This is a genomic window from Amycolatopsis sp. CA-126428, from assembly GCF_002904335.1.
GTDB lineage: Bacteria > Actinomycetota > Actinomycetes > Mycobacteriales > Pseudonocardiaceae > Amycolatopsis.
Map to the genome: position 1 here is coordinate 112060 of NZ_PPHF01000070.1, position 43374 is coordinate 155433.

Annotated in this window: 55 protein-coding genes and 1 tRNA gene (1 of these 56 only partly in view); 11 read left to right on the forward strand and 45 right to left on the reverse strand. The window is 67.4% G+C overall.

Annotation, left to right across the window (positions count from 1 at the left end):
* The 4 genes in view from C2L58_RS17985 to C2L58_RS18000 are tightly spaced (each overlapping or abutting the next) and all read left to right on the forward strand, a layout consistent with a single transcriptional unit that may run on beyond the window.
* Nucleotides 1–765, forward strand: the 3' portion of a protein-coding gene (locus C2L58_RS17985) for a branched-chain amino acid ABC transporter permease (RefSeq protein ID WP_103338740.1). It extends 204 nt beyond the left edge of the window; only the last 765 of its 969 coding nucleotides appear in the window; its start codon lies beyond the left edge, outside the window; its stop codon occupies nt 763–765.
* Complete coding sequence (locus tag C2L58_RS17990; protein ID WP_103338741.1) at nt 762–1919, forward strand: branched-chain amino acid ABC transporter permease; 1158 nt, start codon at nt 762–764, stop codon at nt 1917–1919. Before C2L58_RS17985 ends, C2L58_RS17990 begins: the two co-directional genes overlap by 4 nt.
* Nucleotides 1916–2689 carry an ABC transporter ATP-binding protein gene (locus C2L58_RS17995; RefSeq protein ID WP_013227934.1) on the forward strand — a complete coding sequence of 258 codons (774 nt, stop codon included), beginning with the start codon at nt 1916–1918 and terminating at the stop codon, nt 2687–2689. The genes C2L58_RS17990 and C2L58_RS17995 overlap by 4 nt, the downstream gene beginning before the upstream one ends.
* Nucleotides 2679–3392 carry an ABC transporter ATP-binding protein gene (locus C2L58_RS18000; RefSeq protein WP_013227935.1) on the forward strand — a complete coding sequence of 238 codons (714 nt, stop codon included), beginning with the start codon at nt 2679–2681 and terminating at the stop codon, nt 3390–3392. Before C2L58_RS17995 ends, C2L58_RS18000 begins: the two co-directional genes overlap by 11 nt.
* A gap of 46 nt (nt 3393–3438) precedes the next feature.
* On the opposite strand, the gene C2L58_RS18005 is transcribed toward C2L58_RS18000, so the two are convergent.
* Complete coding sequence (locus C2L58_RS18005; protein ID WP_103338742.1) at nt 3439–3966, reverse strand: DUF4352 domain-containing protein; 528 nt, start codon at nt 3964–3966, stop codon at nt 3439–3441.
* A gap of 33 nt (nt 3967–3999) precedes the next feature.
* Nucleotides 4000–4614 carry an ANTAR domain-containing response regulator gene (locus C2L58_RS18010; RefSeq protein ID WP_013227937.1) on the reverse strand — a complete coding sequence of 205 codons (615 nt, stop codon included), beginning with the start codon at nt 4612–4614 and terminating at the stop codon, nt 4000–4002.
* Between the two features lie 213 nt (nt 4615–4827).
* On the opposite strand from C2L58_RS18010, the gene C2L58_RS18015 reads away from it, so the two are divergent.
* Nucleotides 4828–4901 (forward strand) — tRNA-Leu (locus C2L58_RS18015).
* A gap of 157 nt (nt 4902–5058) precedes the next feature.
* On the opposite strand, the gene C2L58_RS18020 is transcribed toward C2L58_RS18015, so the two are convergent.
* The 3 genes from C2L58_RS18020 to C2L58_RS18030 all read right to left on the reverse strand — a co-directional run bounded on the left by C2L58_RS18020 (nt 5059) and on the right by C2L58_RS18030 (nt 8625).
* A complete protein-coding gene (locus C2L58_RS18020; protein ID WP_103338743.1) occupies nt 5059–6459 on the reverse strand; it encodes a tyrosine-type recombinase/integrase in 1401 nt (466 codons plus the stop codon).
* A complete protein-coding gene (locus tag C2L58_RS18025) occupies nt 6456–6641 on the reverse strand; it encodes a helix-turn-helix transcriptional regulator (RefSeq protein WP_103338744.1) in 186 nt (61 codons plus the stop codon). Before C2L58_RS18025 ends, C2L58_RS18020 begins: the two co-directional genes overlap by 4 nt.
* 394 nt (nt 6642–7035) lie before the next feature.
* Entirely contained in the window at nt 7036–8625 is a 1590-nt protein-coding gene (locus C2L58_RS18030) for a hypothetical protein (protein ID WP_103338745.1), read from the reverse strand.
* A 349-nt stretch (nt 8626–8974) separates the two neighbouring features.
* Here C2L58_RS18030 and C2L58_RS48680 point away from each other — a divergent pair, with 349 nt between their 5' ends.
* The gene (locus C2L58_RS48680) at nt 8975–10387 is read left to right on the forward strand and encodes a PIN-like domain-containing protein (protein WP_146073620.1); all 1413 of its coding nucleotides are present in this window, start codon (nt 8975–8977) and stop codon (nt 10385–10387) included.
* A 78-nt stretch (nt 10388–10465) separates the two neighbouring features.
* On the opposite strand, the gene C2L58_RS18035 is transcribed toward C2L58_RS48680, so the two are convergent.
* From C2L58_RS18035 to C2L58_RS18160, 30 genes are all read right to left on the reverse strand, one after another.
* On the reverse strand, nt 10466–12058 hold the full coding sequence (locus tag C2L58_RS18035; RefSeq protein ID WP_233225781.1) for a DNA cytosine methyltransferase: 1593 nt from the start codon (nt 12056–12058) through the stop codon (nt 10466–10468).
* Between the two features lie 20 nt (nt 12059–12078).
* Complete coding sequence (locus C2L58_RS18040; protein ID WP_199191318.1) at nt 12079–12951, reverse strand: deazapurine DNA modification protein DpdA family protein; 873 nt, start codon at nt 12949–12951, stop codon at nt 12079–12081.
* 4 nt (nt 12952–12955) lie between these two features.
* On the reverse strand, nt 12956–13324 hold the full coding sequence (locus C2L58_RS18045; protein WP_103338746.1) for a hypothetical protein: 369 nt from the start codon (nt 13322–13324) through the stop codon (nt 12956–12958).
* A 106-nt stretch (nt 13325–13430) separates the two neighbouring features.
* A complete protein-coding gene (locus tag C2L58_RS48685; protein ID WP_146073621.1) occupies nt 13431–13763 on the reverse strand; it encodes a hypothetical protein in 333 nt (110 codons plus the stop codon).
* Between the two features lie 105 nt (nt 13764–13868).
* On the reverse strand, nt 13869–14651 hold the full coding sequence (locus C2L58_RS18050; RefSeq protein WP_103338747.1) for a hypothetical protein: 783 nt from the start codon (nt 14649–14651) through the stop codon (nt 13869–13871).
* Nucleotides 14651–14941: a hypothetical protein gene (locus C2L58_RS18055; RefSeq protein ID WP_103338748.1), complete on the reverse strand. Its 291-nt coding sequence runs from the start codon at nt 14939–14941 to the stop codon at nt 14651–14653. The genes C2L58_RS18050 and C2L58_RS18055 overlap by 1 nt, the downstream gene beginning before the upstream one ends.
* 18 nt (nt 14942–14959) lie before the next feature.
* Nucleotides 14960–15892 (reverse strand): bifunctional DNA primase/polymerase, encoded by a 933-nt coding sequence (locus C2L58_RS18060; protein ID WP_103338749.1) that lies wholly within the window; start codon nt 15890–15892, stop codon nt 14960–14962.
* Complete coding sequence (locus C2L58_RS18065) at nt 15889–16185, reverse strand: hypothetical protein (protein WP_103338750.1); 297 nt, start codon at nt 16183–16185, stop codon at nt 15889–15891. The genes C2L58_RS18060 and C2L58_RS18065 overlap by 4 nt, the downstream gene beginning before the upstream one ends.
* Nucleotides 16186–16200: 15 nt before the next feature.
* A complete protein-coding gene (ssb, locus tag C2L58_RS18070; protein WP_103338751.1) occupies nt 16201–16665 on the reverse strand; it encodes a single-stranded DNA-binding protein in 465 nt (154 codons plus the stop codon).
* 133 nt (nt 16666–16798) lie between these two features.
* Nucleotides 16799–17215, reverse strand: coding sequence for a hypothetical protein (locus C2L58_RS18075; protein WP_103338752.1), 417 nt, complete (start codon nt 17213–17215; stop codon nt 16799–16801).
* Nucleotides 17216–17373: 158 nt separating this feature from the next.
* A complete protein-coding gene (locus C2L58_RS18080; protein WP_103338753.1) occupies nt 17374–18009 on the reverse strand; it encodes a hypothetical protein in 636 nt (211 codons plus the stop codon).
* 300 nt (nt 18010–18309) lie between these two features.
* Nucleotides 18310–18684: a hypothetical protein gene (locus C2L58_RS18085; protein WP_103338754.1), complete on the reverse strand. Its 375-nt coding sequence runs from the start codon at nt 18682–18684 to the stop codon at nt 18310–18312.
* Nucleotides 18685–18773: 89 nt separating this feature from the next.
* A complete protein-coding gene (locus C2L58_RS49840) occupies nt 18774–18929 on the reverse strand; it encodes a hypothetical protein (protein ID WP_199191319.1) in 156 nt (51 codons plus the stop codon).
* Nucleotides 18930–19188: 259 nt separating this feature from the next.
* Nucleotides 19189–21432: an FtsK/SpoIIIE domain-containing protein gene (locus C2L58_RS18090; RefSeq protein ID WP_103338755.1), complete on the reverse strand. Its 2244-nt coding sequence runs from the start codon at nt 21430–21432 to the stop codon at nt 19189–19191.
* Between the two features lie 106 nt (nt 21433–21538).
* Entirely contained in the window at nt 21539–22831 is a 1293-nt protein-coding gene (locus tag C2L58_RS18095; RefSeq protein WP_103338756.1) for a hypothetical protein, read from the reverse strand.
* Complete coding sequence (locus C2L58_RS18100; RefSeq protein WP_103338757.1) at nt 22828–23142, reverse strand: conjugal transfer protein TraH; 315 nt, start codon at nt 23140–23142, stop codon at nt 22828–22830. Before C2L58_RS18100 ends, C2L58_RS18095 begins: the two co-directional genes overlap by 4 nt.
* Before the next feature lie 2 nt (nt 23143–23144).
* Complete coding sequence (locus C2L58_RS18105; protein ID WP_103338758.1) at nt 23145–23459, reverse strand: hypothetical protein; 315 nt, start codon at nt 23457–23459, stop codon at nt 23145–23147.
* Entirely contained in the window at nt 23452–23766 is a 315-nt protein-coding gene (locus C2L58_RS18110) for a hypothetical protein (RefSeq protein ID WP_103338759.1), read from the reverse strand. The genes C2L58_RS18105 and C2L58_RS18110 overlap by 8 nt, the downstream gene beginning before the upstream one ends.
* A complete protein-coding gene (locus C2L58_RS18115) occupies nt 23766–23969 on the reverse strand; it encodes a hypothetical protein (protein ID WP_103338760.1) in 204 nt (67 codons plus the stop codon). Before C2L58_RS18115 ends, C2L58_RS18110 begins: the two co-directional genes overlap by 1 nt.
* On the reverse strand, nt 23966–24121 hold the full coding sequence (locus tag C2L58_RS49250; RefSeq protein ID WP_158264136.1) for a hypothetical protein: 156 nt from the start codon (nt 24119–24121) through the stop codon (nt 23966–23968). The genes C2L58_RS18115 and C2L58_RS49250 overlap by 4 nt, the downstream gene beginning before the upstream one ends.
* Before the next feature lie 2 nt (nt 24122–24123).
* Nucleotides 24124–24522, reverse strand: a complete 399-nt coding sequence (locus tag C2L58_RS18120) for a hypothetical protein (protein WP_103338761.1) — start codon at nt 24520–24522, stop codon at nt 24124–24126.
* Nucleotides 24522–25382, reverse strand: coding sequence for a hypothetical protein (locus C2L58_RS18125; protein WP_146073622.1), 861 nt, complete (start codon nt 25380–25382; stop codon nt 24522–24524). The genes C2L58_RS18120 and C2L58_RS18125 overlap by 1 nt, the downstream gene beginning before the upstream one ends.
* A gap of 105 nt (nt 25383–25487) precedes the next feature.
* Complete coding sequence (locus tag C2L58_RS18130) at nt 25488–26093, reverse strand: hypothetical protein (RefSeq protein ID WP_103338763.1); 606 nt, start codon at nt 26091–26093, stop codon at nt 25488–25490.
* A 119-nt stretch (nt 26094–26212) separates the two neighbouring features.
* Nucleotides 26213–26347, reverse strand: a complete 135-nt coding sequence (locus tag C2L58_RS51295; protein WP_255410546.1) for a hypothetical protein — start codon at nt 26345–26347, stop codon at nt 26213–26215.
* 38 nt (nt 26348–26385) lie between these two features.
* Entirely contained in the window at nt 26386–26766 is a 381-nt protein-coding gene (locus C2L58_RS18135) for an SsgA family sporulation/cell division regulator (RefSeq protein WP_103338764.1), read from the reverse strand.
* Nucleotides 26757–27281, reverse strand: coding sequence for an NUDIX domain-containing protein (locus C2L58_RS18140; protein WP_103338765.1), 525 nt, complete (start codon nt 27279–27281; stop codon nt 26757–26759). Before C2L58_RS18140 ends, C2L58_RS18135 begins: the two co-directional genes overlap by 10 nt.
* A gap of 77 nt (nt 27282–27358) precedes the next feature.
* On the reverse strand, nt 27359–27853 hold the full coding sequence (locus tag C2L58_RS18145; RefSeq protein WP_233225782.1) for a Pycsar system effector family protein: 495 nt from the start codon (nt 27851–27853) through the stop codon (nt 27359–27361).
* 41 nt (nt 27854–27894) lie between these two features.
* Nucleotides 27895–28578 (reverse strand): hypothetical protein, encoded by a 684-nt coding sequence (locus C2L58_RS18150; protein WP_103338766.1) that lies wholly within the window; start codon nt 28576–28578, stop codon nt 27895–27897.
* A 108-nt stretch (nt 28579–28686) separates the two neighbouring features.
* Nucleotides 28687–28923: a hypothetical protein gene (locus tag C2L58_RS18155; protein WP_103338767.1), complete on the reverse strand. Its 237-nt coding sequence runs from the start codon at nt 28921–28923 to the stop codon at nt 28687–28689.
* Nucleotides 28924–29178 (reverse strand): hypothetical protein, encoded by a 255-nt coding sequence (locus C2L58_RS18160; protein WP_103338768.1) that lies wholly within the window; start codon nt 29176–29178, stop codon nt 28924–28926.
* A gap of 114 nt (nt 29179–29292) precedes the next feature.
* Here C2L58_RS18160 and C2L58_RS18165 point away from each other — a divergent pair, with 114 nt between their 5' ends.
* Nucleotides 29293–29643: a GntR family transcriptional regulator gene (locus C2L58_RS18165; RefSeq protein ID WP_103338790.1), complete on the forward strand. Its 351-nt coding sequence runs from the start codon at nt 29293–29295 to the stop codon at nt 29641–29643.
* On the opposite strand, the gene C2L58_RS18170 is transcribed toward C2L58_RS18165, so the two are convergent.
* Complete coding sequence (locus C2L58_RS18170) at nt 29640–29840, reverse strand: hypothetical protein (RefSeq protein ID WP_103338769.1); 201 nt, start codon at nt 29838–29840, stop codon at nt 29640–29642. The two genes, C2L58_RS18165 and C2L58_RS18170, sit on opposite strands and share 4 nt — an antisense overlap.
* A 140-nt stretch (nt 29841–29980) precedes the next feature.
* On the opposite strand from C2L58_RS18170, the gene C2L58_RS50465 reads away from it, so the two are divergent.
* A complete protein-coding gene (locus C2L58_RS50465; RefSeq protein WP_233225783.1) occupies nt 29981–31396 on the forward strand; it encodes an XRE family transcriptional regulator in 1416 nt (471 codons plus the stop codon).
* Here the strand turns inward: C2L58_RS50465 and C2L58_RS18180 are convergent.
* The 9 genes from C2L58_RS18180 to C2L58_RS18225 form a co-directional block, all read right to left on the reverse strand.
* Nucleotides 31356–32246: an aminoglycoside phosphotransferase family protein gene (locus C2L58_RS18180; protein WP_233225784.1), complete on the reverse strand. Its 891-nt coding sequence runs from the start codon at nt 32244–32246 to the stop codon at nt 31356–31358. The two genes, C2L58_RS50465 and C2L58_RS18180, sit on opposite strands and share 41 nt — an antisense overlap.
* Nucleotides 32247–32491: 245 nt before the next feature.
* Nucleotides 32492–33124 carry a GNAT family N-acetyltransferase gene (locus tag C2L58_RS18185; protein ID WP_146073623.1) on the reverse strand — a complete coding sequence of 211 codons (633 nt, stop codon included), beginning with the start codon at nt 33122–33124 and terminating at the stop codon, nt 32492–32494.
* A 204-nt stretch (nt 33125–33328) separates the two neighbouring features.
* Nucleotides 33329–35035, reverse strand: coding sequence for a recombinase family protein (locus C2L58_RS18190; protein WP_103338772.1), 1707 nt, complete (start codon nt 35033–35035; stop codon nt 33329–33331).
* The gene (locus tag C2L58_RS18195) at nt 35032–35301 is read right to left on the reverse strand and encodes a helix-turn-helix domain-containing protein (protein WP_103338773.1); all 270 of its coding nucleotides are present in this window, start codon (nt 35299–35301) and stop codon (nt 35032–35034) included. The genes C2L58_RS18190 and C2L58_RS18195 overlap by 4 nt, the downstream gene beginning before the upstream one ends.
* Before the next feature lie 52 nt (nt 35302–35353).
* A complete protein-coding gene (locus C2L58_RS18200; RefSeq protein ID WP_103338774.1) occupies nt 35354–36163 on the reverse strand; it encodes a replication-relaxation family protein in 810 nt (269 codons plus the stop codon).
* Nucleotides 36164–36407: 244 nt separating this feature from the next.
* A complete protein-coding gene (locus tag C2L58_RS48690) occupies nt 36408–38672 on the reverse strand; it encodes a type IV secretion system DNA-binding domain-containing protein (RefSeq protein WP_146073624.1) in 2265 nt (754 codons plus the stop codon).
* 276 nt (nt 38673–38948) lie between these two features.
* Nucleotides 38949–39170 carry a hypothetical protein gene (locus tag C2L58_RS18215; protein ID WP_146073625.1) on the reverse strand — a complete coding sequence of 74 codons (222 nt, stop codon included), beginning with the start codon at nt 39168–39170 and terminating at the stop codon, nt 38949–38951.
* A 243-nt stretch (nt 39171–39413) separates the two neighbouring features.
* Nucleotides 39414–39824, reverse strand: a complete 411-nt coding sequence (locus C2L58_RS18220) for a hypothetical protein (RefSeq protein ID WP_103338778.1) — start codon at nt 39822–39824, stop codon at nt 39414–39416.
* A gap of 329 nt (nt 39825–40153) precedes the next feature.
* Nucleotides 40154–40981: a hypothetical protein gene (locus tag C2L58_RS18225; RefSeq protein ID WP_146073626.1), complete on the reverse strand. Its 828-nt coding sequence runs from the start codon at nt 40979–40981 to the stop codon at nt 40154–40156.
* Between the two features lie 232 nt (nt 40982–41213).
* On the opposite strand from C2L58_RS18225, the gene C2L58_RS48695 reads away from it, so the two are divergent.
* The 3 genes from C2L58_RS48695 to C2L58_RS48705 all read left to right on the forward strand — a co-directional run bounded on the left by C2L58_RS48695 (nt 41214) and on the right by C2L58_RS48705 (nt 43111).
* Nucleotides 41214–41699, forward strand: a complete 486-nt coding sequence (locus tag C2L58_RS48695) for a hypothetical protein (protein WP_146073627.1) — start codon at nt 41214–41216, stop codon at nt 41697–41699.
* Between the two features lie 26 nt (nt 41700–41725).
* Nucleotides 41726–42622, forward strand: a complete 897-nt coding sequence (locus tag C2L58_RS48700) for a hypothetical protein (RefSeq protein WP_146073628.1) — start codon at nt 41726–41728, stop codon at nt 42620–42622.
* Between the two features lie 99 nt (nt 42623–42721).
* Nucleotides 42722–43111, forward strand: coding sequence for a hypothetical protein (locus C2L58_RS48705; RefSeq protein WP_146073629.1), 390 nt, complete (start codon nt 42722–42724; stop codon nt 43109–43111).
* Nucleotides 43112–43374 lie beyond the last annotated feature (263 nt).

Here is a 43374-nt window from a genome sequence, read left to right on the forward strand (position 1 = left end):
GTGGTGGGCCTGGGCGCGATGATCCTGCTTCTGCTCGCGCTCATGCTCGCCTCCGCGGTCGTGTCCGGCGGTTCCGCGGTCGTGCTGGAGCAGGTCGCCTACCGGCCGCTGCGCAAGCGCGGTTCGTCGAAGCTCGCGGCCCTGATCTCCGCGATCGGCGCGTCGATCTTCCTGCAGGAGCTCTTCGCGCTGGTCATCATCCCCAACGTCTTCGACAAGTCGGGACGCGTCCCGCAGAACGCGCCGCGGTTCGTCGACCGCGACACGCTGTTCCCGGTCGGCAACGCCGTCGTCCGCACCGACCAGGTCCTGGTCATCATCGGCGCGGTGATCGTCATGGTGGTGCTGGACCAGCTGGTGCGGCGCACCCGCATCGGCCGCGGCATCCGGGCGACCGCCCAGGACCCCGAGGCCGCCGTGCTGATGGGTGTCTCGATCGACCGCATCGTGCGCATCACCTTCCTGCTGGGCGGCGCGATGGCCGGTGTGGCCTCCGCGCTCTACCTGATGGAACTCGAAAACACCGGTTACCGCGTCGGTTTCGTGCTCGGTATCAAGGCGTTCACCGCGGCCGTGCTCGGCGGTATCGGCAACCTGCGCGGCGCGCTTCTCGGCGGCATCGTGCTCGGCCTGGTCGAAAACTGGAGCGCGATCTTCCTCGGTTCCGAGTGGAAGGACGTCACCGCGTTCGTGGTCCTCGTGCTCGTGCTCATGTTCCGCCCCACCGGCATTCTCGGTGAATCCCTCCAGCGAGCTCGCGCATGAAAGGCGACGGTGTGACTACCCAGGAAAACACTCGCCGCTCGTTCCAGCCGGTGAACGGCGCGCGGGACTGGTGGCAGCACGCGCCGATGTGGCAGCGCTACCTCCTCTACATCGCGCTGATCGTGTTCGCGCTGATCCTCCCGGCTCCCTGGATCGGCTCGTTCATGTCGCCCGCCTCGGACTGGACGAGCGTCCTGATCTTCCCGATCGGCACCTACATCCTGCTGGCGATCGGCCTGAACATCGTGGTCGGCCTGGCCGGCATGCTGGACCTCGGGTTCGTGGCGTTCTTCGCGATCGGTGCCTACACGGTGGCGATCTTCGGCACGAAGTTCGGCTGGAACGTCTGGCCCACGATCCTGGTCGGAATCGTGCTCGCGGCGGTGTCGGGCGTCATCCTCGGCGCCCCGACCCTGCGGCTGCGCGGTGACTACCTCGCCATCGTGACGCTCGGGTTCGGGGAGATCGTCCGGATCACCGCGAACAACACCAACTCCATCGGCGGTGCCCGCGGCATCACCAACATCCCGCACCCGTCGCCGGTGTTCGGCATGGAGTTCCTGCTCGACCCGGCGCCGTACTACTACCTGATCCTGGTCGCGATCGTGCTGGTCATCGTGTTCTCGGTGCGGCTGCAGAAGAGCCGGGTCGGGCGCGCGTGGGCCGCGATCCGCGAGGACGAGGACGCCGCCGAACTGATGGGCGTGCCGACGTTCAAGTTCAAGCTGCTCGCGTTCGCGATCGGCGCGATGATCGGTGGCTTCGCGGGCGGCATCTACGCCAGCAAGGCCGTGTTCATCGCCCCGGACAACTTCCCGTTCATCCTGTCCGCGACGATCCTCGCCGCGGTCGTGCTGGGCGGGGCGGGCAACCTGCCGGGTGTCATCCTCGGCGCCTTCCTGGTGGCCTGGATCCCCGAGCGCCTCCGGTCCGTCGAGTGGCTGAGGCACCTCCTCGGCGACAAGGACCCCGCGGAGTACCGCATCCTGCTGTTCGGCGCGGTCCTGGTGCTGATGATGGCGCTGCGACCCGAAGGCATCCTGCCCTCACGACAACGAAAAGCCGAGCTACGGGAAGGCACCGGCGGCATGGGCTCGCTCGGTGGCGAAGTGGCCGGACCGGGCACCGAAGCCCCGGCGGAGGTGGCCAAGTGACTCCCTTGCTCGAGTTCGACAACATCACGATGCGCTTCGGCGGTGTCACCGCCCTGCGCGAAGTGAACGTCTCCATCAACGAAGGCGAGATCTTCGCGCTGATCGGCCCGAACGGCGCCGGCAAGACCACGGTGTTCAACGTGGTCACCGGCGTCTACCAGCCGACCGAGGGCCAGGTGCGCTTCGACGGCGACCGCATCGACGGGATGAAGCGCTTCCAGGTCACCAAGCGCGGCATCGCCCGGACGTTCCAGAACATCCGGTTGTTCCACAACATGTCGGCGATCGAGAACGTCATGGTGGGCGCGGACGCGCACCACAAGACCGGCGCGATCGGCGCGGTGCTCGGTCTGCCGTGGCACCGCAAGGAGGAGAAGCGCGGCCGCGAGCGGGCGCGTGAGCTGCTCGACTTCGTCGGCATCGGCAAGGTGGAGCACGAGACCGCGAAGAACCTCTCCTACGGCGACCAGCGCCGGCTGGAGATCGCGCGGGCGCTGGCCACCGACCCGAAGCTCCTGCTGCTCGACGAGCCGGCCGCGGGCATGAACCCGGCGGAGAAGAACGCCCTGCAGGCGCTGATCCGCAAGATCCGGGACGACGGCCGGACCGTGCTGCTCATCGAACACGACATGGGCCTGGTCATGCACATCAGCGACCGGCTGGCCGTGCTCGACTTCGGCCAGAAGATCGCGGAAGGGCTCCCTCAGGAAGTGCAGACCAACCAGAAGGTCATCGAGGCGTACCTGGGGGTGTCCGAAGATGCTTCTTGAGGTCCAGGACATCAACGTCCACTACGGCAAGATCGCCGCCCTCAAGGGCATGAGCATCGAGGTCGGCGAGGGCGAGATCGTGTCCCTGATCGGCGCCAACGGCGCCGGCAAGACCACGACGCTCAAGACGATCTCCGGGCTCCGGCCGCTGACCAGCGGCAAGATCCTGTTCAACGGCCAGGACATCTCGAAGACCCCGGGGCACAAGCGCGTGCTGCTCGGGATCGGCCAGTCGCCGGAGGGCCGGGGCGTGTTCCCCGGCATGACGGTGCAGGAGAACCTCCTGATGGGTGCCTACACCCGCAAGGACGACCTCCAGGCCGACCTCGACGAGGTCTACGAGCTGTTCCCCCGGCTCAACGAGCGCCGGACGCAGTTCGGCGGCACGATGTCGGGCGGCGAGCAGCAGATGATCGCCATCGGCCGGGCGCTGATGACGAAACCGAAGGTGCTGCTGCTCGACGAGCCGTCGATGGGCCTGGCGCCGATGCTGATCGCGCAGATCTTCGACATCATCCGCGAGATCAACAAGCGCGGCACGACGGTGCTGCTGGTGGAGCAGAACGCCCAGCAGGCGCTGAAGCTGTCGGACCGCGCGTACGTGCTCGAGACGGGCCGCGTGGTCAAGAGCGCCCGCGGGGCCGACCTGCTGGACGACCCGCAGGTCCGAGCCGCCTACCTCGGTGGCGACCTGGGCGTCTGAGTTCGCTTTTCGGGGGCCCGGCACACTTCGTGCCGGGCCCCTTTTTTCACAGCTTGATGTCGGTGCCGGTGACGTTCTTCATGTCGGTGATGCTCGGGCCGCCGAACGCCCGGAGCGTGACCGGCTTCCGGTCCCTGGGGATGTCCCAGTAGAGGTCGAACTCGACGCGCACGCCGTGCCCGAGGTCGAACTGGGCGGGCTGGCGCTTGATGATCATGGCCTGCTCTTCGGGCGGGTGCGCGTCGCCCCGGTCGTCGACGAGCAGCTGGCGCTTGGCGTCGAACAGGACGCTGGAGGTGCCGGTGTTGGTGACGACGAGCCGCAACCGCACGAACTGGCCCTTCGCGGCGAACTCGGTGTGGCTCCCGGTGATGCTGGGCAGCCCGGCGGCCAGGCCGATGAGGGTGAACTCGGTGTCACCGTTCTTGGCGGGCGGCAGCTTGAGGGCGGTCTCGTCGGGCCGGACCTGGCGCGGCGGCAGCTCATAGGTCGCCTGCGCGGGAGCGCTGGGCTGTCCGGCTTGGCAGCCTGCCGCGCTCAGGAGGACGACGACGGCCAGCAGGCGGAGTTTCACCAGGGTGATTCTGCCTGCCGGCCGTCGGTCCGGCTAGCTTCCGATGCTCTCGACGACGGCCTCGGCCACGGCCTTCATGGTGGTCCGGCGGTCCATGGCGGTGCGCTGGATCCACCGGAAGGCATCGGGCTCGGTGAGCCCCTGCCGGCTCATGAGCAGGCCCTTGGCGCGGTCGATGACCTTCCGCGTCTCGAGCCGGTCGGTGAGCCCGGCAACCTCGGCCTCGAGGGCCTGCAGCTCCGAGAACCGGCTGACGGCGAGCTCGATGGCGGGCACGAGGTCCCGCTTGGCGAAGGGCTTGACGAGGTAGGCCATGGTCCCGGCATCCCGCGCGCGTTCGACGAGGTCCCGCTGGCTGAAGGCGGTGAGGATGACCACAGGAGCAATCCGGTCCCCGGTGATCTTCGCCGCGGCTTCGATGCCGTCCAGCTTGGGCATCTTGACGTCGAGGATCACGAGATCGGGCTTCAGATCGGTGGCCAGCGAGATGGCCTGTTCGCCATCCCCCGCCTCCCCGACGACCTCATAGCCCTCTTCCCGCAGCATTTCGACGAGATCGAGCCGGATGAGAGCCTCGTCCTCCGCGACGAGCACCCGACGCTGCGGCACGGTGGCGGCACCGTTGGCCTCGGTAGCCTGATCGGTCACCGGGGTCCTCCTGAAGACTCGGCTGGGCGTGGCATCTCGCGGCGTTCCGCGAACCTGAAGCCTACCGGGAACGATCCAGAAGCAGAGATGGCGTTCACCACGTAGTGGCGGGCGCGACACTGGTGTTGCCTCGGGTCGCGTTCGCGTTCGCTTCTTGGACGCCGGACCCGGGAGTGGGTGGAGTCCGGTGATCCCGTAGAGTCACTGCGTCGCGCCCCCGTAGCCCAACTGGCAGAGGCAACGGATTCAAAACCCGTCCAGTGTGAGTTCGAATCTCACCGGGGGCACCTCAAGTGACCAGCCGAAACGGGCCCGGCGACCAGGCAAAACAGGTGCGGGACCGGTCCCATGTTGTCCGGCCGTGTCCGGCCAGATCCGGTTATGAACGGGTGTTCACCCCCAATGCGCCCCCGCGTTTTGCTCCAGCCTGGGCATGCATGCGACCTACACGTCGGACTCGTCGTGCCAGTCAAGCGCCTGCTCGATCCGCTGGTGTGCCGCGGACTCCAGACCGGCGATGACCTTGGCGTAGATCTGGTGGAGCACCGCAACGGAGTGCCCCGCCCACTCCGCGCACTGCGTGGACGGCACGCCGGCCGCCAGCCAGGTGGACACACACGCGTGCCGGAGGTCGTATGGCCGCTTCGCGAGCGGTGAGGCGTATTCCTCGTCGGTCAGCGCCGCGCGGCGCGCGTTGTCCCACACCCGCGCAACGGTCGACTCAGCGATGTCCCCACCGATGAGGTTCCGGAACAGCCGGCCGTCCGCGGCGGTGCCGATGTTGTTCACGTGCTCATTGAGGATCAACGTCAGTGGGGGCGGGGAAGGCACCGCCCGCACCTCCCCTTTGCCGCGCTGCTTGAGTTGGCGACGGTCGCGCCGCTCCCCCGAGTCCGTCCATGCGGCGCCCGTGATCGGTGCCGTCTCCGAGAGCAGCAGTTCGCCCCATCCGCTCTCCGGCAGCTGCAAGTCGCGCTTGCACAGCATGGCGGCCTCTTCGGGTCGCAGCGCCGCGTAGTACATCACCGCGAAGAACGCCTTGAGCATCGGCCCGGACGACCGTCGCGGTGCCGTGCCCACCTTCTGCGCCGCGACAGCCGCCAGCAGCTTCCTGCCCTGAGCAGGGTTGATCACCACGCGCTTGTCGATCGCCCGCACGGACTTCGGCGCCGTCCACTTCACTTCGGACAGACGATTGACCCTGATCAACTTCAACTCATGTGCGTACTCCAGCGCGTTGTAGATCACCGCGCGCTTGCGGTTGACGGTTTTCGCTGCGGCCTGCTTCCCGTCAAGCTTGAGAGAGATCTGGTCCAGAATCTCCCGAAGCTTGGCTGTGTCGTCCATCCGCGACACGGGAAGCGTGTTCGCCTGCAGCCACTTCAACGCCCGCTCAATTTCCACCGGCTTGGCGTCGTCTCGCCTCTTCGTGTTGAAGGCCCATCCAGTCAGCGCGCGGCGGATGATCCTGTCTTCGGGCTTGCCGCGGGTGGTCGCCAACATCGCTGGCAACGCTGACGCCAGAGCGTCAGCGTTGCCAGCACGCGACTTCCCGGCGGCGCGCGGCCATTTCATGTCGACGTACTTGCAGGCGAAGGCAAAGAACGGCATGTCCGCCTCGCTGCGCAGATTGGATACCGGCAGCCCGCGGACGCGATCGAACGCTTCACCTCGTCGGGCTGCCGCGACCAGGTTCGAGCGGAGACTCTCGGCCAGTGCGTAGGTGTCGGCCTTCTCGTCGAAGCGCTCCCCTGCTACGAACCATGTCACGCGATACGACGTCTTCCTCTTACCGCGTCGCGTTTCGATGTTCCAGATCTTGACGTCGTAGGTGATGTCACTCATGCAGCCTCCTGGGATTCGAGCCAGCGGTTGAGGTCGGACCGCCGAACGCGCACTTTCCGGTTCGGGAGGCGGATGCATTTCGGGCCGAGGTTCTTCGCGCGCCAGTCATAGAAGGTCGAGCGTGCGATTTGGAGTTCGTCGCAAACCTGCGGAATGGTGAGCTTTTCGTCTGCCGTGGACATGTTGTGAACCTCCGGGTAGAGGCGTGCCCGACAGGCGGTGGCCGGCTGCGGGGCACGGGGCAAGCAGGCGCAGAGCAGTTACGTTGCGTAGTTGTCGGGTCGGGCAGGCTGGCAGAGAGGTGAGCGGCTCAGGTGTGGGAGGCCGGAACCAAACACCGCAACACCGCAAACACCGCAAAGTGACCCGCAACCTGCGGATCTTCTTGCGGTGTTTGAGGATGAGGTCCAGACGGCCAAATACCGCAAACACCGCAGCTTGCGGTGTTTGCGGTATTTGGAGTCTTCCGGTCCGAGGTCAAACACCGCAGATACCGCAGTGTCGTTTTTCCTGCTCAGAGCTACTTTCTAGAGCCGGTGGCGGTGTTTGCGGTGTTTGCGGTGTTTGTTTCGGGGGTCAGCCCGAATCGGTGCCGCGCTCGACCATGTAGAGCTTCATCTTAGTGTGCGGGTCGACTGCGCTGCGTAACACCAGGTCGCCGCGCCAGCGGTCTTTTTGCCCTGCCAGCTTCTTTCCGAGTGACTTCGGGGTGAGGGGCTTGCCGGCGGCGGTGGTCGGGAACGTCCCCTTCCACCGGTCCGGTGCGCCGTACTCGGGTTCGGCGCCCGAGCGCAGCTGCTGCGCGGTCACCGGCTCACCGCCGTAGATGTCGTGCCAGCTGGCCAGAAACGCGTACCACTCGGCATGGTCCTCATCGAGACCGCGGCCGGCGTCGGCGTTGCCGAGGAAGTCCCCGACGCCGTGGTGGGTCAGGAACCCTCCGAGGTACTGGGCCCAGCGGGTGAACTGCCGCATCTGCGGGACGTTGCCGGCGGTCGGCGCGCCGTTGGCCGTCCAATCGAGCACCAGCGTCAGGACGTGGCGCAGCACGGTGGCCCGGTTGACCGGATCGAGGATCCAGGAATCGAGATTCGGGATCGTGAACCCGGTCCGGGCCTCCGGGCGCGGGCAGTTCGGATCGAGCCGCACCCACACCGTGCGCGAGGCCATGTCCCCGCCGGTGCGCAGGTTGTTGCCGGTGGCAAGCCACAACCGGTCGTTGGCGAAGTTGCTCGACACGTTCGTGCCCAGCCGCCGATCCGACCACGTTCGTTCGGTGACCAGCCGTGCCAGCACGGCGGAATTGACCATCTCCCCCTCGGTCAGGTTGTCGAACACCACCACCCCGACCGAGTCCGACAGCACCGTGGTGATCGACTTGCGCAGTTCCTCGTCCGAGTCGGTCCAGGTGAGCACCCGCTGCCCGACCAGCAACCCGACGCACCCGGCGAGAATCGTCTTGCCGGAGCCGGGCATGGATGCCTCGATCATCCCGAACGGGGACAGCGCGTTGGTGAACGGCCGGATCAGCGGCGTCACCAGCAACGCCAGGTAGTTCGCCCGGTCGGCCGCCGACCGCCACGGGAAGTCCCGCAGGAACCGTTCCAGCAGGAATACCCGTGCGGCGTCGACCTGCGCCGCGCTCGGCCGGTCCGGAATCGGGTCGAGGTGGCCGTTCGCGGTCAGGTAGAAGCCGGTCGCCGGGTCATAGCCGGGCTTTTGCAGCAGCGTCCCGTCCGGGCGCAGCACCGGGGTGGAGATGATCCGGCGCAGCACCGGCAGGCCGGGCCAAGACCGGCCGGCCAGCACCGCGCTCAAGACGCTGGCGGGTGGGGAGACTTCCACGTCGAAGGTGTCTCCTTTCTCGTTGACCTTGGTTTGGATCACGTCGGTGTGGGTGGCCAGCAAGTTGGCCAGCAGCGCGGGTTTCAGCACCGACGCCGCCAATGGCAGTGCGACATCGTCGTCTCCGGCGGTGGGGTCGGCCGCGCCGGAGACCTGTTCAACGACCACGGGGGCGCCGTCGGCGACGTAGGTGTCGGGGATGATGCGGCCGTCCACCGCAGCGGTCAGTACCCGGATGGTTTCCGGCGCGGCCCCGGTCCGCAGCCGTGGCCGGCCACCAGGCCCGACCGACCACAGGCGTTGCGAATTCGTGCTGGCCATGGCGTTCCCTCCGTCGTGCGGGTCGTACTTGCCGCCCTTACGCGGCGGGTTCCAGCGGTTCGCCGGTGATCGCCTCGATCACGGCCGGCCCGAGGGCTTCGGCCATGCCGGGCGGGACGGCGTTGCACGAGCCGCGGACAAGTTTGCGCTTCGAGCGCGACCTTCGGCGGCACAGCAATGCCTGTGATCAGGCTTAAGGCGTTCGAAACCTCCTCGTCGTGCATCTTCGACAGACGGCACAGTTGAGCCCTTCGTGATCAGCGTTGCCGAGCGGCGGGACAATGACTAGTGTCCGCAGGGTCCACGCCCGCCGCGTTCAGAGTCCAAGAGAGGAACGGTGTGAGTAGCGATGGGGAGTGAAAGCCGGAGCAGCGGCGGACTGTTCGAGGGATTCGAGGCGTACCAGACGCCAACGAACGACGAGTATCAAAAGCTCTTCGATTCCGGACTGATTGTCATCGACGCCAATGTCTTGCTCGATCTGTATCGCTACAACCACGACACAAGGCAAGACCTACTCCGAGTTCTCGATCGTCTAAAGCATCAGATATGGCTACCCCATCAGGTTGCCTTGGAATTCTGGAGAGGACGAGAGGGCGCCTTAAGTGATCCAGATGCGCGCGCAGAAGGCGTGGTTTCACAATTGCAGAGCACGTGCGACTCCGTTCCTAAGATTATCTCGACCTGGGCCAATCGTGTCTCTTTGTCGACTGCAGAACGAGAACGAATTGTCGACAAGATATCGTCCGGGTTTCGTCTTGCAATAGCAGAAATTCATGAAATCAGCAACCGGGCGAAGCTGATCGAGCACGAAGACAGCACTAAAGATTCGATTCTTTCAGATTTGCGCGAACTTCTCGCGGGGCGCGTAGGTCCGCCATTGGCAGCCAATGATCACGCCGATGCCCTGAAAGAAGCCAGTCGAAGGATCGACAACGACATTCCTCCAGGATACCTCGATCGCAAGAAAGGCGACACTGAGGCAGTGGCAGGTGATTATCTACTATGGAGGCAAACTCTAGTCGAAGCCTCGAATCGCAATTCGGACGTCCTCCTGATTACCCGCGACACGAAAGATGACTGGTGGCGAAATCGATCAGGTCGCGCTCGGGGACCCCGTCCTGAACTCGTAGCAGAAATGAAGAGCGAGGCAGGCGTTCGACTCTTCATGATGAGAACAGACTCACTTCTCTACCACGCGAAGAACATCCTGAATGTCGAGGTGAGGTCTTCATCCGTCGAAAACGTGGAAGCCATAGCGCAAATCGAAAGCTTAAAGGCTGCTACGCAAAGAAATTCTGAACTCCTTTCAAGCGAATTAGACCACGAGATTGATCGCCTTGCGAGTAAGCTCAACAATCGAACGCCACTAGAGGATTTTAGGTACTACCTACAAGGTCGAGGGTTCCGAATTCACCCCAAGCGATCGAACAGCCGGTTCACCCAAGGCGACGGGATGTTTTTTGCATCCCGTCCAGCAAATATTGCCCTACTAGGAGTCATCTCATACTCGCTCGAATCCCTTTCTGCAAGTACACTGAAGCGACTGAGCGCCGAATTCAGCCTGGCAGTGGAGCTCGCATATGATAATGAGTTCACGGCGAAATATTTAGTTATAGCCCTAGAGCGGGAGCCAACTAGAGATTTTACTCTCCTGGCCGAGGAGAACTTTCCGGACGTGAGAATTGTCTGGCGACTGATTGACCAGTGGGGCGGATCACATAAATCTGTCGCTCTTGGCATTGTGCCGCGAACTGATTAGTTAACGCCATGCTTACCTCACTCTCTTTTTGGGCTATCGGCACCGCTCCCTTCGTCGTGCGGGTAGTGCATGCCGCGCTTACGCGGCGGGTTCCAGCGGTTCGCCGGTGATCGCCTCGATCACGGCCGAGCCGAGAACTTCGGCCATCCCGGGCGGGACGGCGTTGCCCCAGCCGCGGACACACTTGCGCTTGGACTTCGCGACCTTCGGCGGCACCTTGTAGCCGCGCGGGAAACCCATTCCGGCGGCAATCTCGTGTGGTTCGAGCATCCGAAACGTGCACGACTCGACCGGCGGGGTGCCCCCGATGAGGGCGTAGCGGTCGCGGGTGGTCAGCGTGCCGATCGGCTGGTCGACTTGCTGGGTGCCGCCGTTGCCGTAATAGGCCATCAGCAACGCCAGCTCGGCCTCGCCGGTCGGCGGGCCGACCAGGCCATGGTGGTTGCCGCCGGCCGAGACGGTGGGGATCGGCCCGTCGATCGGGTAGGCCATCGTGGCGGAGCCGCCGTTGCGCTGGATCGAGATGAACGGCGGTACCACCACCGCGGTCTCCCGGCGGCAGGTCTGCGTCCGCAGCGGTTCGAGGATCGTGCTGGCGGTGTCGACCCCGGCGCGGGCGGCGCAGGAGAGCAGCAGCGGCGGGCACACCAGCCCGTCGGTCTCCCGGGTCGTACGGGTCGGCAGCGGCTCGCCGACGCTGGTGGCGTGCTGGCGCCACGTTCCCCCAGCCGGGGTGAGCAGCGCCCCGACGTGACGGCGTAGCCCGGCCTCGATCCGGTCCATGGTGTTCTCGGTCAGCGGGTCCGGCCGGCCGCGGTCGTCGACCCGTTCCCCGATCCGCTGGCCGGGGTCGAGCGACCAGTCGATGATCGTGGACGCCGGCAGCACTCCGGGTTCGACGATCTGGTGGCGGCAGGCGCGGTGCGGGCAGCGGTAGACGTACTGGCCGTAGCGGATGCCGTAGACGCCCATGGTGTTGCGGGGGTTCTTGAACACCTGCACCGCGGTCACCAGCTGGTCGCAGGCCGGGCAGTACGCCGTGGGGCGCAGCCAGTTGTCCCAGTCCGGGTCCCGGCCCAGGCACTTGTGCCAGTAGGCGAGGAAGAACCGGTTGCGGGACTGCGCGATCTTCCCGAGGGTGGGACCGGTGACGTGCATGGCGTTGAGCGCGATCACCCGGGTGCGGTAGCCCTCGGCCTCGATCTCGCGGCGCCAGCGGCCGAACTGGTCCCACTTCACGACCTGGACCACGTTCTCCACCACGCCACCAAGTACCGGCTTGCCGCGCCGGTTCATCGCTTGCAGGTAGCGCGGGATCTCCTCCATCAGTGCCCGTGCCCGCGCGGTCTCCGGGTTCAGCGCCCGCGGCCCGCTCACCGGGTCGAACAGCACCCCTTGCGTGCTCTGGTCGAAGTCCCGTTTCTGGCCCCGGGCGTCGGTCCACGGCGGGCACGAAGGGGAGGCCCAGAAGAAGTCCACCCGCGGGAACTTGCCGATGTCGGCCTTGGCGATGTCGCCCTCGTAGTGATCCATCCGGGGAAAGTTGAGCGCGTGGGTGGCGATGGCGTCCGGGTTGTGGTTCGCACCCAGGATGCCCTCGGTGCCGGGCACGGCCAGCACACCGGTGGTGTCCCCGCCGAACCCGGCGAACTCGTGATAGGTGGTGATCATCAGGTGGTGCTCCCTTTCGATCAGGCGGCCACAGGGGTGCCGTCCTCGTCCCACAGCGCGGTTTGCTCCGGCAGGCGGCGGCGCAACTTCTCCGCCAGCGCGGCGCGCCAGGAGAGCAGGTAGTGCAGGTGGTTGGCGCAGGTCTTCACGTGTGGGCGTGGGCAGTCGTGGGTGGGTTGGCCGAGCCGGCGGGCGTCGTCGGACCAGGCCAGGGAGTCGGCGGAGTCGATGTAGGCGTGGTGCTTGATCAGGCCGAGGGTCTTGAACCCGAATCCGTGGATGCGGGGTACGCCGTAGCGGCGGACCGCGCGCAGGATCTGGCCGGCGAGGGTGGTGCTTTGCAGGCGGCAGACGCTGCCGACGCACACCAGCGGCTCCGCGGTGACGTCGATGCCGAAGCGGGCGTAGAGGTCGGCGTGACGGCAGTAGTCATCCGGTGTACGGCCTTGCAACACGAGCCGCCACGGCAACTCCGGGGCCAGGCTGCGCAACTCGATCGCGTTGACAACGGTGAGGAACTGGTGGCGGGGCACGGAGAGCTTGGTGCCGTGGAAGAACTTCCCGCCGTGCCAGCCGCCGCGGATGATCGCGTCCTCGCACATCCAGTCCTGCGGTGACACCCACAGCATCTGCCCGATCTCGTCGCGGTAGCGGCGCACCCGCGCCACGTACTCCCGAGCCGGGACACTGTCCCAGTCACCGTGTTTCTGCAGCTGGGTGAAGCCGCCGGAGTCGTAGGCGACCGGGGCGATCGCGCGCGGCAGTGTCTTGCGGTGGCGGAGCCGGGTGTCTGAGACGAACAGTGGAACCCCGGCCTGTTCCAGGTGGATGACCTCGTGCGTGCCGGTGAGGAAGTCCAGCCCGCCGAACTCATCGCCGGGCCGGACGTCCACCGACTCACCCCACGTCGGCCGTGGCGTTGCGGCGGTCGATGGCCTCGGCCCAGCACGCTGCGGTGGCGGCGACCTGGATCAGCTCTTCGGCCAGGTCGGCGGTGTCGGCTTCGGCGAAGCCTTCGTAGACCTCTTCGCGCAGGATGTGCAGCCAGGTGAGGCGGCCTTCGGCCCGGGCTATCTCGGTGGTGAACCGGGCAGCGTGGGCGGCGTCGGCGGCGCGGCGGGACAGCCCGGTCACATCGATGTCGGGGCCGGTGCCGTCGGGGTGGTTCTGCTCGCCCCACAGCGCGTCCTGGCGGGCGCGTTCGGCGGCGATCCTGGTCAGGATGGCGGCGGTGTGCTGCGAGACGATCGGCTGAGTGGTAGTCATGGCGTGGACTCGCTTTCGGGAGGCGGGCACGGGAAGGGCCGGGCACGCGTGGTGCCCGGCCCTTTCGGTGTCCGATGTGGTCAGTAGCGGTTGGTGGGTAGTGGCGTCACGGTCGCGTGTTCGTTCGGCCGCGGGTGTGCCGCTTGCTCCAGTGGATGCCCGCGCCGATGACGCTGGAGACCGCCCCGGCCGTGGCCAGGGATGGGGCGATGCTGTGCACGATCGCCAGCACGATGATGGTGACGGTGCCGAGCACGGCCACCAGGGCCAGCAGCAGCGGCCACGGCGGGATGGGGTGGGGTGGGGCAGCAACGCAAGCAGCCGGGCGGCCGCCGGCCCGGCGGTGGTCGACTGCTGCGGTTCGAGGTCGGGCGGCGTAGCCACCGTTTTGGTGTTCTCCACCGTTGCCAGCGTCGATGTCCCGCTTGCGCGACGCCAAACCACAGAAGGGTGGTTTACGTGCCGGGCAACGCCAGCACACCGGTGGTGCCGCCGCCGAACCCGGCGCACGCGTGGTGCCCGGCCCTTCCGGCGTTCGGTGTGGTCAGCGGTACTGGCCGGCGCAGCGGGAACAGATCCAGTGGTGGCGGTCGTGGTCGCGCCACCCGACGTCGCGGGCGTCGCGTTCGATCCCGCTCCGCTCGCCGATGACGGGTTCGCTGTCGCCGTCCCAGCCGTCGATGAACCAGGCGTACCCGTCGCAGCAGCCGGGTGCCGCGCATTGCAGTGCCCAGCCCGGCGAACTGGTGTCCCGCCGGATCTGCGCATCCCCGTCGCCGCGTCCGGCGGATTCGGCCGGCGCGGCGGCATCGGCGTAGGTGTAGAACCCGTCGGGATCGGGCGTGCCGCTGCGCCAGATACGCCACAGCGGCGGCCAGTGCACCCACGAGGTGCGGGCGTACACCAGCGGGCGGTGTTCGTATCGGGCGTCCTCCAGGTCGGTGATCAGTGCGAGGAACACCCGTTGCGCGGCCGGGTCGTCGGCGATGACCCGGCCGGGGCGGTTCCAGTCGATCCCGGCCCGCGCGTACCACTGCGCCACCTCGCGGGCGTAGGCGATCGGCACCGCCGGGCACACGCTCAGCCCGGACGCGGCGTGCACGAGACGCCAGTCGCCGGTGTAGCGCAGCGGGTCGCCGGCCACATGCGGGCTCAGCAGCAGCCCGGGCACCTCGGTGGCTTCCCCGGCGACCGTCTGCCTGCCCGCGGTCAGAGCGAGGGTGACCGAGGTGAGCGTGGTCTGTCCGGCCGGGACCGGGGTGCGCGGGTACCGGCGCCACCGCTCGGGCACTTGCTGGTCACCGGGCGGGGCGAGAGTGCCGGCCATCACGCGGCCTCGCTTCCGGTCTCGTAGAGGTTCCAGCAGTCCTCGCAGTCGCACAGCCGCCCCAGGCCCGGGCCGTCGAAGGTGCCCGGCTCGATCACGACCGGGTCGGGCTCGGCCTGCGCCGTCGGGCCGCCCGCCCGCCAGGTCGGGATGACCTCGGGGGCGGAGAGGTCTGCGTCCGCGCAGTCGCACCCGGCCGCCAGGCACGGGCGGGTGTCGTCGGTGAGGGGCTGTTCACGGTGGTGGCTGTCCAGGTGCGCGCAGGCGCAGCGGTGGACGATGGCGGCCATGATGGTGTCCTCCTTCGCTCAGGCGGCGCGGCGGGTGCCGTGCCGCGGGGTGATCCGGCGCGGGTTGTCGATCCCGGCCGCCAGCGACGTCTCAATCACCCCGTCGTCCTTGACGGCGGAGTCGGGGGTGTTCCAGGCCGCGACCGCGGCGCGCAGCTCGGTCCGCGCGGAGTGCTCGTCCAGCAGCCGCGCCCCGACCAGCTGGCCGAGGGCGTAGGCGGCGGTCGAGAGGGTCTTGTTCCGCTGCCCTGGTGGCGCGTTGCGGACGCGGTCGGGTTCCTCGCGCAGCGCCTTCGCCGCGTAAGCGCTCGGGGCGGCTACGGGCTTCTGGGTACGCCCTGAGTTGGCCGTGGGCGGGAGTTTGACGCTGACTTGGACCAGCCACCCCGCCAGCGGCGGGCCCTCGGTGTCGTCGAGCAGCTCATAGGCCCCGTCCTCGCGGACGGAGCCGGGCGCGAGGGCGTAGCCACCCCAGCCGCGGGTGTCCACATGCTCGGCGATCCACTTCACGGTCGACCCGAGGCGCACCCCGGGCGGCACCGGATACCACAGCTGACGCCCGCCGCTGGGAGTCGAGGTGGTCCAGGTGTCCGGCAACGGCCCACCCCTCGCCGCGGCGAGGGCTTGCAGCTCTTCCCAGCCGTCGAGGCCAGGCGCTTCGTCGGGCTTGCGGATGTCACAGTCGATGACGTGCCAGCCGGACTTCCCCGGAAAGACCGCGACGTTGTACGGGGCTGTGGCCCACACCCGCGTGATCGTCTCCGGGTCGGTGGTGGCCAGCGACTCCGGCGTCACGTGCCCCGCCGCGCACGGCCCCCGGCCGGGACAGGTGTCCTTGCGATGCCACGCAGGCGGCCACTTGCGGTTCGGCATGATCGGGAACACCGCCCACCCTCTGCCAGCCATCGCCAGGGCAACCCGTTCCAATGCGGCGCGCTGCGCTTCGCTCATGCGCCGATCTCCTTTCGCCAGTGGGGTTCGCGATCCCACGCCGCGACGTCGTGCAGGTGCACCCCGAACCGCCGCGCCAGCCCGTCGGCCACCCGGTCCAGCGCGGTGGCGGGCAGCCCGGAGGCGGTGAGTGCGGCGGCGAGCGGGAGGCCGGTGGCCGAGGCGTGGAACTCGCGGGCGTTCCACGCCCCGGCGATCACCCGCCCCGCCCGCCGCGCGGCGTCGTCGTCGATGCCCGCCGCGGTGAGCCAGGCGGTGATGTCGGTGGCCCGGTACTTCGCCTTCTCGCCCACGGCCGGGCACCCCGGTTAGAACGGCGGCTCGTCGGAGAACCCGCCCGCCGACCCGGTGGCCGGCGGCCCCGCCCACGGGTCCCGCGCCCCACCACCACCGCCGGTGTGCTCACCGCCGCCCGTGCGGTCGGGGCGGGCCGACTTGGCCGGGTGCCACAGCAGCGACAGCGCGGCCTCGCGGACCTGCACGTCGAAGCCGTAGCGCTTCTCCCCGGTGTTCTTGTCCTGCCACTCCGACTGCTTGAGCTCGCCCACGATCAGCAGCCGGTCGCCCTTGCGGGCGTCGGCGACGTTCTCGGCCTGGCGGCGCCACACGGTGCAGCGCAGGAACGTCGCGCCCGTGTCCCGCCACTCCCCGGATTCCTTGTCCAGGCGGCGATCGTTGGCGGCCAGGGTGAACGAGCACACCCCCGCCCCGGAGGGGGTGAAGCGCATCTCCGGGTCCGCGGTCAGCGTCCCGGCCATCGTGATCTCCGGCAATCCAGCCATAACGAGGTTCCTCCAATTTCTGTTGGCGGGCACGAACGCGCCCCGCCGGCCGATCCGGCGGGGGCGCGTTCGTGCCCGGTGGTGCGTCGATGTGGGGCGGTGCTGGCCAGGTGACGCGCGGTGTTCAGCCGCAGCGTTCGACCTGGCCGACGCGGTTCTCGTGGGCGACCAGGTCGGCGAGCAGGCCGGGAATGTCCTGCTCTTCGATCTGGTCGCGGATCAGCTCGGCCGCAGCGGGATCGGTGGTCTCGTTGAACTCACCGATGACCAGAAGCGGTGCCCCGCTCGGGGTCAGGCCGCGCAGGATGAGCCGCTGAACGGTGTCGGTGTCGTGGTACTTCCCGGCGATGGCGTCGAGGACGTCGAGGAAGTCCAGCCAGCGCACCAAGCGCCGGGCGACGTCGGGCCCGGCGGGCAGTTCGACGGTCACCACGCCGTCGGGGAATCCGGGCATCGGTGGTGCGGTGACCGTGACCGGGCCGAGCCCGGCCTGTTTCAGCATGGCGGCGATGGCGGCGAGATTTTCCTGGGCGGTCGGCATTGTGACGCTTCCTCGCTTCCGTGTTCGGGCGGGCAGGCACGAACGCGCCCCGCCCGACAGGCAGGCGGGCGGGGGCGCGTTCACGTTGGGGATATGCGGGTGTCCGGGTTCGAGCGGTCGGATCAGGTGCGGCTGGTCCATCGCCGATCACGTCCGGCCTACGTGTCGACTGACCGGGCGCCGCGGCGGTAGGCGGTGGTCCATCCGGTGAGCCAGTTGTGGATGACGAGTCGGTCCTGGCGGAGGTCGAACGCGATCGCCGTAAGGGTGGGCAGCTGGTCGAAGTCGGTGAAGGCCAGCACGCCCGGTTCGTGGTAGACCTGCGCGGTGCCGTCGGGCTGCGGTCGTGCCGAGATCAGCTCGGCCGGCCAGCCGCACCACACCTCTCCTTTGCCCAGTACCGGGTCGGTGACCTCGGTCCAGGTGTGCACCCGGGCGGCGGCCGGGTCGTAGCCCTCCCGCAGTCCGAGCGCGAGCAGCATGCACGAGCGGACGTCCTGGCCTTGGCTGACCCAGTTGCCGCGGGCGGCGAGTGCGGCAGCGGCGCGTTCACAGTCGGCGATGTCCGGGGTTCCGTGGGTGATGCTGGGGTCGCGGACCAGCAACAGCGACGACGTGATTCGGCCGCTGGTGCTGCGGGCATAGGCGGTCAGCGGCACACCGGTGGCCACCGACACCGCCGCGATCTCCGTGACCACGTCGGCGATCGGGAAGAACGGCGCGGTGCTGAGCAGCTGGTGCACCCACACGCCGCGCGCATTGGCGGCCCCGACGTAGTGGCCGGAAGCGTCCATAATGGAATTCCTTTCGGGTGGGGGATGTTGGGGGCGCAGCGGCCTTACGCGTCCCGGCGGGTCAGCTGGCGGGGCGATCCTCCGGCCGGTCTGCGTGGTCATCGGCCACGGGACGCCGCCGGGGTTGGTAGGAGCGCCGAGCCCCGGCAGCCGGCCGGGACGGCGGCGATCGTGAGAGCGGCGGCGCGGCGGATGACCGTCACTTGTTTTCGCTTTTCTGCGCGGCTTCCCGCTGCTTGCGCTGGATTTCTTCCTGCTGGCGCTGTACCTCGTTGTGCCAGGCGCCCGAGTCGTTGTTGCTCACGCGGCCACCCCCATCACGGCCAGGGCCTGCGCGGCGTCGCGGGTGGCGCGGGCGCGGGCCTGGTCGGCGGCCCGCCAGATCACCACCGGGAAGGCGCCGTCTTCCCCGGGGCAGGCCGGGCGCGTTGCCGGGTGGCCCGACGCGGCGGGGTGGGTGTAGGCGAACCAGCGCAGCCGGAACGCCGCCGCGTCGGCACGAGCCGGGACCAGCCCGCCGGGCGCGGCGGCGCGGATCAGCTCCAGTGCGGCCGCGGGCCGGGTGACTCCGACGGCGAGCACGGCGCCGTCGGGTGCGGTGAGCACGGCCGGGGCGTGCACCCCCAGGCAGGCGTAGGCGTCGGTGCCCGACAGGTCGGGCGGGGACAGGAACATAGCGAAACTCCTTTGTGGGTCTCGAATTTCGGGTCGCCGGATCGGCGGGGCATCGGTGGCCGGCCGCCGGTCCGGCGAGGACTCGGGTGCTACTTGCCGCCGTTCTTGCGGGCCTTGTGGATTGCCTCGCAGGACGGGCAGGCCGGGCCGGTGAACCACGGCGAGCTGGCCTGGCCGGACGGGATCTCCAGGCCGCAGAGCGTGGTGACCTTGCCGTTCCACCACGACTTCGTGCCGCGGTACACGAGAGCCTTGCCGGACTGACAAACCTCCTGAAATGTGACTCAGAGTGACAATCGATGGGTGCGGAGAAGTGCGGGACCGGAAGGGAAAAGGCGAGGGAACCCGGCCTCGGGAAGGGAAAATTCCCTGCTCAGCCCTCGCGGGCCGTTCCCTGTGGCTGATCAGCGGCGATGGGTCGGAAGGGAACGAGGGAAGCGAGGGAATCCGCCCGCCCGGCACCCGCTGGGAGCGGGGTGCCGGGAGGGCGGGCGGGTTCCCTCCCTAGGCGTCGCCGCCGCGTTCGGCGAGAGCCTTTCGGACACGCTCTGTGAACACGGTGAGGACTCCGACCTTGGTGACCTTGACCCCCAGCTCGCCGAGCTGGCCGGCGAGCTTGTCCGCGTTGAGGCCCTGGTAGGGCCGGTGTGCGGGGGCGAGCTGGCGCAGCCGGGCGACGACGTCGGTGGCCTTGGCCTTCTCGTCGTCTCCGAGGACGTCGGCGACGTCTTCCAGCAGGTCACGGGCGGTTCCCAGGGCCGGGGCGGTCCGGGCGCCGGCCACTGGGGTGCCCGGCTTCAGCTGGGTCATGGCGCGGGCGATGACGTCGGCGGCGGCGTCCCAGCCGCGGTCGTCGTCGACCTCGACGAAGAACGTCCGCACGATCTCGAACAGCTCATCGGTCATGCCGGTGGCGACCATGGTTCCCCGGTCGACGTTGAACCGCAGCTCCGTAGCCCGGATCCCGGCCGCGAACGACCCGTCCCCGAGGAACCCGTCGTTGGAGCGCCACGTCTTGACCGAGAAGCAGCCGTTGGCGCCGACGTTTTCCACCAGCTGCGACGGGATCGCGTCCGCCCGCGACGACTGGGTGTCGTAGACGGTCGAGACGCCGGTTTTGCGGCCACGCTTGACGATGTTGACCGCCAGTTCCGCGGCCTGCTTGCCGTACTCGCCGTGCCCGAACAGCTCGTGGCACTCGGAGAAGGCGACCAGCAGCGGACGCATGTCCTCGTGCTGCTCGGAGATCGCCCGGGTCAGCTTCTTCGCCCCCAGTTCGGCCAGCCGGCCTTCCCGGCGTCCGACTTCGGCGTACAGATCTTCCAGGTGGTCCAGGGCGGACTCGACGTGCTCGGCGGTCGCTCCCTTCTCGTATCGGGACAGCCGCGGTTCGTAGGCGTCGAAGTCGCCGTTCATGGCGAACACGTGGACCCGGATTTCGGCCAGCGGGTCCAGCGCGACCCCCAGGACCATGACCCGGACCGCGTTGGACTTTCCCTGGCCAGGCTGGCCGCCGAACACCGCGTTGGACCCGTTGATCGGGATGGACACCACGTCCCCGCGCTGGGTGATCCCGATCGGGACTCCGGCGAAGACGTCGGTGGACCCTTCGTGCAGCAGCGGGTACTCCGGGGTCGGCTTGTCCATCACCCCGGAGTCCGCCACGTAGAGGTTCAGGTAGCCGGCCTTGCCGCCCTTCTCGCGTCCATAGTCCGAGGCCCACACCTCCACCGGGTTGCGGTTGAGGTTCTTGGCCAGCACCTCGCGGCGGTCGGCGACCATCGTCGGCGCGACCCCCATGGGAAGGTCCACGATCGCCCGGTACCCCTTGAACGGCGCCGTGCCCTCCCGGGTCGGGTTCAGCTCGAACCTCGGCGTCCAGCCGTCCTTGAGCGCCTTGTTCATCGCCGGGATGCCGAGGTGGCGCAGCGCGGCCACGATCCCGTCCGCGGTGACAAGCGTGGACGCGTCCGACCCGATCCCGCCGGTGCGGGCCAGCCAGCCGGGGTGCGCGTCGGCTCGCCGGCCGATGTGGTGCAGCGCGGCCAGTGCGATCCACGGGGCGGCGAGCAGGAACGGGCCCCAGGTCACCGAGATCGCGATGGTGACCCAGCGGATGAAGTCGGTGACCGCCTCGAACGGAGCCCCGATCATGGCGGCGTCGGAGAACGAGATCGCCAGCAGGCACCCGATCCCGAACAGGACCACGATCGCCACCAGCGCCGCCAGCAGCAGCCCCTTCGCGATCTGCGCGGGAGCCTTCAGCCAGTCCTGCATCCGGCGGTGCCGCTTCTCCTTGGCCAGCTCGGCCCGGATCTCCCAGTGCTTGAGCTCCTCGACGTCGCCGCGGGCTTCCGCGGCGCGCAGCAGGCGTTCGTAGCGGGAGTTCGTCTTGGCCTCCCACACCCGCTTGGCCACGATCCCCGCGCCCCCGAAGACGTAGGCGGCGTGGCGGCCGGCGAACTTGGCCGAGGCGACCGTGCGGTCGTGGGTGACCGCGGTACGGGTGGCCTTGACCACCGCGGCGCCTTGGCGGCGGTACTCGGCATACCGCCACGCCCGCTGGGCCTGCTGGCTGGTGTAGAGGCGCCACTCCTCCTCCGAGACGATCTCGCCCTCGATCGCCGGACCACCGCCCTCGGGGCGGGCGGGCAGGCGGTGCACGGTGGCCAAGTCCCCGGCCGGCCCCACGGCAGGGGTGATGTCGCTGGTGGTGTTCTCGTCGTCGTGGTGGTCGGTGGGGTTCATCGCTGGTGCCTTCCTGCCGTGGGTCGTGCGCACACCCCGCGGGCAGGGCCGGACCACCAACCGAGCAGGAAGGTGTCGACCCTGCCCGGCGGTGTGCGGGTGGGGATCAGCCGATGAGGCCGTTGCGGTAGTCGTCGCGCAGCTGACGCGAGAACGCCTTGCCGCACTGGAGGGTGCGGCGGATCGCTTCGCCGTTGTCCGGGTCGAACCCGGCAGGCCGAGCCTCTAGGGCCTTCTTGAACTCCTCGCGCAGCTGCTCCAGGCTGCGCTTGGGCGTGGTGACCCGCACCGTCCGCCGCCGCGGGGTGACGCTCGTGCGACGGGCCGGGACCTCCCGATCCCGCCCGGGCGGGGCCGGCTGGTCCGGGCGGGTGCCGTCCTGGTCGGCGATCGGCGGTCCGGCCGGCGGGCGCTTACCGTCGAGAGTGGCGACCCCGCCGGGCCCCTCCCCCTCGCCCGGCGGGGTCGTCTCCTCCCCCGGCGTGTCGGGCAGCCGCCGGAAGTGCAGCCCGGCCAGGTAGGCGGCGGCCTCATCGGCCACCGAGTCGCCCACCTCGCCCTCCGGCGCGGGCTCGACCAGCAGACCGGCCACCGCCGCCGGGCGCAGCTTCCCCCGGCGCAGCGTGAACCGGCCGGGCAGGTAGACCAGCCGGGCGGTGCCGTCGGTGTCGATCTCGGCCACCGCGTGCGCGATCGCCGCCCGCCGGGCCTTGTCCACCCGGACCGCGGCGATCTTCCGGGTCGCCAGCTCGGCCCGGGCCTCGGCGAGTTCCTGCCGGGCCAGCTTCCGCGCCGTCTGCTCGGCCGCCGACCGGCGCGGCGCCGCGGACACCAGCTGGTGCGCCGCGACCCCGGCGATCGAAACCAGGCCCATGACGAACCCGAGGTCCCAGCCGCCGCCTTCGGGGGTGGTGGCGCCGCGGATGACGGCGATGGCGAACCCGACCGCGGCGAACACCCACGTTCCCAGCTGCAGCGCCCATACCGGCCGGTCCGGGGTCCGCACGCGGGAGACGTGCACGGCGATGGAGAAGGCGACCATGCCCCACTCCGACAGCACCGGCAGCAGCCCGCCGGTGTGCCCGAGCTTCGCCGCGCCCCACACCGCCGCCGTGGGCACCGCGATCGCGGCCGAGACGATCATCAGCGGGTAGATCAGCAGATCCACCACGTGCGCACCCGCCCACGCCCGGACCGCCGATACCCGAGCCGTCCGGCGGGCGCGGGCCGCGTCCCGCTCGGCTTGGGCGTCGGCCTTGTCCTGGCGGGTCGTGGCCAGCTGCAACTGGGTCAGGCGCAGCTGCTGATCGAGCCGCTGTTGCCGGTCAGCGCGGTCCTGCTCGGCCTTGGCCGCCCGGTCGGCGCGGGCCTGCTCGGCCCGGTCGGCGAAGTAGCTCATCGGGACACCTCCTTCCGCGACCCGGCCTCGGCCGGGGGCCGCTCGCCCTCGTCGTCGGTGCTGGTGCTCAGCGCGGGCCGGGCCGGGCGGGTGGCCACCGCGACCTGGCGGGCCGTGCGGGTGGTGCGGCGCAGCCGGAACTCGTTCGCCGCCCACAACGCCGCCCACGCCACGGACACCAGGTCCAGCCACGGCGTGAACACCGCCCCGCCGATCAGCGGGACCCCCACGCCGGCCAGCTCGGCCGCGTGCGCGGTGGTCCACGCCACCGCGGCGTCCGTGCGGGTGCGGCAGCGCTCATCACGGCTCATCGTCACCACATCTCCCTGCTCTCGACGGTCGAGCCGTCGCACAGCTCGACCGTGTACGTCATCCGCCCCGCAGTGATCGCCGCCAGGTCGAGCGCGGCCCGGCCGACATCGGGCAGGACCACCCCGGCCAGCACGGCCAGCCACCACACCGGGACCCACGTCCCGAACGCCAGCCGGTTGGCCACCAGGACCACACCGATCCAGATCAGGGCGCCGGCCAGTTCGATGAAGGTGTCGTAAATGACCGCGCGCCGGGCGCTGCGCAACGCAGCGCCGACCTCCGGCGTGGGCGGGGGCGTGTCGTTGAGTTCACGCATGAGCGGCCTCCCAGTGCATCCGCCCCGGCGGCCCGGGGCTGGGGTTGCTGTTGTGCGGGTCGAAGAACTGGTTGATCGGGCCGCGCGGCGGCGTCGACACGTGCCGGGTGGTGTAGGCGTCCAACCGGGCCATCACCCCGGCCAGGATCCGGGCCAGCACCACCAGCGGGATCCGGATCAGGTGCAGCACCAGGAACAGCGCCAGCGCAGCGAACACCCGCAGCAGCGCCCACGTCCCGTTGCGCTCCAGCAGCCTGCCCAGCAGCGCCGCACCCGGGTTCGGCGGCATTCCGTCCGGTGTGGACATCACCGCTCCACCCCGATCGCCTTGTCCCACGACCGCGATTCGTCGTCGGACATCTCCGCCCACGCTCCGGAAGCGGTGGCAGCGGCCAGCGCCAGCGTCGCGTGCACCTGCGCCTCGGCCAGCGCGTCGCCGGCTTCGACGTAGTCCCCGCTCGACGCCCGGATCAGGCGTTCTGCTTCGCGGTAGTGCTCAGGTCCGGTCATCGGCCGACCGCCTTCCGGGCGCACGGCGTGCAACATGAGCCACCGTTGGGCAGAACGGTCGGGCAGAAGATGCAGGTGCTCTTACCGTTGGGCACGATCACGACCGGCTGGGTACTGCGGCTGCGGCTCGTGTTGGTCTTCTTGCGCGTCATGGTCAGCACTCCTCAGTGGTCGGGTCGATGTCCTCGGCGGGATGCAGGTCGGCGGAAATGCCCACCGGGTGGCTGAACCGGCCGATGCGGTCGGGAAGGTCGCCGATCGCGCACAGGTGCACGGTGCCGTGGTCGCCGCGGGTGGTGCGGCGGATCTCCAGGTCCAGGAAGTCCGCCCACGCGACGTAGATGCCGGCCACTTGCTCGGCCGCGTGGTCGAGGGTGGGCACCGCGCCGTGCAGCTGGCCGGTGATGCCGAGAGTCCAGCGCAGCGGGGCGAGCCCGGCCTTGCTGGCGCGTTGCAGCACCGTCGCCAGTGCGGCGTGGGCCTGGATCTGCCACCGGCGGCGGTCGTTGTCGGTGACTGGGCCGAACAGGCCCGGTCCACTGTGGTCGGTCACTACAGCCCCCGACCGTGATACCCGGCAGCCTGCTCGATGTGCTGCTTCGCCCGCGCAGCGGCCTGGAAGGCTTCGGTCAGATGACTCTTGAACATCTGGTAAACCTCCGTGGCCTGGTCCAGCTTCGCCACAGCGTGGCTGAGCGCGTTGTCGGCTTCCGCGGCTTCCTGGGTGCCGCCGAGAATCGACCGCGCATCTCCGGATTCGCTGAGTGCCCTGCGGGCGTCGAGCAGCTCGGGAGGCAGTTCGGCCTCGCTGAGCTGCTGGAGCTGGCCGAGCGGGATCGAGCCGGCGAGGGCGTTGAGCCGAGCGACGTCTTCGGGAATGGACATGCCGGTTTCCTTTCGGGTCGGTGCGGCCGGTCGCGGGCAAGGCTTGCGGGCCACGGGTTTCTGCGGGGTGCGGGCACGCAACTCCGGGCGTGCCATGAGAGGGATGCGGTCGCCGTAGCCGGATTTGTGCAGCAGCAGGCGGGCGAAGTGCAGCAGAACCGCCTGCTTGGCCGGGGTGTCGAACTCCTCCTGCCACCAACGGGTGTCGCAGCTGTCCTCGTCCACGTCGGTGACTTCTGCGTGGTAGTACTGGCCGTCGACGGTGCGCAGGTAGACGTCACCGCCGAATGCTTCGCGGTAGGCGGCCTTGATGGTGTCGGTGGTGCGGTGACCGAAGATGTCGAGGAACCGTCCGTCCGGGGTGATGACCCCGGAGTGCACGGGCCGGAAGTGACCTTCGCCGGGACGGCGGACGTACACCGTGCAGATGTCGACGTTGACGAGCGAGTAGATCGCCCCGGACAGGAAAAGGCAGAAGCCGTGACCGAAGAACGTGCGGGCTTCGTCATCGATCGTGCCGGCGGTCAACCGGAAGGTGCGCCGACCGCTGGGCGTGGGGTGGGTCATGGACAGCGACCGTGACCCGGTGAAGTCCTGCGACAGATCGGCCCGGGGCTGGTACGGCACGGCGGCCTACCGGATGCCCGGCAGCGGGCGGTTGCCGCTGATGGCGGTGATGCGCAGCGCGGCCGCGACGTCGGTCAGCACCTCGACCGCCCGGCGTGGGTAGCCCTGCGCAGTCAGGTGCCGGGCCAGCTGGTCGAGCAGCCCGCCGCGGGCGACCGGGTCGGTGACGCTCACGTAGTAGGCCATCAGCTCGACGACCGGGCCGGTTTCCGGCTCGTACCCGCCCGGGCGGTAGGCCGCGCCGGTGGCGGTGGCCTCTTCGGCGGTGGCGATCATCCAGGCCAGCTCGCCGGCCAGCCGGTGCTCGCTCACCCCCGCCTGCCAGCGCTCGGGGTGGGTGGGGTTGGCCGCGGGGAACACCGACGCGAGGTAGGTTTCCTCGGCCGCGTAGAGGAACAGCAGCCGCATCCGGTCATCCGGGCCCGCAGCCTGCGGCAGCAGCTGCCGCGCCAACCGCGCAACCCGTTGCCCGGCCTGATAATACGCGGTGGAGGCCATCTGAGCCGCCAGCCGCACGGTCACCGTCATCGGCGGTTCCGGAATCCAGCGGTCGGTGCCCTCGGGCGGCGCAGCGGTGGTCAGCGTGGCGGACGTCGTGGCGGCGATGGGCATGGCGGATCGAACCGTCCTTTCCGGACAAGGCAGGAATCGGAAGTGGCAGGAAGCGGAGCCGACCGGCGACGGGGTCGGCCCCGCTTGCCCGGTGACCTGGCCGGAGACGGCGCGGGCGGTCACTGGTCGCCGATGAAGACGCCGTTCTCGTCGTAGTTGTCCGGGTCGTTGTGGTGGTCCCCCTCATCGCAGATCAGGCACAAGGTGCTCACCTCCTTTCCGTGCAGCACGGTGATGTCCCGCGCCCTCGGCATCAGCCGACGCAGCGCGGCAGGCTTGCCTCGGAGACGAGTCAGGCGGCGGTTCCGCCCGCCAGGCGGGCCCACTCGGCCGGCCAGTCGATGCGCTCGCACCCCGGCGGGATCAGCGCTTCAGCGGCGTCCAGGAGGCTTTCCACGGTGCCGCGAGGCAACGCCACGTCGGCGGAACCGGCGGGCGTGGTCAAGGTGAGCAGTACGTGGCCGAAGCTGCCGCCGGTGTCCGGGCGGACCACCACGTCGCCGTCGCCGGCCGGTTCGGACAGGCCGGTGGCCAGCAGTTCCCGGGCGAACAGCCACACCCGGCCGGCGACCAGCAGCGTGACCGCCCACGGGTCGCCCGGGTCGTAGACCAGCGCCACCGGCACCGGGCCGTGCCCGTTCACCACCGCGTCGGCGGGGTAGATCAGCTCCACAGGTCCCAGCTCCCCGGCGAGTCCGGGCCGAAGCCGTAGCGGCGGGCCGCGTCGGTGAGGATGTCGGCGTGGTCGAACGCGAACCCGCCGCGACGGGCGACCCGGGCCGCGGTCCGCAGCGGCATCCACGCCGCCGACGCCGCGTCGTCCCCGGCGACCGGGGTGATCGCGTGGTCGAGCACCGCGCCGTAGGCCACCGCCACGTACCGGCCGCGGGCGTCGCGGCCCGGGGCGTCGTAGACCCCGATCCGGTCGAGCACCACACCGGACAGGTCCAGGCCGGTTTCCTCGGCTGCCTCCCGTCGGGCGGCCTGCTCCGAGGACTCGTCGGCATCGACGTGTCCGCCGGGCAGGGCGAGCTTGCCCTTGTGCGGGGCCCAGCCGCGCTCGATCAGCAGCACGTGCCACACGCCTTCGTGCGCGGCGAACAGGGTCACGTCGGCGGCATAGAACACCGGGGCGCGGTCGTCGAAGCGGGCGGCGAGTTTGGCCGCGAGCGAACCGATCAGCGTCATCGCAAGTCCTTCCGGGAGGCGGGAAGCGGCCCGAGGAACACCGGGCCGTTGGCGTTGCGGGCAAGGGCGTGGGCCGGTCAGGTGGTGACGGCCAGCAGCAGCGCCACCGGGGCCAGGCACAACCCGGCCTTCAGCAGCCGCACCGCCGTGGCGGTCCGGCGGTATTTGCACAGCGCGATCCGCCCGAGCCGTGCGGTGTCGTCCGCGATGCGGTCCGCGGACTCGGTGACATCGGCGTGAAGCAGCGCGGCGGGGCCGTTGAGGGCGGCGTCCATCCACGTTCCCGGGATCGGGTCCTCGGTCAGCCGCGGACGCAGCGCCGACAGCAGCAACAGCACTGCCGCGAAGATCGGGACGGCGGCCAGCCACAGCGCAGCCGCGGTCGGGATGGACACCGCCCGGGTGGTCAAGGCGACCACGCCGGCCAGCGCAGCCCCGACCAGGGAGAGCAGGATCTGCGCTTTGGTGTCGGCCCGGCGCAGCTCATCCCGGGCGTGTTCATGGGCGCCCTTGATGTGCGGAGGCACCTCACCTCCGTCGGCGGGGGCGGTCGGCTGGTTGTTCGCGGCCATGCTGGGTCTCCAGTCCACAGAAGAGCGGGTGAATGTGCAGGTCAAGCCGCACGCAGCGGGTGGGCGTGGGGGCCGGTGAGCAGGCTGGTGACGTAGGAGACGAACGACCGCTCCGCACACGGGTGGACCGCGTCGGTCTGCGGGTCCCGCAGCGTGCTGCGCAGCCACAGCGTCAGCCGCGCCACCGACCAACCCGCACGACGGTGCCGGGCGATCGCCGTCACCAGCGGCTCCAGGAACTCCCGCCGCACTCGCGGCACCCGCACCGCGGCCCGCGCCACGACCGTGCTGTCCGGGGCGGTGTTGGACAGCGGCGGCCGGCTGGTGTGCGGGCGGTGCGCCACCGCGGACTCCAGCTCAGCCTCGGCCAGCAGCCGCAGCTGCGCGGCGACGTCGCGGTAGACCCGGGCTCGGCGGTGCATCACCACGTCACTCGTGCGGCGGGTCAGGACCCGGGCGTTGGCCGCCAGCAGCCCGGCCAGCATCTCGAACCGGCGCGCCACCACAGCCGCACCGTTCTGACGCACCAACACCAGCGGGTTGCCCTCGGTCGCTGCGGGCTCGGCCTCGGCCAGCAACCGCAGCTGCGCCGCCACGTCGCGATAGACGGTCACCCGGACACCCGTCACGACCTCCGGCAGCCCGGCCGCGCTCAGCAGCGCGGCGTTGCGGGTCAGGGTGTCGGCCAGGGCGCGGAACCGGGCCGCGGTCAGCGTGTGAGACATGAGCGGTCCTCCTCGTGCGGGGCCGGGAGCAGGCAAGGCGCTGCCCCGGGACGAATGCGGAAATTGCGGGTGGTGCGCGGAAACTGCGCAGAAAGGCGGTGGGGCTGGTCAGTCCGCCAGAGCCAGGTACGCGTCCTCGATCTCGACGCGGGTGGCGTCCAGCTCCGTCAAGAACACCCGCGCCATGCGCATCGCCTCCATGCCGTGCGGGCCGGAGAACTCAATCCGCACCGTGCTGTACACGACGTCAAGCCAGTGCTCCCGATCCCACGGCGTCGCCGACGCGGGCGGCATCGTGGCCAGCAACCCCACGAACGCGGCGGGAACGAACAGGCGGTCAACCATTCAGGCCACCTCCCCCAGCGAGCGCCGTGCCACGATCGGCAGCGCGATCACCCGGGCAACCGGGGCCTCCAGCCAGGCCAGCGCTTCGTCGATCTCCGCGATCTCCGCGTACAGGTCGACCAGCTCGGCCATGCCGTCGAAGCTCTCGGCCAGGACGCTGTCACCAGCCAGGCCCGTGGTGTCAGCGAAAGTCTCGAAGTCCAGCTCGGCCGCGTCCATCTCGGCCTGGCGGCGGCTCGGTCGTGCGTTCCTCATCGGTCTAGCCTTTCCATCGTCGGTCATTACAAACTAGAACATACTAGTTTGTAGTTGGTATCGGCCGTTCGAGTGAACTAGGCCGAGGTAGTTTGTGCCGCTAACATGGCGGCCATGGAGGCAGAAACCCGACCCCGCGCACCGTTTGAGCAGGTCGCCGAGAAGATCGCCGAAGAGATCCGGTCCGGCGGCTACGCACTAGGCGAGAAGCTGCCGAATCAGCGGGACCTGGCGGAGCGGTACGACGTCGCAATCGCGACCATGCAGAAAGCCCTGGGGCTTCTGCGCGAGCGCGGTTGGGTCAACTCCCGCGCCCCGATCGGTACGTTCGTGGCAGCAGTCACGCCAGCCTCCGAGCAACCCGCACCCACGCTGATCGAGCTATCCGCGCAGGTCAGAGACTTGCAAACGGAGGTGAGTCAGCTGCGCCAGTCCGTTGAGCGACTGGAGGCCGGCCAGCCTTAACCGCGACCGAGGTCCCGGAAGAACTGGGTCACGCTGTCGATGATGCCGCCGCCGTTGTCCTTGGCCGTGTTGACCATGCCAGCCGCATCGTGCGGGTGCTTGACCACAAGGGCCAGCGCGGCCAAGACGATCACCACACCGACGATCTTCTTCACGATCCCGCCGCCGGTCTTGATCCCGAAGGGGTTCTTGGACATTGCGTCTCCTAGCGTCGTGGCCGTTCCGGCCCTGGTTGATGTTGATGACTCCATGAAACAGGCCCCTGAGCTGCCCGAACAGGGCACACTAGGGAGCACACTCGTACAGTGGGGCACAGTCGGGAGGTGGAGGTGAGCGAGTGGGCAACGACCAGCTAGAGGCCCTGATGCTGGAGGCTGGCTACCTTCGCCAAGACGGCAGCGTTGGACTGAAGGTCTTCGCTCGCGCTGTCGGCGAGCAAGCTGGCAAGGCGTACACGCACACCTATGTTCGTCGCTGGCTTGACGGGATGGTGCCGCGCGACGCCAAGACTCGAACCGCCATAGCCAACGCACTTGGGTATCGACTTGGCCGGCGTGTCGACGTGGACGAGATTGGCTTTGGCAAGGCGCAGAAGCTTCGAGCTGACATCGGCCTTGACTACCCAGAGCAGCTTGCCGATAGCGTGACGTCTGTCGCGCGGTTGTGGCAGGCCGATATCGACGGCATGTCGACTTTGCTCGATGCCCCAGCGAATGCGGCCGCATGGAATGAAGCAGCCCTGTCATGGCTCGTGACCACGCGCGATGATGTCCTGAGCGATACGGGCAAGCGCAAAGTAGGCGAAGCCGATATCAGGGGCATCAATAAGACAACCGAAATGTTTGACGCGCTCGACGGCGAACATGGTGGTGGCCACGCACGAAGCGCTTTAATCGAATTCTTGAGGACAGATCTGGTCGGACTGCTCGCGGGCCACACGCAGAACGACTCTCTTCGAACTGAGTTGTTCAAAGCCGCAACGCAAGCCACCCTACTCGGGGCATGGATGTCCTACGATGCGGGGATACACGGCCTGGCGCAGCGGTACTTCATACAGGCGTTAAGGATTTCAGAGAGTGCCAACGACCGCCTTTTGGGCGCCAGTGTCCTAGACGCAATGAGCCACCAGGCCAATTTTCTCGGCCGATATAAAGAAGCGGCCAATCTCGCCAGGACGGCCCGCACGGGAACAACTCTTTCGGGATCACCTAGTGCCGCGGCGCATTTTTACGCAATGGAAGCGAGGGCACTCGCCCGGCTTGGCGATTCGGCCGGATGCGATCGAGCAATGGCAGCCGCCGTAAAAGAATTTGAGAGGCGCGATCCTGAGAACGACCCGGCCGACTGGTTCTCATACTTCAACGAGGCGGAGCTGGCCGCAGAGCTTGGACACTGCAACCGGGATCTTGGGCGCCCAAGCGACGGCGTCACGTATGCCACACAATCCCTCGGGCCAACAGCGAGCGGCTACGTGCGAAGCGACTTCTTTGCCACGATGGTTCTCGCCGACTCCTACCTTGACGGTGGCAACGTTGCCCAGGCTTGCGATGTCGCGCTAAAAGCCATTGAGATCGGCGATTCGCTGAAGTCCGCTCGTTGCAGCGCGTACGTCAACGAATTCCGCGCACGCCTCACTAAAGTAGGCAAGAGTTCCGAGTCCAAGGAATTCCTAGAGAGAGTGACGTCAGCTCGCCTGTGGACACCGAAGGACGCTAAAAGGGTGCCCAGTCTCGCCGGTCTCCACCTGTCCTGATCGCCGCAACACGTTTGCGAACCTCTTGCGCGGCTTCGTCTGTCGCCTTACCGGCAAGCCAAAGAGTCATTGAAATCTCACGATAGCCGGCCAGGGTCTCATAGCCACGCCAATTCATGATATCGAAACCATACACCTCCACGAACGTTCGATACTCCTCGGCCGAGTGCCAACCAAAGCGCTCATAAAAAAGAGCAGTCTGCACCAAGTCCCACTCGCGTGGACCAACACAGAAGCTGTCCAGGTCAATCAAGCAGGGACTGCCGTCTCTGGAGAGAATTACGTTGCCAATATTGGCATCGCCATGGATTACGCCAGGAGTAAGCGGAAACTCCAACCCTTCATAGCTATCCCTCAATTCCGCAATTCGACTCCGCAAGAATTCTTCATCGTCGCGACCAAGATTGGAAGAATCGCTCAATCGCTCTTCGATCTCGTCGAACGGCCGCTTCGCCCTCAGCCCAAGACTCTCCGGAGTGCGCAAGCGATGAAGATCGCGAATAATTTCAGCCACTTGCGCAATCGATGCGTACCCCTCCTTCTCAGAGACGGACTTCCAAAATGTGGCAGGGTAGCCAGACGCGTCGACCGGCTGAGCAATGTCGATCACCCTGTTCGCCGGATAGTTTTCATCTGCCAGCCAGCGCGCCACGGCGACCTGGCGACGGGCGTCCTCAAAACCACCTCGTTCGCGTCCGATGCGAAGAATGATCTGACCTCCGAGCCGGAACACCGCATTGGAGCCAATCCGGATCAGCTCAGCATTTCGCCCGTCGATGCCAGCCTTTTTGCAGGCGGCGTCGGCGAGTTCGCGCGCCGACTCTTCTGTCAAACCCTCGGCCTGACTCACGATGTCGCCTCCTCGCGGTTCGAGATCTGTCACAACACTAGTGAGGTTGCGCTCGACACAGTCGGCCGGTTGCCGTTTCTCCTGGTCAGTGGCCATTGGTCGAGCCCTGAAGCCCCGGCCGGCCGACAGGATGATGCCGCTTCTCCAAGGCCAAGCCCGAGGTGAGGCAGCTCTACCGTAGCGACGAACACGACTGGTCGGCCGCTCTTCTTGCCGGTCAGTGTCAGCGACCATTGGGGGGCGACTTACGCCCATTCGTCGTTGACTTCTCGCATGTGGGTGCAGTAATGCCGTTCCCCGAGGTACAAGGGCTCGGCCGGGTCCTGGTAGGCCCAGAAGTCCAGCGCTTCCTCGGTCTGGTCGAACTTGGTGGTGGACCAGTGGTAGCCGGGGCCGCGGGCCTGCGCGGCGTCGACCAGCAGCGTGCCGAACCCCCGCCGCCGGTACACAGGTTCCACCTGGACGTGACGGACCACGCCGCGGTGGTCGACCCCGCATAGCTGGAGGTCAGCGACGGCCACGACGGTGCCGCGGAGCCAGACTTCGAGCCGCCCGATCCCGGCAGGGAACCCTGGCCGGCGGGCCACGATGACGAGCTTGGCGCTGCGGTCGTCCAGCTGGTCAGCCTGCTCCGGGGATATCGCCAGGCGGTGGTCGACGACCAGCCAAGTGTGCCGGGGCAGTCTCAGCGACCAGCACCGGTTACACGACTCGGTCGACAGGTGCAGGGCGTGGTGGAAACCGCAGTTGACGCCCGCGAGCGCCGGCCGGTGCTTGCGATTGAGGCACCAGGCATGCTTGCGGTCGGACCGGACCGGCAGATCTTCCCGTTCGGTTATCTCGGGCACCGCGGTCATCCAACTGGGTCGCTCGCCCATGTGTTCGATCGTATCTCGCGTCTTCGCATCTCACGAGGCATCCAGACCTCATGAGGGGGACGTCTTGTGGCGCCCCTTCGGTTGCCATGGGGCGACCTTGCCCCGGCCGCTTGCCCGGTTGTCCAGGTGTCCACCCCCAATACACCCCCAAATCAGCTCTGACCAGGGCCGATGTGCAGGTCAAGGGGCAGTTTCAAGATCCATTCAAAACCCGTCCAGTGTGAGTTCGAATCTCACCGGGGGCACCAAACCATGCTTATTCGAACTGTGACCAGCAGGCACCGTTGTGAGGCGGTCCGGCTGGTCACAGTCGTTTTCAGGCTCCGCTGACTGTGCGTCTGCGGTCTCGTCGGGGGCGGTCAGGGTGCCGTTGTGGGTGTAGTAGCGGCCGAGTGGTACGAGCATGTCGAAGGGTTCGGCGAGTTCTTCTCCGGTGACGCCGTCGACGTCCACGCGGAGTTTGGTGAAGATGGTGGCGTTGAGTAGCTTGCGGCGAGCCTCGTTGCACTTGGCGTAGAGGCGCTGCGGCTGGTCTAGCAGCGTGAGCGCGGCGGCGATGACGTCGCGGGCGACTTTGAGGTCAGCGTCTAGGCCGTCGAGCTGCGTCAGTAGCTTGTCGCGTTCGTCGCGGACCTCCTGCATTTTCGCCGTGAGCTTCTCCTTTGGCCACGCTGGGTTACCGACTAACTCCAGGTAGTTGTCTTCTTTGACGGCTAGTTCGCCGAGTCGGGTGTTGATTTTGTCGCGCATGTCCGTGCTGGCGACGATGGCGTTGTCGAGTTGTTCACTGAAGGTCTTTTCCACGACAGCCCTGAAGTCGGCGGGGAAGCTGACGGTGGCGTAGTGCTCAGCCACATGCTGCTCCAGGTCGGCGGCGGACAGGTAGGGCAGGTTGCAGGACTTGTCGCGGCGTCCGACGCAGAAGTAGTACTCGTAGGAACCTTTGGCGACGGAGACGACCAGACGCCGGCCGCATCGGTGGCACCACAGCATGCCTTTGAGGTAGTGGTTGTGCTTGCGGTTACGAGTACCGGAGCCGGATTGGGAGTCCATGACTTCTTGGACACGGTGGAACAGTTCGGGCGTAATCAACTTGGCGTGACGTCCCTGATACTCGTTGCCCGCGAACTCCACGTAGCCGATGTAGTAGCGATCCCGCAGCATGGCCCCCACCTTGGCCCGCGAGATTGGTCGCGCGGGAAATTCGCCAAACGGACGCGTCGTAAGCCCGGCGTCTTGGAGTACCTCAGTGAGGGTATCGAGGGTGTAGGTACCGGTGGCGTACAGCTCGAACGCCAGCCGTACCAGCGGGGCGCGTTCTTCATCGATAGCGATCGTGGCGACTTGGCGGCCCTCGAAATCCTCGCGCACGTTGCGGTAGCCGATTTTCGCCCGCCCCGGGGTGCCGCCGATAGAGGCTTTAAATGCCATCTTGCGACCGATATCGATTCCGTCGGACTTGACACGGAATTCGTTCACCGCGGCAAGGATTCCGTGCAGGAGCTGGCCGGCGGGGGTTTCGTCGATGGGTTCGGTTGCCGATACCACTTCGACGCCAGCGTTACGGAGCGCGAGAATCATCATGGCGTCGTCGAAGCGATTGCGGTTCGCTCGCGACAGTGAGTCCACGATGACGTAGTCGATGTCGTGTTCTTTGATGTAGGCGAGCATCGCTTGAAACTCGGTCCGCTTGTCGACCGTCTGCGCCGACCCCTTTTCCAGAAATTCATACTCGACGTCGGCATCAAGGCTTTCCGCCTTTGCCTTCACCGCCTCCCGCTGCTGCGGCAGCGACAACCCTTCCGGGTTAAACTCGCGTTTGACCTGCTTGAGGGTGGACACCCGCAGATACACGACAGCCTTCTTACGACGTCGTGCGCGGCGCTGCTCTTTTCGTGCCCGCTTCGTCATGAGGGTGTACGTCCTTCCTGTGCCGTGATGATCCGGTCACACAGCCGCCGGTACGGTTCGATGAGCTGCGCGGCGGCGATGACGTCGAGGTTGAGCGCGTCCACCAGGGCCAGAAAGGTGTCAACCCCAGGGACACTGCCGTTCTCTATCCGCGTGAGGGTCGATAGTTCTATGCCGAGTTGTTTCGCTAGTCGTTTTTTGGAGTAGTCGGCTTGCTGTCGCCTCGCGCCGACGTACTCACCGAACGTTCCCGGTGCGGTGGTCATTGCTTCTCCTTCGTCCAGTATCCCAAGGGGGTTGCGCGTACGCAACCCCCTTCTATGTTGTGTGTAGTTCGTTGATCAGGAAGTCTGCCGCGTGCTGCTGCTCGGCGACAGCGAGCAGCGCCGTGTCGCGGCGCAGTCCGGAGATCACCGACCCGATGACGTCGGCGCGTTGCCGGCTGGGGGCGGTGATCAGGACGCGAGGGAACACGCCGTCGGGGCCGCTGCCGCCGCCGGCGGCGTGGGTGAGGTAGGTGCGCAGTTTCGCCCGCAGCCGCGGCACCGTCTCGGTGGCCTGGTCAACTTCGATCCACCAACACTCGGCGTGGGTGGGCGTGTCGAGTACGAGGTAGGCGTCGGGCCGCAGCGTGCGGCCGCCGCCGATGGGCCACCAGCACGCCGGCTCGGCATCGAACCGGGCCAGCCCGAAACTGCCGGCCCGGCTGATTGTGGTGAGCGTGACGTAGAGGCCGGACACGGTGAGCGCGTGGGCGAGGTAGGGCGTGGTGGGCTGCTGGAAGTAGCGGGCGCGGGGCGGTTCGGGTGCGTCGTCGGCGATGGCGAGGAACCGGCGCCCGGTGTGGGTGATGGCGTAAACGTGGCCGACCGAGCCGGCCCGAACGCCACCGACACGGCGAGGCAGCATCGCCACCAGGCCGGCGCCGGCCAGTCGGGTCATGATCCGCCGGCGCACCCGCCGCACAGTCGCCGCTGTTGTCGCCGCCGGCTCAGTAAGGAGGGTGTCAAGCTGGGCGCCGGTGAGGACCCGCACCGCGGCCAGGTGCCGCAGGGCCGCCACGTATCGGTCGGGTAGCTGCCCCGCCAGGTCCCGCAGCGCCGTTGTCGTGACGCGTGTGCGGGTCATCAGCCCCTCCCCTCCCCCACCGAATGGGCCGTTGCCGGGAACAAGGCGCGGGCGCGTCGCGGCATGTTCCCGGAACGGAACATGAGAAATCGATGGGAGGAGGAACGGACGGGAGGAGAGAAGAAGAGGGAGCCGGTTACGGTAGTAAGTTGGTGCCAATAGACCCCACCAGGTAGGCGCCGAGCTGGGGTTCTGGCTGGTGGGAGGCGACGCGAGCGGACACCCGACCGGACACTAGTGGTGATCATGACGTGCCGCCTTTGAGGATCCGGTTAGGCCGCTGCTGCCGCTCGGCGTCCACCGTCGTTCGGTCGACGATCTGCTGCTCGATGTCGGCGGCGGCGTAGCCGTAGATGCGGCGGCTGGCCGCGCTGAGCGCGACCCCGTCGCGGACGGCTTCGGGTAGGGGCCGGGTGCGGCCGGTGATCGGCGGCAGCGTGACACCGTCGACGCAGGGCCGGATCGCGATCTCATACAGGCCGAGGTGTTGCAGGTCCTCGGTGGTGAGTGGGTGGAAGCTGCGGGCGAGCTTGTCGGCGTCGGCGTGGTTGACCTGGAACACCACCTGAGACCGGGTGGTCGACTGCACGGCCGAGCGCATGTCGGCGCTCAGTTGCCCGACGTGCTGGTGGGCCAAGATCAGGCCAAGGCCGAAGCGGCGGGCCTGGGCGAGCATGTCCACCAGGTCGATGGGCAGTCGGACGGTGTCTTGGAACTCGTCCACGTACAGCCACGTCGGGCGGCGTTTGTGTTGTGGCACGGTGGAGCGGGCGAGGATCGCTTGCCACACCGACGCCAATAGCAGCGACCCGATGAGGGTGGAGTTTTCGGTGCCCACAAGTCCTTTACGGAGTGGGACGAGAACGATTTTCTTGGTGGCGATCGCGTCGCGGAAGTTCAGGCCATGCGATTGACCCAGCAGCAGCCGCAGCGGCGTGGACAGGCTGAACACCCGCAACTTGTTCAACACCGGGGACGTCATGTGCAGGCGGGCGCCTTCCGATAGTGAGGCGAACCAGCGCCAAAAATCGGCCATCGGCGCCGACAACGGCCGCGACGTCACCGTTTTGCGGAACGCATCGTTAGTGAGCAGCTGCGCGATATCAACGACGGTGAACGGCTGCCCGTCGGGCGCGGTGGTGCTGGCCAACGTCAGAAGACTGGTGCGCAAAATATCGGCCGTGCGGGGCCCCCAGGACGATTCGTAGATGGATTGCAGCACGTGATACACGCCGGCCGCGGCCTGTTCCGGTGAGCCGACGCGCAGCGGGTTCAACCCGATGACGTGGTCTGTGTCGGCGGGGTCGATCACCATCACGTCATCGACGCGGTGATCGGGGACACGGTCGACGATGTCGGCGACCAAGTCGTCGCCGGCGTCCACCACGACGACACCGTCGCCGCGCTCGATATCGGACAAAATCATGCTCGCCAACAACGTCGATTTTCCGACGCCGGGCGGGCCGAGAACCCACATGTGCCGCAGCCGGTCCGTACGCGCCACCGACACCAGGGCGTTACTGCCCGGGAAGTTCGCTTCCGCCACCACCACACCGTTGGTGGTGGTGCGCATCGACGCCGGCGGTGGCATCACCCGTGACGCGCCGCCGGGCACACCAAGCAGCGTGTCACGGCCGGGAGCGAACCCGAGCAGGCCGGCCAACTCGGAGGCGGTGGCCAGGATCGGCCAGCGCCGCACCGGCACCGCCACAGCGCGGACCCGCGCCGACACCCACCACGACGGCAGCCACCGGCGCACCACGCCCGCGCGTGGGGTGTTCAGCGACCGCAGCGCCGCCCACACCCGGCCGTAGAGGGCACGCAGCCGCCGCCGGTCAAACCGGGACGACACCGCGACACGGCACGTAGCCCACAGCACGGGTTCGCCCGTCGCCCACAACGCGCCGGCGGCCTGCACGTCTTGGTTCGACAGGCCAGGCCGCAGCAACCCGCGCGGGCTGCGGGCCGCGGTGAGCAACCATTGCACCCGCACTGTTTCGCCTGCCTGGAGAGGTTGCAGGGCCGCCAGCAGGTGCCGGTTCGTGTCGTGGCCGCGGCCCACCGCGAGCGGTTCACCGGCGCCGGTGATGCGGGCCTCCGCCGCAATGCCGAACCGTGCGCCGCGGGCGGCGGCGAGGTAGCCGGGCAGTTCCTGCAACCGGGCACCCGGGATCGTGGCCCCCAACGCCGCCCGCACATCCCCCAGCAGGCGGGAGGGGACCAGTACCAGCCGAGTAATGCCGTCGCTGGTCGCTGATAGCTCCATACCGATCGGCCACCGGGCCCTCACCGACCACCAGCGCCGCGCCCGGGCAATAGCGCGCAGTGCCACTACCCACCGGGCGATGTCATCGGCGGACGTGTCGCGAGCGAGCCGGATTTCCCACGCGGCAAGCGAACGCCGCCACCGCCGCATCTGCACCCGACGCAGACCAGCGATCAGGCACAGCAGAATCAACGGTGCACCAATGATCGGCACCGGCAACCACTGCCACCACCCGCCATCCATTCCCTACACCTCCTTAACGAAAGGGAAGGCCGGCCCGGCAAGCTCAACGCGGAAGAGGGCTTGCCGGACCGGGATATGAGACACATCAGTCGCTGTCGTCGTTGTTGCTGCCGGCGTGGTTGTCGCGTGCGCGATGTGAGGGCCGCGCGATTTTTCGGGTGTGCATGTCACGGCCCAGCAGGATCAGCACATTGGCCAGCTTCACCGGATCAACCTGTGTGCGCTGCCTGCCATAGATGCGGATACGGTGCCCTCGCCTACTCCTCGCCCTAGCCATCAGAACCCCAATGCGATGTCTTGGGCCTGGTGCCGGGCGCGAGCGGCAGCCAACAGCGCCTGTGCACTCGAACCCGCTTCCGCGACGGCGACATACTCGAGGAATTCGGCCTTACGCAAGCAGTAGTTGGCACGCTCGCTGGGCATCGCATCGTGCCGGGGCGCTGACTCCAGCAGCCCCCGAAGCGCCGTCGCCAACTCGGCGCGAAACCATGCAGACATAGCGGTAAACCTCCCTGTCTGTGCGGCCCCGAGTGGGCCGTACATCAGGAATCGTGGCGCCGCATGCCGGACGAATTGGCTCCGAATGCGCACCCGACCTGGGCAATTCTTGGCGACTATCGGGTACAGGTCAGGACCAAAACTGGTACAGAGCTGGCATGTGCCCTGCTCAGGCCCGGCACATACGTCAACAGGCCCGGTCCGTCCCCTCAGAGGAACGGACCGGGCCTGTCGGTGCAGCTTCTACGTCGTCAGCGGGTCAGGGCACTGAACGATATCGAGGAGGATACGCACGATTTCTGCTGCCAATGCGCGCATGAGCCTGCCCTCATGTTGGGGTTTGCGGAAGGTGCCGGGGAGCACGCCGAAGAAGTCTCCGGCAATACGCCGGCGGTCAAGGAGTTTGCGGCCTTGTGTCCCTACCGCCAAACCCAGGACGGTGGATGCAGCTTCCGCGCCCGTACGCTTGTCGACGTTTCGGGCTGCCTGTCGAATCAAGTCCTCGGCTAGCAGTGCCCGTTGATCCAGGTCAAGGCCGCCATGCTCGTCAGCGGGATACAGCAAGTCCACAACTTCGCGATAGTGGGCCAGCAAGCTAGGTGCCGTGGCGCCGTAGAAGACAACACCCCGCAAATGGTCGCTCAGTTCCTCCACCGTGGGACGTCGCCGCATACACTCCACCGCCTCGAACGCCTCCGGGGAATATGTATTATGCATGGGTTTTCCCGATTAATTCTAGAGCGGTGTACCGCGGGACCGCTTGGGTTTTAATGACATTCGGCACCGCCGATAGACCACGACCGCCTTCACCCACAGCCACCGAATGACCGGCCGCAGCAGTCGCACCAGGCGTACGCGCACCGCTCGCCGCGCGAGTAGCAGCACGGCCAGGCATACCCACCACCAGCCGCCCTCGGTCAGGGCGCCCATAGCGACGGAGAACAGCACCGCAGCTGTCAGCACTCGCCGAGTGGATGAGCGCATTACCAGCCCCACCGCTCAACCGGCGCGGGCAACGGCGCGGCGTCCACAATCTGCGCGATCACGGGCCAGTCAGCCAACGACCCACCGCCACCGGGCTGGACACCCAACGCCATCAGCACCTGCCCACAATGGTTGATCAGCACTTCGGCGGCGTCGGTAGTGATTTGCTCCGGCAGCACCTGGTCATGGGTGAGGACCACTCGAACCACGGCAGCGACGAGCCCCGGCGAAATGACCCGGACTCGGCGAGGCGGTGCCGGCGGGAGGGCGTTCACCAACCCCTGCGCGGTCGAGGCGAGCACGTGCGGGCGGGCGGCGATCCCCAGGTCGGCCAGCAGACGCGCCATCGGCAACAACGCCGGCGCCGGTTCGGTCGGCACCCCCTCCGCGGCCAGCACCGCCACCAAAGCCGACAGCAACGCCCCAGGGTCATACGCCGCCGGCGGCGCGCCGTGCAGCTGCCCGTAGCCGGCCGACCCCGGCGGAACCTGCCCACCAGGCCCGTACGCCGGCGGGACCTGCCCGTACACCTGCTGCTGCCCGTACAGCGGCGGCGCGACGTCGCAATCGGCGCGGATACGGTCCTCAGCCGCGCCCGCAAGGCGCTCGGCGAGCTGCCACGCCCGCCCCGCCCGCTCCTTCACCTGCCGGCCGCTCTCCCGCAGTCGCCTCACCGTCGTTGCCAGCGCAGCCCCCAGCCACACCACCAGCAGCAACACCCACTCCTGCGGCATCGGCACCACCACATACACGAACACAGCCAGTACCCACGTCAGCAGCGGACGCACCATCCGCCCACGGCGCAAGGCCTTGAGTAAGCCGAACATCCTCTGAACCTCCTGTCGGCGCGCCCCGCGTCGAGTGCGCGCACATAACAGCAGGTCAGGCCCCATGTCCGGTGTCTACGGTGATCAGGTCCGGGAAATCCGACCAGGCAAAATGAGGTCGGCTCGATCTCGCCCGGATACTCCAATCGGGGGATTTCCCGGATATCCCGGACCGCGCACGGGTGTACACACGGTGTAGTAGACGCAACGCACGCACGCGAGGTGAACCCACATGGTCAGCGACGAACCGCCCCACGATCCGCTACCGCAGGTCGACGCACGGCCAACACCGCAGCAGTTCGCCGCAGCATTGCGGAAGCTGTGGGAGTGGACGGGGCTCACCCTGGAAGGGCTCAGGCTCCCCAGTTCGACCAGCCATGACTTCCTCAACGGGAAGCGGACACCCAACGCGTCGTGGCTTGACGCGTTCGTGATGCGCTGCCTGAGCTACGGCAAAGAGCGACGCTGGCTCCCCGCAGGCTTCGACATCCACGCCGAGCTTGACAAGTGGCGCCTGGCGCGCGCACACATCGAGCAGCAGCGCCGTTCACACAAGCGCGCTAAAGTCGCCACTGATCAGCGCGAACCCGTACAGAGCGCAGACGGAAATATGTCCACATTCGCCAATGTCATGACTTTCGCAGGTTCAATCATCACCGGCTGGAAGATCGGCGACTTGGTTAATAAAGCATGGGATACACGAAAGAAGCGACGTTAATAGCAAATCTTGCTTATATTGAATGAGTGTTCAGGAGTGAACTAGCACCACATTCGTTCAATAATACGTGTCTTACATTTCTTATTTTAGATGGTGTTCGGCCCGAAAACCGGCGTGACGAATGGCTATCCCGTGAGGTCGCACAGGCCTACTGCCTGGAAACGGGCACCCTGACCTGGCCCGGATTACCCAAACGTCCGCCGGTGTCATTGCGCGACCGTGGGCCACTTGCGGAGTGGGAGCCGATGAATGTCGGCAAATTTGAGGCTATCGCCGCCGATAGTGGCGTGGTGGGCCAGGAGCGCAGCTTGCCCGGGCGGATTGCGTGGCCGAGTACGTCGGCGCTCGTAGTCAGCCCGGAAGGCTTCCTGATGTGCTGGGAGGAAAGTTTTATTCGTACGTCGGATATTGTGCGGCTTGGGGGCGCACACCAGCCGTTAGCTAACCGCCGGGATGGATGGAACGAGTATTACCACGCCCAAGGCAACGAAGACGACGACCCTATGTATGGACCTGGATTTCGCGGTCTTCCCGTTGCTCGGGGATGGGTCGGAAATGAACGCACACCCCACCCCCTGGGAATCCACGATCTCAACGTCGCAACTTTGTCCGGGTGCAATCGCATGGCGATAGCCCCTATCGATGAATCCGGCAACGACGCCTACGGCCAATACACACCCGAAACTATCGAGTTCATCCGACATCACTTAGGAATCGATCCTGGCACCGTCGACTGGGACACCGCCGGAAGCCATCGACTTATCAACGCCCAATTCGCCAATACCGCAGCATTCACCCCGGCGCCAGCGCGAGCAGCCTTACAACACGCACTCGCGCCGAAACCATCCACGCGGCCAGCAAACACCCGCACAGCCGGAACCAAGGCAGTCCACAGCCAAGTAACCCGACGTTTGCTACGGTGAAATACGCACCAAACCGCGGCGCCAAAACGAGAAAACTACCGACGCCAATTGGACGTCAATTTTCTTGCAAAACACACCGTCGGAACCCATACTCGGTCAGTGGTAAACGACGCGCCGGTGACAGGCGATGAATTTTTCCGAGAACGAGACCGGCTTATCTCCCAAGGAAAGAACGCCGAGCGAGAACTAGACACATGGGAAGACCACCTGCGCCCTCTTGCCCACACGGCTCCTGAAACAGCCGCACAGATCCTAAAAACGCTCGCCACCAGCTCAAACAGTGACGACCGAGAAATAGCAGCGATCTACGTCGCATACCTGTTCGAGACCCGCCGACAACAAGCCATCAGTCTGCTGGAAAATCTGTTTCAAGACCCGAACATGAACGTCAGAAGACAAGCCTTGTCCACCATCGACGAAATAACCAGCGACGCTCGCATCAGCGCAGATGAAGCGGCGCGCATCGCATCCGGCAGACAGCCCCACTAGCAAGGTTTACCGAAATTTCGAAGATGGCGCCACGCATCTAAGTGAGCCTTGAAGCTTCGGTATTGACTTTGAGGAAACGAGCACGCTAGATTCGATGCTGCATCAATTCCCCGCGCGAGCGGGGGTGACCCAGTTGAATCTAATTAATGCAAGCAACTTAGAGCGTGTCTTACGTGGTGATCGGTCGCTGATGAGCGATGATGTTGGTTGTGGTTGATCGGTTGTCGCTGCGGTTGGTGCCGGACGAGTTGTGGGCGCTGATC

Coding starts and splice junctions, on each gene's coding strand:
- C2L58_RS18025 (WP_103338744.1), bottom strand. CDS start 6,641: ATGTCCACGGCAGACGAAAAGCTCACCATTCCGCAGGTTTGCGACGAA.
- C2L58_RS18140 (WP_103338765.1), bottom strand. CDS start 27,281: ATGACGCTGATCGGTTCGCTCGCGGCCAAACTCGCCGCCCGCTTCGAC.
- C2L58_RS18085 (WP_103338754.1), bottom strand. CDS start 18,684: ATGTTCCTGTCCCCGCCCGACCTGTCGGGCACCGACGCCTACGCCTGC.
- C2L58_RS18105 (WP_103338758.1), bottom strand. CDS start 23,459: ATGCGTGAACTCAACGACACGCCCCCGCCCACGCCGGAGGTCGGCGCT.
- C2L58_RS18045 (WP_103338746.1), bottom strand. CDS start 13,324: ATGACTACCACTCAGCCGATCGTCTCGCAGCACACCGCCGCCATCCTG.
- C2L58_RS18080 (WP_103338753.1), bottom strand. CDS start 18,009: ATGGACGCTTCCGGCCACTACGTCGGGGCCGCCAATGCGCGCGGCGTG.
- C2L58_RS18050 (WP_103338747.1), bottom strand. CDS start 14,651: ATGGCCGGCACTCTCGCCCCGCCCGGTGACCAGCAAGTGCCCGAGCGG.
- C2L58_RS18185 (WP_146073623.1), bottom strand. CDS start 33,124: ATGGGCGAGCGACCCAGTTGGATGACCGCGGTGCCCGAGATAACCGAA.
- C2L58_RS18145 (WP_233225782.1), bottom strand. CDS start 27,853: ATGGCCGCGAACAACCAGCCGACCGCCCCCGCCGACGGAGGTGAGGTG.
- C2L58_RS18130 (WP_103338763.1), bottom strand. CDS start 26,093: ATGCCCATCGCCGCCACGACGTCCGCCACGCTGACCACCGCTGCGCCG.
- C2L58_RS48690 (WP_146073624.1), bottom strand. CDS start 38,672: ATGGATGGCGGGTGGTGGCAGTGGTTGCCGGTGCCGATCATTGGTGCA.
- C2L58_RS18000 (WP_013227935.1), top strand. CDS start 2,679: ATGCTTCTTGAGGTCCAGGACATCAACGTCCACTACGGCAAGATCGCC.
- C2L58_RS18215 (WP_146073625.1), bottom strand. CDS start 39,170: ATGTCTGCATGGTTTCGCGCCGAGTTGGCGACGGCGCTTCGGGGGCTG.
- C2L58_RS18090 (WP_103338755.1), bottom strand. CDS start 21,432: ATGAACCCCACCGACCACCACGACGACGAGAACACCACCAGCGACATC.
- C2L58_RS48680 (WP_146073620.1), top strand. CDS start 8,975: ATGGGGAGTGAAAGCCGGAGCAGCGGCGGACTGTTCGAGGGATTCGAG.
- C2L58_RS18100 (WP_103338757.1), bottom strand. CDS start 23,142: ATGAGCCGTGATGAGCGCTGCCGCACCCGCACGGACGCCGCGGTGGCG.
- C2L58_RS48695 (WP_146073627.1), top strand. CDS start 41,214: ATGGTCAGCGACGAACCGCCCCACGATCCGCTACCGCAGGTCGACGCA.
- C2L58_RS18155 (WP_103338767.1), bottom strand. CDS start 28,923: ATGGTTGACCGCCTGTTCGTTCCCGCCGCGTTCGTGGGGTTGCTGGCC.
- C2L58_RS18030 (WP_103338745.1), bottom strand. CDS start 8,625: ATGGCCAGCACGAATTCGCAACGCCTGTGGTCGGTCGGGCCTGGTGGC.
- C2L58_RS18160 (WP_103338768.1), bottom strand. CDS start 29,178: ATGAGGAACGCACGACCGAGCCGCCGCCAGGCCGAGATGGACGCGGCC.
- C2L58_RS18190 (WP_103338772.1), bottom strand. CDS start 35,035: ATGACGAAGCGGGCACGAAAAGAGCAGCGCCGCGCACGACGTCGTAAG.
- C2L58_RS18035 (WP_233225781.1), bottom strand. CDS start 12,058: ATGATCACCACCTATCACGAGTTCGCCGGGTTCGGCGGGGACACCACC.
- C2L58_RS18075 (WP_103338752.1), bottom strand. CDS start 17,215: ATGCCGACCGCCCAGGAAAATCTCGCCGCCATCGCCGCCATGCTGAAA.
- C2L58_RS18225 (WP_146073626.1), bottom strand. CDS start 40,981: ATGTTCGGCTTACTCAAGGCCTTGCGCCGTGGGCGGATGGTGCGTCCG.
- C2L58_RS18060 (WP_103338749.1), bottom strand. CDS start 15,892: ATGAGCGAAGCGCAGCGCGCCGCATTGGAACGGGTTGCCCTGGCGATG.
- C2L58_RS49250 (WP_158264136.1), bottom strand. CDS start 24,121: ATGACGCGCAAGAAGACCAACACGAGCCGCAGCCGCAGTACCCAGCCG.
- C2L58_RS18170 (WP_103338769.1), bottom strand. CDS start 29,840: ATGTCCAAGAACCCCTTCGGGATCAAGACCGGCGGCGGGATCGTGAAG.
- C2L58_RS17990 (WP_103338741.1), top strand. CDS start 762: ATGAAAGGCGACGGTGTGACTACCCAGGAAAACACTCGCCGCTCGTTC.
- C2L58_RS18150 (WP_103338766.1), bottom strand. CDS start 28,578: ATGTCTCACACGCTGACCGCGGCCCGGTTCCGCGCCCTGGCCGACACC.
- C2L58_RS18020 (WP_103338743.1), bottom strand. CDS start 6,459: ATGAGTGACATCACCTACGACGTCAAGATCTGGAACATCGAAACGCGA.
- C2L58_RS51295 (WP_255410546.1), bottom strand. CDS start 26,347: ATGCCGAGGGCGCGGGACATCACCGTGCTGCACGGAAAGGAGGTGAGC.
- C2L58_RS18095 (WP_103338756.1), bottom strand. CDS start 22,831: ATGAGCTACTTCGCCGACCGGGCCGAGCAGGCCCGCGCCGACCGGGCG.
- C2L58_RS18195 (WP_103338773.1), bottom strand. CDS start 35,301: ATGACCACCGCACCGGGAACGTTCGGTGAGTACGTCGGCGCGAGGCGA.
- C2L58_RS18110 (WP_103338759.1), bottom strand. CDS start 23,766: ATGTCCACACCGGACGGAATGCCGCCGAACCCGGGTGCGGCGCTGCTG.
- C2L58_RS18165 (WP_103338790.1), top strand. CDS start 29,293: ATGGAGGCAGAAACCCGACCCCGCGCACCGTTTGAGCAGGTCGCCGAG.
- C2L58_RS18055 (WP_103338748.1), bottom strand. CDS start 14,941: ATGGCCGCCATCGTCCACCGCTGCGCCTGCGCGCACCTGGACAGCCAC.
- C2L58_RS18115 (WP_103338760.1), bottom strand. CDS start 23,969: ATGACCGGACCTGAGCACTACCGCGAAGCAGAACGCCTGATCCGGGCG.
- C2L58_RS18200 (WP_103338774.1), bottom strand. CDS start 36,163: ATGACCCGCACACGCGTCACGACAACGGCGCTGCGGGACCTGGCGGGG.